This is a genomic window from Metabacillus litoralis, assembly GCF_007994985.1.
Lineage (GTDB): Bacteria > Bacillota > Bacilli > Bacillales > Bacillaceae > Metabacillus > Metabacillus litoralis.
In genome coordinates, this window is the sequence record NZ_VOQF01000002.1 from 57,672 (window position 1) to 115,342 (window position 57,671).

The 57,671-nt window shown below is 32.1% G+C and carries 59 protein-coding genes and 1 tRNA gene (2 of these 60 cut by a window edge); 9 read left to right on the forward strand and 51 right to left on the reverse strand.

The window, feature by feature from the left end:
• The 6 genes from FS935_RS04685 to galE all read right to left on the reverse strand — a co-directional run.
• Positions 1-348, reverse strand: the 5' portion of a protein-coding gene (locus FS935_RS04685) for a lasso peptide biosynthesis B2 protein (protein WP_146946394.1). It extends 129 nt beyond the left edge of the window; only the first 348 of its 477 coding nucleotides appear in the window; it begins with the start codon at positions 346-348; its stop codon lies off the left edge, out of view.
• Between the two features lie 24 nt (positions 349-372).
• Complete coding sequence (locus FS935_RS04690) at positions 373-666, reverse strand: lasso peptide biosynthesis PqqD family chaperone (protein ID WP_146946395.1); 294 nt, start codon at positions 664-666, stop codon at positions 373-375.
• 6 nt (positions 667-672) lie between these two features.
• Positions 673-1,602, reverse strand: coding sequence for a phosphoenolpyruvate carboxykinase (ATP) (locus tag FS935_RS04695; protein WP_240050817.1), 930 nt, complete (start codon positions 1,600-1,602; stop codon positions 673-675).
• Between the two features lie 77 nt (positions 1,603-1,679).
• A complete protein-coding gene (locus tag FS935_RS04700; protein ID WP_146946397.1) occupies positions 1,680-1,835 on the reverse strand; it encodes a paeninodin family lasso peptide in 156 nt (51 codons plus the stop codon).
• Between the two features lie 15 nt (positions 1,836-1,850).
• On the reverse strand, positions 1,851-3,788 hold the full coding sequence (locus FS935_RS04705) for an asparagine synthase-related protein (protein ID WP_146946398.1): 1,938 nt from the start codon (positions 3,786-3,788) through the stop codon (positions 1,851-1,853).
• Between the two features lie 294 nt (positions 3,789-4,082).
• A complete protein-coding gene (gene galE / locus FS935_RS04710) occupies positions 4,083-5,111 on the reverse strand; it encodes a UDP-glucose 4-epimerase GalE (RefSeq protein ID WP_146946399.1) in 1,029 nt (342 codons plus the stop codon).
• A 559-nt stretch (positions 5,112-5,670) separates the two neighbouring features.
• Here galE and FS935_RS04715 point away from each other — a divergent pair.
• Positions 5,671-9,057: a chitobiase/beta-hexosaminidase C-terminal domain-containing protein gene (locus FS935_RS04715; protein WP_146946400.1), complete on the forward strand. Its 3,387-nt coding sequence runs from the start codon at positions 5,671-5,673 to the stop codon at positions 9,055-9,057.
• 991 nt (positions 9,058-10,048) lie between these two features.
• On the opposite strand, the gene FS935_RS04720 is transcribed toward FS935_RS04715, so the two are convergent.
• From FS935_RS04720 to FS935_RS04830, 25 genes are all read right to left on the reverse strand, one after another.
• Positions 10,049-10,303 (reverse strand): hypothetical protein, encoded by a 255-nt coding sequence (locus tag FS935_RS04720; RefSeq protein ID WP_158638535.1) that lies wholly within the window; start codon positions 10,301-10,303, stop codon positions 10,049-10,051.
• 218 nt (positions 10,304-10,521) lie between these two features.
• A complete protein-coding gene (locus tag FS935_RS04725) occupies positions 10,522-11,664 on the reverse strand; it encodes a glycosyltransferase (RefSeq protein ID WP_158638536.1) in 1,143 nt (380 codons plus the stop codon).
• Between the two features lie 118 nt (positions 11,665-11,782).
• Positions 11,783-13,336 carry a lipopolysaccharide biosynthesis protein gene (locus tag FS935_RS04730; RefSeq protein WP_146946403.1) on the reverse strand — a complete coding sequence of 518 codons (1,554 nt, stop codon included), beginning with the start codon at positions 13,334-13,336 and terminating at the stop codon, positions 11,783-11,785.
• 56 nt (positions 13,337-13,392) lie between these two features.
• On the reverse strand, positions 13,393-14,280 hold the full coding sequence (locus FS935_RS04735; protein WP_146946404.1) for a glycosyltransferase family 2 protein: 888 nt from the start codon (positions 14,278-14,280) through the stop codon (positions 13,393-13,395).
• 27 nt (positions 14,281-14,307) lie between these two features.
• The gene (locus FS935_RS04740; protein WP_146946405.1) at positions 14,308-15,555 is read right to left on the reverse strand and encodes a glycoside hydrolase family 88 protein; all 1,248 of its coding nucleotides are present in this window, start codon (positions 15,553-15,555) and stop codon (positions 14,308-14,310) included.
• Between the two features lie 55 nt (positions 15,556-15,610).
• On the reverse strand, positions 15,611-16,804 hold the full coding sequence (locus FS935_RS04745; RefSeq protein WP_146946406.1) for a glycosyltransferase: 1,194 nt from the start codon (positions 16,802-16,804) through the stop codon (positions 15,611-15,613).
• Positions 16,805-16,811: 7 nt separating this feature from the next.
• Positions 16,812-17,978, reverse strand: coding sequence for a polysaccharide pyruvyl transferase family protein (locus FS935_RS04750; RefSeq protein ID WP_146946407.1), 1,167 nt, complete (start codon positions 17,976-17,978; stop codon positions 16,812-16,814).
• A 3-nt stretch (positions 17,979-17,981) separates the two neighbouring features.
• Positions 17,982-19,013: a glycosyltransferase family 2 protein gene (locus FS935_RS04755; RefSeq protein WP_146946408.1), complete on the reverse strand. Its 1,032-nt coding sequence runs from the start codon at positions 19,011-19,013 to the stop codon at positions 17,982-17,984.
• 22 nt (positions 19,014-19,035) lie between these two features.
• Complete coding sequence (locus FS935_RS04760; protein ID WP_146946409.1) at positions 19,036-20,226, reverse strand: glycosyltransferase; 1,191 nt, start codon at positions 20,224-20,226, stop codon at positions 19,036-19,038.
• A 36-nt stretch (positions 20,227-20,262) separates the two neighbouring features.
• On the reverse strand, positions 20,263-20,898 hold the full coding sequence (locus FS935_RS04765) for an acyltransferase (protein ID WP_146946410.1): 636 nt from the start codon (positions 20,896-20,898) through the stop codon (positions 20,263-20,265).
• 23 nt (positions 20,899-20,921) lie between these two features.
• On the reverse strand, positions 20,922-21,653 hold the full coding sequence (locus FS935_RS04770; RefSeq protein ID WP_146946411.1) for a glycosyltransferase family 32 protein: 732 nt from the start codon (positions 21,651-21,653) through the stop codon (positions 20,922-20,924).
• A gap of 34 nt (positions 21,654-21,687) precedes the next feature.
• Positions 21,688-22,803 (reverse strand): DegT/DnrJ/EryC1/StrS family aminotransferase, encoded by a 1,116-nt coding sequence (locus tag FS935_RS04775; RefSeq protein ID WP_146946468.1) that lies wholly within the window; start codon positions 22,801-22,803, stop codon positions 21,688-21,690.
• A gap of 51 nt (positions 22,804-22,854) precedes the next feature.
• Positions 22,855-23,493 carry an acetyltransferase gene (locus FS935_RS04780; protein WP_146946412.1) on the reverse strand — a complete coding sequence of 213 codons (639 nt, stop codon included), beginning with the start codon at positions 23,491-23,493 and terminating at the stop codon, positions 22,855-22,857.
• The gene (locus tag FS935_RS04785; protein WP_146946469.1) at positions 23,490-24,104 is read right to left on the reverse strand and encodes a sugar transferase; all 615 of its coding nucleotides are present in this window, start codon (positions 24,102-24,104) and stop codon (positions 23,490-23,492) included. Before FS935_RS04785 ends, FS935_RS04780 begins: the two co-directional genes overlap by 4 nt.
• A 12-nt stretch (positions 24,105-24,116) precedes the next feature.
• Complete coding sequence (locus FS935_RS23360) at positions 24,117-24,269, reverse strand: YwzD family small protein (protein WP_158638537.1); 153 nt, start codon at positions 24,267-24,269, stop codon at positions 24,117-24,119.
• Positions 24,270-24,309: 40 nt separating this feature from the next.
• Complete coding sequence (locus tag FS935_RS04790) at positions 24,310-25,377, reverse strand: EpsG family protein (RefSeq protein ID WP_146946413.1); 1,068 nt, start codon at positions 25,375-25,377, stop codon at positions 24,310-24,312.
• Between the two features lie 21 nt (positions 25,378-25,398).
• Complete coding sequence (locus tag FS935_RS04795) at positions 25,399-26,301, reverse strand: glycosyltransferase family 2 protein (RefSeq protein WP_146946414.1); 903 nt, start codon at positions 26,299-26,301, stop codon at positions 25,399-25,401.
• A gap of 2 nt (positions 26,302-26,303) precedes the next feature.
• Positions 26,304-27,353, reverse strand: coding sequence for a glycosyltransferase family 1 protein (locus tag FS935_RS04800; protein ID WP_240050818.1), 1,050 nt, complete (start codon positions 27,351-27,353; stop codon positions 26,304-26,306).
• Between the two features lie 71 nt (positions 27,354-27,424).
• Positions 27,425-28,492 carry a glycosyltransferase gene (locus FS935_RS04805; protein WP_146946416.1) on the reverse strand — a complete coding sequence of 356 codons (1,068 nt, stop codon included), beginning with the start codon at positions 28,490-28,492 and terminating at the stop codon, positions 27,425-27,427.
• Positions 28,455-29,624 (reverse strand): glycosyltransferase family 4 protein, encoded by a 1,170-nt coding sequence (locus FS935_RS04810; protein WP_146946417.1) that lies wholly within the window; start codon positions 29,622-29,624, stop codon positions 28,455-28,457. The genes FS935_RS04805 and FS935_RS04810 overlap by 38 nt, the downstream gene beginning before the upstream one ends.
• Before the next feature lie 47 nt (positions 29,625-29,671).
• The gene (gene galU / locus FS935_RS04815; protein WP_146946418.1) at positions 29,672-30,553 is read right to left on the reverse strand and encodes a UTP--glucose-1-phosphate uridylyltransferase GalU; all 882 of its coding nucleotides are present in this window, start codon (positions 30,551-30,553) and stop codon (positions 29,672-29,674) included.
• 17 nt (positions 30,554-30,570) lie between these two features.
• Positions 30,571-32,394: a polysaccharide biosynthesis protein gene (locus FS935_RS04820; protein ID WP_146946419.1), complete on the reverse strand. Its 1,824-nt coding sequence runs from the start codon at positions 32,392-32,394 to the stop codon at positions 30,571-30,573.
• Positions 32,395-32,413: 19 nt separating this feature from the next.
• Positions 32,414-32,569 (reverse strand): hypothetical protein, encoded by a 156-nt coding sequence (locus FS935_RS23595; protein ID WP_168714466.1) that lies wholly within the window; start codon positions 32,567-32,569, stop codon positions 32,414-32,416.
• 241 nt (positions 32,570-32,810) lie between these two features.
• Positions 32,811-33,479: a CpsD/CapB family tyrosine-protein kinase gene (locus FS935_RS04825; RefSeq protein ID WP_240050819.1), complete on the reverse strand. Its 669-nt coding sequence runs from the start codon at positions 33,477-33,479 to the stop codon at positions 32,811-32,813.
• Positions 33,469-34,206, reverse strand: a complete 738-nt coding sequence (locus tag FS935_RS04830; RefSeq protein ID WP_146946420.1) for a YveK family protein — start codon at positions 34,204-34,206, stop codon at positions 33,469-33,471. Before FS935_RS04830 ends, FS935_RS04825 begins: the two co-directional genes overlap by 11 nt.
• Positions 34,207-34,655: 449 nt before the next feature.
• Between FS935_RS04830 and FS935_RS04835 the strand changes: the two genes are divergently transcribed.
• From FS935_RS04835 to FS935_RS04845, 3 genes are all read left to right on the forward strand, one after another.
• Entirely contained in the window at positions 34,656-35,033 is a 378-nt protein-coding gene (locus FS935_RS04835; protein WP_146946421.1) for a helix-turn-helix domain-containing protein, read from the forward strand.
• A complete protein-coding gene (locus FS935_RS04840) occupies positions 35,030-35,167 on the forward strand; it encodes an anti-repressor SinI family protein (protein ID WP_146946422.1) in 138 nt (45 codons plus the stop codon). Before FS935_RS04835 ends, FS935_RS04840 begins: the two co-directional genes overlap by 4 nt.
• A 287-nt stretch (positions 35,168-35,454) precedes the next feature.
• Positions 35,455-35,769: a DUF3889 domain-containing protein gene (locus FS935_RS04845; RefSeq protein WP_146946423.1), complete on the forward strand. Its 315-nt coding sequence runs from the start codon at positions 35,455-35,457 to the stop codon at positions 35,767-35,769.
• A gap of 58 nt (positions 35,770-35,827) precedes the next feature.
• On the opposite strand, the gene FS935_RS04850 is transcribed toward FS935_RS04845, so the two are convergent.
• The 11 genes from FS935_RS04850 to comGA all read right to left on the reverse strand — a co-directional run bounded on the left by FS935_RS04850 (position 35,828) and on the right by comGA (position 41,401).
• Positions 35,828-36,301 (reverse strand): hypothetical protein, encoded by a 474-nt coding sequence (locus FS935_RS04850; protein WP_146946424.1) that lies wholly within the window; start codon positions 36,299-36,301, stop codon positions 35,828-35,830.
• Positions 36,302-36,517: a helix-turn-helix transcriptional regulator gene (locus FS935_RS04855; protein ID WP_146946425.1), complete on the reverse strand. Its 216-nt coding sequence runs from the start codon at positions 36,515-36,517 to the stop codon at positions 36,302-36,304.
• Positions 36,518-36,657: 140 nt separating this feature from the next.
• Positions 36,658-36,849 (reverse strand): YqzE family protein, encoded by a 192-nt coding sequence (locus tag FS935_RS04860; RefSeq protein WP_146946426.1) that lies wholly within the window; start codon positions 36,847-36,849, stop codon positions 36,658-36,660.
• Between the two features lie 55 nt (positions 36,850-36,904).
• Entirely contained in the window at positions 36,905-37,402 is a 498-nt protein-coding gene (locus tag FS935_RS04865; RefSeq protein WP_240050820.1) for a shikimate kinase, read from the reverse strand.
• A gap of 39 nt (positions 37,403-37,441) precedes the next feature.
• Positions 37,442-37,822 carry a competence type IV pilus minor pilin ComGG gene (gene comGG / locus FS935_RS04870; protein WP_146946427.1) on the reverse strand — a complete coding sequence of 127 codons (381 nt, stop codon included), beginning with the start codon at positions 37,820-37,822 and terminating at the stop codon, positions 37,442-37,444.
• Entirely contained in the window at positions 37,822-38,322 is a 501-nt protein-coding gene (gene comGF / locus FS935_RS04875) for a competence type IV pilus minor pilin ComGF (protein ID WP_338036898.1), read from the reverse strand. The genes comGG and comGF overlap by 1 nt, the downstream gene beginning before the upstream one ends.
• Entirely contained in the window at positions 38,246-38,572 is a 327-nt protein-coding gene (gene comGE / locus FS935_RS04880) for a competence type IV pilus minor pilin ComGE (RefSeq protein ID WP_146946429.1), read from the reverse strand. Before comGE ends, comGF begins: the two co-directional genes overlap by 77 nt.
• Positions 38,559-39,008, reverse strand: coding sequence for a competence type IV pilus minor pilin ComGD (comGD, locus tag FS935_RS04885; RefSeq protein WP_146946430.1), 450 nt, complete (start codon positions 39,006-39,008; stop codon positions 38,559-38,561). Before comGD ends, comGE begins: the two co-directional genes overlap by 14 nt.
• On the reverse strand, positions 38,986-39,300 hold the full coding sequence (gene comGC, locus FS935_RS04890) for a competence type IV pilus major pilin ComGC (RefSeq protein ID WP_146946431.1): 315 nt from the start codon (positions 39,298-39,300) through the stop codon (positions 38,986-38,988). Before comGC ends, comGD begins: the two co-directional genes overlap by 23 nt.
• 9 nt (positions 39,301-39,309) lie before the next feature.
• Positions 39,310-40,344 (reverse strand): competence type IV pilus assembly protein ComGB, encoded by a 1,035-nt coding sequence (gene comGB, locus FS935_RS04895; RefSeq protein ID WP_158638538.1) that lies wholly within the window; start codon positions 40,342-40,344, stop codon positions 39,310-39,312.
• Positions 40,334-41,401: a competence type IV pilus ATPase ComGA gene (gene comGA, locus FS935_RS04900; protein ID WP_146946433.1), complete on the reverse strand. Its 1,068-nt coding sequence runs from the start codon at positions 41,399-41,401 to the stop codon at positions 40,334-40,336. The genes comGB and comGA overlap by 11 nt, the downstream gene beginning before the upstream one ends.
• Positions 41,402-41,634: 233 nt before the next feature.
• Between comGA and FS935_RS04905 the strand changes: the two genes are divergently transcribed.
• Positions 41,635-41,706 (forward strand) — tRNA-Gln (locus FS935_RS04905).
• Positions 41,707-41,765: 59 nt separating this feature from the next.
• On the opposite strand, the gene mgsR is transcribed toward FS935_RS04905, so the two are convergent.
• On the reverse strand, positions 41,766-42,149 hold the full coding sequence (gene mgsR, locus FS935_RS04910) for a transcriptional regulator MgsR (RefSeq protein WP_240050823.1): 384 nt from the start codon (positions 42,147-42,149) through the stop codon (positions 41,766-41,768).
• A gap of 432 nt (positions 42,150-42,581) precedes the next feature.
• On the opposite strand from mgsR, the gene FS935_RS04915 reads away from it, so the two are divergent.
• Entirely contained in the window at positions 42,582-42,830 is a 249-nt protein-coding gene (locus FS935_RS04915; RefSeq protein ID WP_026558763.1) for a DUF2626 domain-containing protein, read from the forward strand.
• A 222-nt stretch (positions 42,831-43,052) separates the two neighbouring features.
• Here the strand turns inward: FS935_RS04915 and FS935_RS04920 are convergent, their stop codons facing one another.
• A complete protein-coding gene (locus tag FS935_RS04920; protein WP_146946435.1) occupies positions 43,053-43,685 on the reverse strand; it encodes an MBL fold metallo-hydrolase in 633 nt (210 codons plus the stop codon).
• Positions 43,686-44,037: 352 nt separating this feature from the next.
• Between FS935_RS04920 and FS935_RS04925 the strand changes: the two genes are divergently transcribed.
• On the forward strand, positions 44,038-44,211 hold the full coding sequence (locus FS935_RS04925) for a DUF2759 domain-containing protein (protein WP_146946436.1): 174 nt from the start codon (positions 44,038-44,040) through the stop codon (positions 44,209-44,211).
• 128 nt (positions 44,212-44,339) lie between these two features.
• Here FS935_RS04925 and FS935_RS04930 read toward each other — a convergent pair whose 3' ends face one another.
• From FS935_RS04930 to FS935_RS04955, 6 genes are all read right to left on the reverse strand, one after another.
• On the reverse strand, positions 44,340-44,663 hold the full coding sequence (locus FS935_RS04930; RefSeq protein WP_146946437.1) for an MTH1187 family thiamine-binding protein: 324 nt from the start codon (positions 44,661-44,663) through the stop codon (positions 44,340-44,342).
• A 21-nt stretch (positions 44,664-44,684) separates the two neighbouring features.
• Entirely contained in the window at positions 44,685-45,803 is a 1,119-nt protein-coding gene (locus FS935_RS04935; protein WP_146946438.1) for a YqgU-like beta propeller domain-containing protein, read from the reverse strand.
• A 282-nt stretch (positions 45,804-46,085) separates the two neighbouring features.
• Positions 46,086-47,183 (reverse strand): M14 family metallopeptidase, encoded by a 1,098-nt coding sequence (locus FS935_RS04940; RefSeq protein ID WP_146946439.1) that lies wholly within the window; start codon positions 47,181-47,183, stop codon positions 46,086-46,088.
• Between the two features lie 167 nt (positions 47,184-47,350).
• Positions 47,351-49,255: an LTA synthase family protein gene (locus FS935_RS04945; RefSeq protein ID WP_146946440.1), complete on the reverse strand. Its 1,905-nt coding sequence runs from the start codon at positions 49,253-49,255 to the stop codon at positions 47,351-47,353.
• A 491-nt stretch (positions 49,256-49,746) separates the two neighbouring features.
• Positions 49,747-50,706 carry an ROK family glucokinase gene (locus tag FS935_RS04950; RefSeq protein WP_146946441.1) on the reverse strand — a complete coding sequence of 320 codons (960 nt, stop codon included), beginning with the start codon at positions 50,704-50,706 and terminating at the stop codon, positions 49,747-49,749.
• 89 nt (positions 50,707-50,795) lie between these two features.
• Positions 50,796-50,990: a YqgQ family protein gene (locus FS935_RS04955; protein ID WP_146946472.1), complete on the reverse strand. Its 195-nt coding sequence runs from the start codon at positions 50,988-50,990 to the stop codon at positions 50,796-50,798.
• Between the two features lie 334 nt (positions 50,991-51,324).
• Here FS935_RS04955 and FS935_RS04960 point away from each other — a divergent pair, with 334 nt between their 5' ends.
• Positions 51,325-52,755: a carbon starvation CstA family protein gene (locus tag FS935_RS04960; protein ID WP_146946442.1), complete on the forward strand. Its 1,431-nt coding sequence runs from the start codon at positions 51,325-51,327 to the stop codon at positions 52,753-52,755.
• A 2,428-nt stretch (positions 52,756-55,183) separates the two neighbouring features.
• Here FS935_RS04960 and FS935_RS04970 read toward each other — a convergent pair.
• Positions 55,184-56,647, reverse strand: coding sequence for a spore germination protein (locus FS935_RS04970; protein WP_146946443.1), 1,464 nt, complete (start codon positions 56,645-56,647; stop codon positions 55,184-55,186).
• Between the two features lie 169 nt (positions 56,648-56,816).
• Between FS935_RS04970 and FS935_RS04975 the strand changes: the two genes are divergently transcribed.
• A protein-coding gene (locus FS935_RS04975) for a hypothetical protein (RefSeq protein WP_146946444.1) crosses the window boundary here: on the forward strand, positions 56,817-57,671 show its 5' portion. The gene runs 21 nt beyond the window's last position; only the first 855 of its 876 coding nucleotides appear in the window; its start codon is at positions 56,817-56,819; the stop codon falls past the right edge of the window.

Here is a 57,671-nt window from a genome sequence, read left to right on the forward strand (position 1 = left end):
TCCTGTTTGATCCTTTGCTATTCCCAAATATAAAGTACTGCCAATATGTCGTCTCTCCAACATTTTCATACATGCAATTGCTTTTACAAGGCACATACTTTCCCATAATGTATAGCGACTCATTGTGTTAATTGCTTGGGAAATTTGCACTAATGTTTTTTTGTCCAATATTGAAGGAGTAATATATGTTGTTTCCTTATTCTCTTCCCCTAATAGATGTACGATTTTATGAAAAGGTACACTTTTAAGAATTCTAGCTATACCAAGATAAAAAACTGCTTCTAAAAATAGTAATTGAGACTTTTTGTTCATGAAAATAAACATCTTAACTTTCCTTAAATGATCCATGTATCATACCTACCTTTTAGATAGTTATATGTTTTTATGTATTAAACCTTCTCTAATTAGATTATCTAAGAATGAACGGACTTGGATTTCGCATTCTTGATCATTTACATCATATTCCGCCTTCATACTCTCAACTATTTCTCTTACTTTTATAGGATTTTCTATCAAATCCCAAATAACTCCACCTGTCTCACCAAGATTGTAATACTTCCCATTTTTAACACTTAACATTACTTTCTCTCCAGCCATATCACTGCAAATAATTCCTTTAACCTGGGTAACAGTATCCTCTAATGCAATCATTTCAAAAGTATTCATACTCTACTATTCTCCTTCGTTAATTTTATTAATAATAGTTGTTACTAACTCATCGGCTGTAAACCTAGATATCGGGCGTTGTAATTGATATACGTTTACATTGTTCAAAATACTAGTAGAAATTTTAAAATGCCACTCTAATTTTCTTAATCCTGAAATAATAAGATTACGATATGTATGATTGTATAAAATAGAGAGTTGTTCAAGTCTAGGTTTAGGGATTAATGCAATCTCTTCCTGTTCTGTTTTCACAAGCTCAAATATTCCAGCTAATGGCAATGATTCTGGTAAAAAATCTTTAATTAATGGTACGTAATATTTAGATTGTCTACCATAAACAGACTTCAAATTGCCCGATGTCATCCCTAATTCAATTAAAGTTTCCTGCCACAATTTTTGTTGTGGGTAAGATGGAATAACGAAAGGAGTACCTTCATTTAAAAAGGAAACCGCTATTACATCATCCGTCAAAATTGAGTATCCACTATTTATAAAAGTAGAAGCAATTGTTGACTTTCCTGCCCCAGATTCACCAACTATAGCATAGGCCTTCCCATTAATAGCAATAGCACTACCATGTAAGGGGAGAATTTTCCTTTGTACCAAGATTGCACCCATACAGGTACCTAACACAATCATCCGTGCGATATCTTCCTTATACTCTTTAAGAGGTGATATCGTAATTTTGTTCCCCTCTTCTATTAAGAAAATTGCGACATCATCCAATCTAAAGAAGACGTAATTATCTTCTTTGAAAATGAAACCAACTTTTTCCCCAGCCAGTTCATCCCATTCCGTTTTCAAATCTCCCATTATAACTTCAACATCAATTCCTTGATGGTATATTTCCAAAGGAGACAATTCTGGTAAAGGTATCTCGCTTAAAATACGAATATCAAAAGCCATGTAAGCTGTCTTCTTATTAGTCACAATCACTATGTTCACTCCAATAGATTTCATGTATCAATAGCCCTTATTAAAATAAAGGCTATTGATCTACAGAATAAGGGAATTTAACTCATTTGAGCTTCTGATAACCCGTCTCCATTTTCTACAAGGTTAGATATATTCTCAGTCCAAGCACCGTCATGATTATTACCAATTAAATTCCACATTGTGTTTTTAACATCTAAAGCTTCTAATGTAGGATTAGTCCATTGTTTTTTCATATATTTCACCTCCTTTCAAAAGTTGTTTTTTATAAACCGATATAACATAAGACTTTGTGTTAAGTTACGATAATCATAATTTGATATGTTCTCTCTTTGGGGTCCTTCTTTTGCTTTTCTTAATGCTTGGTCTATGATCTCTTTATTAAAGTACTTTAAGATTCTCTCATCTTCGCTTAATTCTCTCATCTCTTCTATTAATTCACCCCAATGTGGGACAATTCGATGAACCCAATCCGCTGCTTGTATTCCCCGAACCTTCTGATTTAATCTAATTTCATCAGGTAAGATATTTTCTGTTGACCTTCTTATTAGAGCACGATCCATCCCTTTTTGAACAAATTGTTCATCCGGTAAAGAAAGACAAAATTTTACAACTCTAATGTCGTTTGTGGGATCACGTTTCCATAAAGAATATTGTAAAGAGAGCTTCGTGTTAAATGTATTCCCAGCATTCCAAGGATAGATCTCATCATAAACCATCCTTCGGTGCTTGTTTAAATTATTGCCACTGAACCAACCAGATTCGTTGAGACCAAATTGTTTCAACTTATGAAAAATACCTATTTGGTTTGCAAACTCTTTGTTTATTACTAAAGGTCTATACATCGAATTTTTCGAAAATGGTCGACTAATTCTAGGGAATGCCATCTTTGCAATTACAGGCAGATTACGAAATCTTGATCCTCCAGCATTTTCACTATATTGATTTAACTCTTTAGCAAGACTAATCCATCTAAGTTTCTTCAGAAGAAAACTATAGTAGTAAAAGGCATTTCCCCAAGAGATTGATAGATTCCCATTGTCGCCATTTAACAACACACCTATTCCTTCTAAGTGTGCTTTTTCAAAAATCCCTTTTAACCAGAAGGAGTTTTCAAAGAATTTGTATGGCATTTCGTTCATATCGAGAATATCATTTAGTTCTGAATATGAATCAACTCCATCAAAGCTGTAGTAATGATCAGAAACTCCTCCTACATAATCTACCGTTTTCTTTATATATGGACTTTCGTTAGGCATGAGGTGTTTTGATGTGTAATCTATAAAATCACTTGGTGGAATATAGCTAAAAGTATGTAACAATTTATTTTGATGCTTTAATTCCCTTGCAGCAAAGCCAACAACAGATCCTGAATCCAATCCGCCACTTAAATGAGATCCAATGTTACGGTGTGTACGTAACCTAGATTTTACTGCCTTTTGAAATACATCCTGAAATGCATCAATATATTCTTGATCTGATTTAAGTTTCAGTGTTTTCCCTGGGTTGAATTGACCATATTTATTTAGTTTTAAAAAATCTCTAGAAACAGTAACTGAGTGAAAAGGTGGAATTTGCTTGATATTTTGATAGGGTGTAGTTGAAGCATCCACCGTATCAATCATTCCAGAAATCGCGATATATTCTGCGAGCCAACTTTCATTTAACTTTTTTTCAATAAACGGCAAAGCTAGCAATGATTTAATTGTTGTACAAAAAGCAAACTTCGTTGTATCGTTGTAATAATAAAGAGTTCGATAACCTGATGGGTCTCTTGCTCCAAATAGCTTTTGATTTTTGTTATCCCATATCATAAAAGCAAAATCGCCTATTAAATACTTAGGACAATCTTCTCCCCATTTTTGATATGCTAGTAGTATGAGTTGACTATCTGGTATAACTACTCCAATAGACTTTTCTATATTTAAGTGACTAAATAACTCTTCTCTATTATCAATAATTGCATCAGCAGTTATTGCAATCTGCCGTTCATGGTCATAAAAAGGGAGCTGTTTATTTAAAGATTCAGGAGTAATCCATTGTGCATGACATCCGAGAAAAATGTTTTCTTTTTTCCAGGTTTGTACATCATTAGCTGGAAATCTTCTTAAATTTCCCATCATACTATTTATATGTTCTATAGAAACAGGTTCTTTATTTAAATGGAAAATACCAGCGATTGCACTCATTATTTCCTCCTGGATTAGGTCATAGAAACAAAACGAATGTTCTTTTTAAAGAACTATATACCAAAAAATAATACAATTAAATGGATAACACTATAATTACTTCGCTGTATAATTCTTTATAAAGAACATATCATGTTGAGTTTTTGATGTCAATTTTATTTTAAACAATTCTTCACCAACTCACAGGACATTATAATCTTATACCTTTAATTTCCTATTCCCTTAGTTGTTCTGATCGATATGTTTTTAATTATTATTAATTTTGATAAGTAGAAATTAATCTTTATAAGACTATTAAGATATGGTAACTCTGCTTTCATATCCATTAGGGTTGTTAACTTGCCATCTCCATGAATCTAAGCACATTTCAAAAAGATCTTTTTTAGCTTTCCAATCTAACTCTCTTTCAGCTTTTGTAGGGTCCGCAAAACTTTCACCAATATCTCCTGGTCTTCTGTTAGTAATTTTATATGGAATTTCTCTTCCACATGCCTTAGAAAATGTATTAATCATGTCAAGTACACTATATCCGATACCTGTTCCAAGGTTATAAGCATTTATCCCAGTAGATATCATAACTTTTTCTAAAGCTTTTAAATGCCCTTCAGAAAGATCTTCAACATGAATATAATCTCGCACTCCGGTTCCATCTTTAGTAGGGTAATTATCTCCATACACTTTAAGTTCGGGTAATTTCCCAATAGCAACCTGCGTGATATATGGTACTAAGTTATTTGGAATTCCATTAGGATCTTCTCCTATACGACCACTAGAATGGGCACCAACTGGATTAAAATACCTAAGTAAAGCAATGCTCCAGTTATTATTAGAGACATAGAGATCATTAAGTATTTCCTCAATCATTAACTTGGTCTTCCCATAAGGATTTGTCGTAGATAATGGGAGGTCCTCATGTAATGGGACATAGTTTTGTATTCCATAAACTGTTGCCGACGAGCTAAACACCAAATTATAAACCCCGAATTCTTCCATTACACTACACAGATTTATCGTTCCTGTAATATTATTATGATAGTAATTTAAAGGTATGGAGACAGATTCTCCTACAGCTTTAAGTCCAGCAAAATGGATGACAGCATCAATATCGTTTTCCCTAAAGATGGTTACCAAAGCTTCTCTATTAAGTAGGTCGGCATGGTAGAATTTGAGACTTTTTCCTGTTATTTCTTTTATTCTGTCTAATACTTCTGGTTTACTATTTGAAAAGTTATCTAGAAGCACAATATCAAAGCCTTCAGATAGTAGCTGTACACATGTATGGGAACCAATATATCCTGTTCCCCCTGTTACTAAAATAGTCATTTATCTATCTCCTTAGGTTAGTATTTAGTAATAACTTTTCGAACATTACAACGAACAAAACATTGCTCTTACATTACTTATAATAAATGTGGAAATCTATAATCTTTAAATATCATTATAGTTATAGAATAACTAATTAAAACTTCAATAATAGTCTAATTTTAAAAAACATATTGTTATTAAATTCTAATTTTAAAAATAAACTTTCAATTCCTTTATCCAACCTTAATTATTCTTAATAATGAACTACGAATGTATAGAAGGATTATACTAAGTACTAAATATCTTACTTCACTTTCAATTTGTTCTCAATAGTGAACACACTTTCATATTACTATGTTTTTATATATACTTCAATGTATTTTCCTAATTTTTAAATTATTTTCAAATGTCCAACCGTTTATGTTACAAACATCATATGTTATAAATGAAAAAATTAATATTAGTATCCTTATATGTAAGAGGAAAGTATTGTCTTAATTTTTATATGATAGGAAGTGTTAATCAAAGTGTATCAAAAGGTAATCTTAACTTTGAGTTTATATAGGATGATGAGAAAATGATTCTAGTAGTAAAAGACTTTTTCATAGGATCTTCTAATATGACTAAAACATATGAAGAGGAAATGATGGGCTTTAAAATTACAAATGATGATGATTCGACTGACCTTACTTTTACAATCCATGGTATAACCATTTCCATTAAAGCGAAGGAAACATTTGATGGAAAGTTCACTCCATTTAAAACTGTGACAATTCAATCAAATGTCCCATATCGAGCTACAGTGTCAGCACCCTTTAATGGAACTGAACATGACACTACTCCTCCAGATGAAGTCACTGATTTATCTGTTAGTAATGTAACAGCTTCCTCATTAACTTTATCTTGGTCTCCGTCTTCATCTAATGATGTAGTAGAGTATGATATATATCAAAATGGCGAATTTCTAGCTTCCGTTTCAAATACAAGTATGGAAGTAACAGGTTTAACACAGCAAACGGAGTATAGATTTCGTGTAGTAGCTAGAGACAGTGCTGGAAATCAATCAACAGGAACAGAGTTAATTTTTACTACTGCAGCAGAAGATACCACTCCTCCTAATTTATCAATTACATCTGGTGGAACTTTTTCTGAGACTAAAACTATATCAATGACGACCGATGAATCGGCAAACATTTATTACACTATAGATGGTACTGAACCCTCTACTTCTAGCCCAGTTTATTCAGAAGCGTTTACCCTTACGGAAACCACAACTGTAAAAGCCTTTGCAAAAGATACAGCTGGAAATGAAAGTTCTATTCAAACAGTGACCTATACGAAAATTGGAATCGTTACTGATGGGCTTATTCTACACTATGACTTTACAAATAAAGCTGGTGTAACTTCAAATACAATTTCTGATAAGGTTAATAATATTGAAGCTACCTTAATAGGAGTTACTCATGATGGTTCAACTGATGGGTATGTAGATAATAAAGGGTTATTACTGCAAATACAGGACTATGTTCAAATTACTACTAATACAAGTCCATTAAATCAATTAATCGAGTTAAATGGTGGTTTTACGATTCAAATGATTAGTTATGATACGAATGGATCACACTGGAAAACTGAGGATGGGAAGTTTACTTCCGCAAAATCAGGTTCATTTACTAAATACCAAAAAACTGATGGTAGTGAAGGAACTAGGAGTATAGACTCCTTTTGGTTTGTTGACAACAATGGAAATAGTCAAAGTTATCAAGAGTCGGTCAATCCAATCGGCTCTAATGCAGTTAATGTATTTACATTAAGAATAAATGAAGATAACACCGCGAGCATTTTTATTAATGATGCTATTAACCAAAATGGACCTAGACCTGTTCCATCTGATTTTGTATCCTATATTAATTCCATTGCTCTATCTCCACTTCAATTAAGAAGAAATTATGTAGGACATAACACCGCTCCTGAAAAATTAGTTGCTTTTGTCATTTACAATCGTGAACTTACAGACAATGAGGTAAAAAACAATTACCACTTTTATCAGAACAAGGAAACTCTGGAAGGAATATTAGTGAACCCTTCTAACGTACAACTAAATGCCGGTGAAAGTCAACGCCTTTCCGTTCAAGGATCACCTTATCGATTTACCGAACTATTAAGCATTACATTTCAAAGTGGAAATGAAGGATTTGTGTCAGTTGATGATAATGGAATACTAACTGGGATAGCAGACGGTGAAACAATTGTCTCCATAACAGCAATTTATGAAAACCAAACCTTTACAGAATACGTAAATGTGACAGTCGGGGGACAGGTTGTGAGTCCTCCTTCATCTTCAAGAAATATTGTTGGGATGTCGATTAATCGAAAAACACACAACCTTAAGGTCGGGGAAAGCTTTGTTGTCATGGCTACAGCATTGTCCAGTGGTCTTTTGTATGATATTTTTTATGATAATATTGTCATTTGGGAAAGTTCTGACCCTAGTATAGCTAGAGTTCAATATGGAGTAGTGGAGGGCGTATCCCCAGGAACTGTGACACTTACTGCTTATGATGCAACAAGAACTTATTCTGAAAGCTTCAATATAACCGTTGTTAATAATACTGAAAAATCTTTGTCAGAAACAGAAATTTATCATGTTCATCCAATGGATTACTCAATAAAATTAGATAATAAAGATTCTACAAATACAACTCAAGGTATCCAAAATGCATTGGATTACGCTGCTTCTAATGGTTATAAGAAAATTGTTTTTCCAAAAGGCACATATTTAATTAGCCCTGCTGTAAGAACTATTTATCCCCCATCAGATCTAATTATTGATTTCGGTGATTCCACACTAAATATTGAACTTAGTGAATTGACTGATAAAGGGTATAAAATGTTTTATTTTACCAATATTAAAAACACAAAATTAATGAGGGCGCATGTATATGGAGAAAGAGATTCAACAACCATTCAAAATTCTGTAGAAGGTTGTTTAAGTGTATTGATCGATGATTGTCTAAACACAGGATTTGAATCTTGCACTTTTAGTAAATCTCCAGGCTTCAATGTGATTACCGGAACACTAAGAAATAGGTATATGGGAAAAACCACTCAAAGTATTTCTGTTAGTCGATATAATTTTGAGCCGGGGAATATTGATGAAAACGGAAATATCGATAATAGTAAGACAGCTAATTATTATAGATATAATCAATACATGGATGTCTCTGGTTTAGGTGAATATTATTTACTAGGGTATACTCAAGGCTACCATGGATATCCCCATTTAAGATCAAGATTATATTCGATTCATTTTTATGATTCACATTATAACCATCTTGAAGCACAAATGTATAATTTGCAATACTATAACTATCCAAAACCATCAAATGCAAAATACGCTAAAATTGTTATTTATCAAGAAACAACTCCATCCTCAGGAGATACTGACTTTAATGGTGCTGTAGCTTTTATAAGAACAATGGGGATGCCAAGAAATTGTTATATTAGAAATTGTACTTTTGAGAATAACTTTAGCACAGGTCTTGCTATGACCGGTGGACAAAATTGGATGATAGAAGGGAATTCATTTTCAAATAATGGTGGCAGAATGCCTAGTTGTGATGTTGACTGGGAAGATGGATGGGAGCACATGGTAGGGGATATCTTAATGAATAATACCTTTAACTCTAAAATAGGAGTTATTTTCAGTGCTGGCGGCAGTTTAGCCGCAGTTAATAATACATTTAATAAATCAACAATGACGGTATGGAGCAGAACGCAAAATTTTAGAATTTTTAATAATGTATTTGATGGTAAAGGTTCTTTCACTAATGATTTTAAGACACAGGGTGATTCTGTGTTAGCTAGAAATATTTTAACTAATTCCGCATCTTATTCTACAGGTATTCATCATAGTGGGGCTAGCTATAAAGTTTATGATATTTTTAATAATATCGTTATATGAAAATTTTAGAAATAAACTTAATTGTTTGCTTAGTTTTTACCTTTTTAGTAAATATAAAGGAGGACTTTATTCTCCTTTATATTACTCTTATATAGAATAAATTAACACCTATCAGACCTAAATTTAAAGTCTGCAAAAGGAAGCTTCTTTCTACTAGTTTATTCTTTCAGCAAGCAAAAAATAATCTACACACCAAAATAATTAACATTTGCTCTTTTATTATACTGGTAGTTTATTATCTTTGACTCAACTTATTTATACAAACAAACTTCTCACTTTGAGTGGCTATCAATAGGCTGTTATAAATAAGTTTATCTGGCCTTAGATAATTATTATAGTAATAATGATTATTTATTTTCATTTGATACAAAAGTTCCTTGTTTGTTGCTAATTTGATTGTTTCTGCTAAACATTGATCTGCATTTTTAAATTCAAGATAATTATTATTAACTAAGAAATTTCCCGGTACTGTATAATATAGCTCCTCAGAAACAATCGCCTTACTTGCAGCTACATACTCTCCAAGTTTCCATCCATTTGACTTGTGAAGACCAGCTGAGTCAATACAGATATCTGCCTTTTTGACTAATCAAATATAGTTCTTTCGATCAGTCATAGTTTCATCTAAAATACAATCCAAATAGTTTTCAATTGCAAATTTTGTAGGCGCTAAACCACCAATAAAATTTTCCACAAAATGTTCTTTTAATTGTCTAATACAGGTGACCCGCATTGTATTTATATTTTCCCGTTCCTCCTTCACTGCATTTGATAATTTAGGTTCGTCTTCTTCACCATTTGGATTCCAAACCCTAGCTGAAAATAATATATGGGGTTGTTTATTTGTTTCTTTCGACTTGTCCTCAAACTTCTCTACATAAAATTGCTGGTGATAATTTTTCTTAAATATTTCTTTGATATACCATTTTACTTTCGTATTGAAATTAACACCTACTGGCTTATCGATTACATTTCCTCTTATAGAAACATGCTAATTCAATCCTAGAGGAATGATGGATGATGCTTTTTTATTATTTGAATGAATCTCATTATTAAAACTTCGTTTAAAATAAAAATCCAACTTTTCAATGTAATTATCTGTTTTTTCTTTACCCAATAAATACCCATCCTGCATATCGTATGCAATTTTTATTTTTTCATTAATTATTACTTCAACAAAAGATAATGCGGGTAAAGTGTCTACATAATTTATTTCTAGATCAATTACATTTTGTTTCTTTAGCAAAAGGAAACCGGTCAGTATCTGACTAATATGAGCTACACTCTTTTTTGAAATATACAAAGAACATTTAAATTTATCTATATATAAAAACTTCCTTTTTTATAAAATTTATTCTTTATAAAATATATAAGTTTTACATTTCCTTTTAAAAATATATTCTTGCTTGTAACGCATCTTAATAAATTTTTTCAATGCAGCACCCTTGAATTAGGATCTGCAAATTAATAATTTTTAAAAGCTACTCCGTCTAGTAACAACTCCACATCAGCCATTCTATTTGTTAACGAAAAAAATACTTTACGTTGCAGTGCCTGTTTATGGAAATATCCTAAATCATTAGGTTTTTCCAAAACTTTTTTTAAGGCTTGTTGCAGTCCTTCTTCACTGTTTTCACATATATATCCACATTCCATAGAACCAAATATCTCCTCCATCCCAGAACAATTAGTAGTAATTACGGGTTTTCCTAATATAATTGCCTCAATCACAACTGTACTTAAACCTTCCGCATAAGATGAACAAATCAAACAATCTGCAGCCTTGACATATGGATACGGATTGTTTTTTTGCCCCAAAAATTGAATTTCCTCGTCCAATTGATATCGTTCCACCATCTCTTTTAACTGTTCTCGGTTCTCTCCATCCCCAATCATCCATAAACCAAATGAATATCCCTCTCTTTTACATTTCGCCAATGCAGAAATCAACCTTTCATATCCCTTTACGGTTATCAAGCGCCCAACTGTAACAAATTGAGTTACGTCTTGACGTTTAATTTCTTCTTTTTGGGCTTTATTGAAAATTAATTCATCCTGAAGAGGATTATATATACATTGAGGTTTAGAATTTGGGAAAATATTGATAAAAGATTTACATACTCCCTCGGAAACTCCTACTACCTGATTAAAGGTTCGGTATATACTATTCTTTTCTTCTATTTTGCTTGTTAACAAATTCTCATACAACCTTTTCTGATCTGTATGTAACCATGCTATTTTATAACTATCTTGGGTCGAATAGCTTACAAATTCCGTCGGCCATCCCTCATAAAAAGCTACTTCAACATCAAATTCATCTTTTATTAAATAACGATACATATTACGCTTTGATAAATGTGCATATAAATAATTAAAGAATTGATATCGCAGAATACTAGTATTGTCAATTAAATATTTATATTTGACATGATGCTTAAATTCCTCATCAAATTGAAAACAGTAATCAGAATAGATACTTTTCTTAAATAATGAAATAACAGTGATTTCATATTTATTTGGGTTTAAGTTATTTACAAGGTCAATAAGGACTTTCTCTGCTCCACCAACCACCATAGACTCAATAAAAAAAGCTACTTTCTTTTTCATATCATCACATCTTTCATATTGCATTTATCTTTAATTATTTATGAAGATTGATAAACTTTTTTCCAATATTAGAGTTAGTTATATTCCAGCAGCATCTATTTAATAAGATAAACTTTAACTAACCTGCATTTCTAATTCTTCTCTTTGCATTCAAACTACCAATCAATTTTCCTGCAATATTTCTTAAAATATTGGATAAATACCTAAATTCTTCCGTCTTATAAAAAATACATATATAAACTATATTTGGAACGATCAAACATACCAAAGCTTTTAAGCTTAAATTTAATAAATCTCCAACTGGAATATAGTTACATATGAAGTTTGTTATGAAATAAGTACCTATTCCAACAAAAGTAAAAAAAGTATATTTTAAAAAATACTTACTAACGGGGTGATAAAAAACTTTCTTATATACTAAATATGGAGTAGTCCAAAAAGGAACAGCTAATACACTTACTAATGTACCTATAAATACTCCCGAAATCCCAAAACGCTGAACAAATAAAATTGAGATTATTAAATTAATTGCCGCCTGACAAAGAGGTGCAAATCGATCTTCATGAAAAATACCAGCTGTAGTTTTTATTGTAGAAATAGAATTCCTCATACCCCTTTCATAAAATATAATGATTAGTATCAATATTAAGCCTTCTTCCATGAGATACTTAGAACCAATCCAAAGTGTTATAAAATCTTCTAGTACAATCAATAAGAGAATGGCGAATGTTGAATAAAGCCAAAAACTAACAAGCTGATATGTTTTATATACGCTATATATTTTTTCAACACTTTCTTTAGCAACTAAGTTCCCTACACTATGATATATATTATGAAAAACCTGATAGGTAAAAGTTCTACAAATCTCAATCAACATATTATAGTTTGAATATAGACCAACCGCGGCCACACTTACAAATGATGATATTATAATATTATCTGTTCCAAAAATTAAGTAGTTTCCAATGTTTTGGATCACTATTGCTTTAACATTTTTTGTAATACCTTTTCTTGTTTCTTTATCTAATTTACCTTTTATCTTATTCTTTAAATATGGATACATTTTATTTACAATCATAGCTAAAACAATAGAATTAATAATTGTAATGATACTTTCAATCATTAAGTATAGAATATAATTGTGTGTATAATGAAGAATAGCTATCTTTATTAAAATAGATAGTATTGAAGAAATTGAATAGATACCCGTTACAATATAACCTTTCTGACAAACATTTAAAAACGAGTTTTTATGTATATAAAAATAAGGAGCTACCGTGTTTAGTAGAAAAATAAGATAAATAAAGTAAAGATTTTCAACATTTGTATCTTGAACAAATAAATCAAGAAATGGCATAACTGATAAGCCTAGGATTAAAATAACTAATGCTATGATCATATATGTATTTCTGTAGAACTTCATTAAGACACTTATTTTGTGATAATCATTTTCTGCTACAGGCTTATAGAGGCTATACATAATACTTGCACCCAAACCAGCCTCAGCAATTGTTAGCATAGATAATATATTTGTAAATAACCCATTTATCCCGAGGTATTCAACACCTAAGGTATTTATAAAAACAGTTCTCGATACAAAGCTCAATAGGGTAATAATAATTTGATTTGCTAATCCGGCACCAATATTCATTAAAGAATTTTTAGTTCTCATCTTTTACTCCATTTATAATATAAAAAGCCCATAATCAACTCTTTGATTATGAGCTTCTATAAATTAATTTTTTTCAACAAAAGATTTTTACATTTAACCAAAGAAATTGCTGTTAACAATGTTAATGTCTTTATCTCTAAATATTTTGCAATTTGAACAACACCTAATCTACCTTTTACAAATTCATAGTAAAGGTGATAGTAAGAAAACCTACCTTTTAAATTACATTTATAGTATTTAATTTGTTGCTTAATATAAATTGCTGTTCCTGTTGGATTATTTGAAAAAATTCTTTCCATATTGTTTGTTAATCCATCCTCTAAATAATCACAAATATAAATTGTTTTATTAAACCATCTGATTTTATAACCATCATAAGCCAGTCTATCCCATACTGTTGCTTCCGTTATAAAATTCTCTCCCTCAATCTCATCAAATTTATAATTCTTAATTATATTAGTATAAAAAACTTCTGCTTTGTCACCTGTAATGTTACATTTGTTTCGTTCAAGAGAGGAAGCGTCTATATATTCTCCATTAAATGAAGTTCCAATATAATCTGATCTACTTTTTCCTCTATTACCAGAAATCCCACAAAAGAATTCACTATTCTCAATAGTTTTCTCCCACTCAATTATGGACTCTAATGCATCATCAATCAGATAATCATCAGAATCTACAATAAAAAACAGATCACCTTTAGCTAAATCAGTTGCTTTATTAATTGCCCGATGTTTACCACCGTTTTCAACCTTGAAGTATCTAATACTAAAAGAATTATTATCCTTAGTCCATAACTTAAATAATTCTTCTGTAGAATCCATCGATCCATCATCGATCACTAACCATTCAAAATTAGTGTATGTTTGTTGTTGTAGCGATCTATATAACTTTTCTATTATAAAAGCCCTGTTATAGGTTGGAGTAAACACAGTGATTTTCAATTAAATACTCCTTTTCTTAAGAATTTCTCATACGGTTTTCTTTAATAAATCTTTTTCTTCATTTATACCTTCAATTATAATATTATTAGATTTATTAATCCTTCTATGATAATAATTTATAAATCTAATAGAAAACCCTTGAGTAAAAGGAAGAATGTTGAATAATGTAGAATAAACACCTATATCTTTTGTATCTCCTTGTGAGAAATCAATAGCGCCATTTCTTCTAGTTACCTTCATTAAGTACTCAATAGCACATTTAGAACTAGCTAAACACTCATCCGATATATCCTTTATTTTTGCCGCATTTACTAAAAACCACCCTAATGTTGCTGTAGTTGAAGAATCTGGCCTACTTTCGTTCCGTGTAACACACCAATTCCAACTACCATTTTCTTGTTGAAGGTTCATTGCAGTAGTAGCAAATCTTCTAACACTTTTTTCTAACATTTTTTTATATTCTGGATATTCAGTTAGTTCATTCCATGAATCTATAAGACCTATAGCATACCAGCCAAGTCCTCTACCCCATCCAAACATACCAAGTGGTATTTTATTTTCAATTTTATATACATGACATGGAATAAAATAATCACACAACATTCCATACTTTTCAAATTCACAAATTTGTTTAATAGCTAATTCTATGCACTCATCTCTTTTATATCGTTTTCCATAACTTATTAAAAATGGACAGATGAATCCAATAGTATCAACATATCGATAGCTTTTCATAAAACTTCTATATTCAACTGTTCCATCTTTCCCAACATGGTCTATTATTAACTTCCATATTTCATCAAATGCTTCTTTATAATGATCCTTATTAATAAAGTCTAATTTCATAATCGCATAAGCTAAAATAGCTCCATCAATATACTTAGGAACAGCTCTCCATTTTCCATTTTCATCAAATTTTTTATTTAAATATTTTATTACTGCTTTTTCAATCTCTCTATCTTTATTAACTTTCAAATACTCAGAAAGACCAAGAAGTAGTGAAGCTTCTTGCCAGTGTTGTATTGCATTATTCGAATAGTTTCCCTTTAAGATATCAATAAATACTAATCTAGTGTTATCAGTAACTTTAATTTTTGGAGTGCGTAAAAGCCAATCTCCACCTTTTTTTGTAATGACATTATTCCATTTATATTTATCTCTATATCTCCCTATCCGCAACCTCAAAACCCAATTTGTAATACTCGGAAATACATCCATTGTTATTACTATGAGAATAAAAAGACAGCTAATACTAATTAGAATATCAAATATCATTTATAAATATCCTCTCATTTTATAAGTAAAAGTATAGACACTTTAACCTTTTATTCTAACCTAATAGCTTATAAAGTTTTTTCACTTCAGCTTGTGTACTTAAATTTAGATTCAATAAATTACTGGTTAACTTATTTCTCAGCTCTTTATTTGTTATCATTTTTTCTATACCTTCAGCGATACTTTTTTCGTTCATTGCTACAATAAGTCCATTTTCATTATGTGTGATTTGATCTTTGGCTGTGCTAAAATCGGTAATGATGATTGGTTTACTTAATATCTTTGCCTCATCTATAGCTATTGACTTACCTTCATATCTTGAAGTTTGGACATAAATATCTGCATGTTTAATATACGGATAAGGATTTGATTTCAACCCTAACAAATAAAAATGTTTTTCTAAATTAAATTTTTCTATTAATTTTGTTAATTTCCCCCGTTCATCTCCCTCACCTATTACGTTCCATTTTATGTTGTAACCTTTTTCCACAAGATTTTTACAAGCATTTATAGCAAACTCATAACCTTTTTGGTAATGTAGCCTACCAATTGTCAAAATACTTATTTCATTATCCATTTTAACCGGTAAACCTGATTCCTTATAATTTGCCAATGAATTTATCATTAAAGGTGATACAATATTATAGATAATTTTTACTTTTTCACTTTCATCAGGAAATCTTTGTTTTAAAACAGCTGCACATTCCTTAGAGACTGTTATTATATGATCTAGCTTCCTAAAATAATGTCTATCGATTTTAGGATCCATTCCTAATTTATCGTAATCATTATGAATCCACCCTATTTTTTGTGAAGAAATAACTTTATCTATACAAAAATAAGTAGATGACTTTTCTAAAAATCCTATAGTAGTATCATACTTTTTATCCAAAACACTGAATGCTTTAGATAAGTATTTCCAGCTGCCTTGCTCTTTTTTAGATGTATCCTTAACTTTTTTATTCATTAAGGTAAACAATACTCTATTAAATGCAATAACAGGTTTTCCTTTTAAACCTAATTTAAGAATGGATTTTAACAAAGGTTGACTAAAAATTCTATATGTTTCGGGTAATGGTAAAACTTTTACCTGCCTCGGCAATAATTCCATGAATAACCCTTCATGATTAAATAAAAACAAATCTACATTATAAAGATCATAATCAATTTCAGCTAATAGATTTACTAAGCTCTTTTCTCCTCCTCCGGCTGCTAAACTCGGCATCACAAATAACAAGTTTTTTTTCATGTATTCCTCAGCCTTCTTCCGCAATTTCGTGTAAATAATCTACTGCTTTATAAGACTTTCTCTTAATTTGAGGAATTGAATCTTGTAGTTTAAGAATAATATCATTTTCTTCCAAGACTAACTTGTCAAATGTAGCTTTTAATTTTTGACTATCCGATAACTCTGCTAAATTTAAAACAAATTTTTCTTCACCAAATAAATCTTTTGATATACCTTTAGACTTTACACTGTATCCTAATACCATTGTGGGTACATGACAAGAATAGGCTGCAATAGTGGCATGAGTTCTTGCACCAATAAAGAATCTCATCCGAGCTATATATCCTTTATATTGTATGGCGTTTAGGTTATCTGGTAAAATGATCACTCTTTTTGTTTCTTTAAACTCAAGAAAATATTTATAAAGAATTTCATAATCATTGTTACCTTCAGCAATTACATGTGGTGTAAGAGCTATAGTAAAGTCTGTTGTATTTAATATATGGTTAATTAGTTCTTTTACAGCAATTTGAGAATCCTTATTTTTTTTCCACACAAGAGGACTAAAATTTAACCCTACTGTCTTATGTTCTTTCCAACCATTAGGAAATGGAAGTTCTTCTTTTTCCATTGTAAAAGCGGGATCGGCACAAAGTTTTACATTAGTTAACCCCTTTTCTAGCAGCATATTATATGTCAAAGTTTCACGTGCTAAAATCAAATCAAAGAGCTTTAAATCTTTTAATGTTCTTTCAGTTACATCTTCTTTTCCAATTGAACATCCCCATAAAACTAACTTTTTTCCTTGTTGTTTAATCGCCTTATCAATCTCAAAAAGTCCAGGTTGTTCACCATAACAATAGTTATCTCCACCGATTGAAAGACAGATATCTGAATTTTTTATATGTTTTATCGTATTATTTTCGGCTTTTCTAATTCCAAATGATTCATCATTGAACAACTTTAATTTTATTGAAGATTGAAACCAATCATAAGAATATTTTTTTATATGATATGCTGAACTATCATATACACCATCTAATTTTGTAATGATTTGATCAGTCTCTGGTTTACCTGAAGCTAAATATACCTTTACTCCATTAATCTTTTCTTTGATTATATCAGTTGAAGATCGTACAATTGCTTCACATCCTCTATTAAGACTTCCACCGTGAGCAAACATTAAAATATTCATCTATTACACTCCTTTGTTTCTAAATCTGCTATATCCTACAATAAAATATAAACCTAAAGTAACTTTGAATTTTATTAAATGTATAAGAATATTTTCATATCTACCTAACCTATTATGTAAAGAAATATAAACACTTAGCGCTTCTCTTACATTCCTGTTATGGACCATATTCCTTACATATATATACCTTTTATAAAAATTCACCTGGTCTGTTGGAGTAAAATAAACATGAATATATGACAATACATTTTTTATTAACTTTACAGATTTCAACTGTTTAAGTTTTTCCGAACTAATAATCTCCTTTACTTCTGGTACATCTGACTTATAAACTTCTAAAACTCTATGAAAGTAATCCTTTTGAGATATATTTCTTGTTGCACTCCCTATAACTTCTCTATAATGATAGCCACTATATTTTATATATATGAAACTATTTGCATAACAAAAAAAACGGATGTTAAACATTCCGTCTTCTCCTAAAGATACTTTATTTGGAAATCCCACTTGATAATCAGTTATTATTCTTCTACTAAAAAGTTTATTTACTACTGTATTTAGGTTATCGTATTCCAATAAATATGGTAATAATTTATTTTCTATATTGTCTTTTTCTAATTTAATTTCATGTGGAAAGGGGTAACATACGACATTTCTTTTTCCATTCATTTCACTCGCTATGTTAGATATAATAGCATCACAATTATGTAATTTTACAGATTGATATAATACTTGATACATTTCTTTCTCAATATAATCATCTGCATCAACAAAACCAACATACTCTCCTACAGCTACTTCCAGCCCCATATTTCTAGCAAAACTAACGCCTTTGTTGTCTTGATTAATTAATTTAATCCTAGGATCAACTGCTTGATAAGATTCAATAACTTCTTTACTTTTATCTGTTGATCCATCATTTACAAAGATAAATTCACACTCTACTAATGTTTGTGCAATTAAAGATTCTATACAATGCGCAATATACTTTTCGGCATTATAAACAGGTATAATTACACTAACCTTTACGCTCATATTTTGCTCCTTTTTAATTTTATTAACCGATTAATTCATATAATTTATTTAATTCTTCAATATTACTATAATCATTTTCTTGTAAATTTTTGATCAAATTACTTTTTATAGTATCATTATTAATCAACATTTCAATGCTTTCTGATAACCCCTCTGCACTTAACTCACATATAATCCCTTCAACCCCATCAATAAGCTGACCATTTGCAGTTGGATAGTTTGTAATAATAATTGGCTTACCTAGAATTTTTGCTTCTGTTACTGTTACGGCTTTTCCCTCATATCTTGAGGATTGAACATATAGATCACAAGCATTTATAAAGGGATAGGGATTTGTCTTTTTTCCTAGTAATATAAAACTACTTTTTAGATTATATTTAACTATTAGATCTGTTAATTCTTTCTCATATCCCCCGTAACCAATAACATACCACTTAATATAAGTAAATCCTTTATTATGCAATATCTTTAATGCTTCTATCGCCATATCAAAGCCTTTTACATATGATAATCTACCAACTGATAAAACATTGAAATTTTGGTCTGGAAAAGAGATATGATCCTGAGCCATTTTCTGAATAAAACTAGGTGCAGTAATATTTTCAAGTAATATTATTTTACTTTCTAATGAAGGATATTTATTTAAAAATGAATTTGTACATTCTTCCGAAATTGATACAATATGATCAAACTTTGACCAAATACTAAGATCCAAATTATTATCTATGTCTAACTTGCTATAGTCGGTATGAATCCAGCCTATCTTTTTATCTGCATCAACATTTCTCTCAACGATATTATGAGGCCATGCATAACTAATAGCTACATCATATTTCTTCTTAAACTTCGGTAGAATATATGATGAAAATTTTTGAACTAGTTGCATCTGAATATAACCAGAACCTTCTTCTAGATTCCACTTTCTAGCCTTTCTTTCTGCTAAATACCTACTTATAAGTCTGACAAATGAAGTAGTCATATGACCTTCTTTTATACATTCCTTAACAGGTCTTCGAAATACTGTATACTTAGATATTTCTGGTAGGATATTAACTTTTTTCGGTATTTGATTCAAGAGATCCCCTTTCTGCTCACATATAAATAAGTCTACATTATATTTATGATAATCAAAGCTTTCTAACATATTAATTAAGCTTCTTTCAATTCCACCAATCTCCATATCAAACACTGTAATAAGAATGTTTTTTTTCATTTTGCTAACCTCTATCACTTAATTTCATTAATCATTTTAATTTGCTTCGGATATATATCGATCTTTGTTAATAATATTTTTTATAATAGTATCTCTTTTATTGAAAAATATAGAGTTGGCTGGAACCTTTCCTTTTACAACACTACCTGCACCTATTACTGTATTATCTCCTATTACTGTGTCCCGAAGAATAACTACATTAGAACCGATCCATACATTGTCACCTATAATTACTTGACCTCTAATAAGATGATCTATACTGGTTTCTTTATAATTATGATCATGGTCATTTATACAAACATTTGGTGCAATTTTTGTGTTCTTCCCTATTGAAATTTTATTAACACAGTTAATATTACAATTATCATTTATAAAAACATTGTCTTTCAGTATTAATTCACCATGATAATCAATTCTAATACTTGTATTTTTCCTTATAAATACATATTTCCCAATGAAAACTCTTGAATTTTTATTAAAGATTTCAATTTGACTTTGTGATTGCAATGAATAGATTGAAGATTTAATATTTTTAAAATAAACTAATTTATAAAAAGAACCTCTTAGGATCCCTAATAAATGAGAAAAGAACATAATAAAAGAATAATATATTCCTCTATTCTTTCCTTCAGACATTAAAGTCTTTATAATCTTCAAAACTAATTTAGACATTGTATATCTCCTTCGGGAATAAATTATCTTAAACTATTTCTTATTCTGGCAATATTATTTCCTCCAATTACTTTAGCAATAATTGTTTTAATATTACTTTTCATTCTAGCTTTAAGTGGCAACCAACTCTTATAAAAATGATGAATAGTATAGGTATTATCTGTTTTAAGGTTTCTACAATTGATGTAATCATATGGTGAAAAATATTCTTGAGGATAAAAAGTACCTTTACCCTTTATTTGTTGAAATGTCCCATCTGCATTTAATCCCATGCCTTTTAACAGACTTGTTACAATCACCACATTTGTTAAGTCATCGCAGCTTCCGTTTTCTTTATAGAAGCTCTTATTTTTGTATGAATCTAAAAATTGCTTAATGATAAAATTCCCCTTTTTGGCACCGATAGTGCTTGTAGCTATAAAATTTTCCTGTTCAAATCCCCAAAAAGAATCATGATGCAAAAAAATATCAAATGATTTATATACCTCTACATCTGTATCTAGATAAATTCCTCCAAATTTGTATAAAGCATAAACTCTAACGAAATCACTCACAAAAGCAAACTTTTTTTCTCCATAAGCTTCACGTACATATTTATTGCTATTGATGTCAAAATTGTGTTCATTCCATTCTATAATTTCATAACCTGGGAGGTTTTGCTTCCAGCTCTTTATGCATTTTTGTACAATGTCAGGCTTTTCTTTTCCACCGAACCAACAGTAATGGATTTTTTTAGGAATTATACTATTACTCACTGTTTTACCTCCCTTCTATTTTTTTCATTAGAAACTAAACTTTAACTTTTAAACAGTTTTTAACAATAGCAATCACTCTATTTTGGTCCTCAATAGTCATGTTTGATCCAGAAGGTAAACATAACCCACCTTCAAATAAATCCTCAGAAACATTCATATTTTCGGTATGTGGATAATATTTCGTGCCTTCAAATAGTGGTTGCATATGAAGTGGCTTCCAGACTGGTCGTGCCTCTATATTCTCATCAGCCAAACTCTTTAATAGATAATCTTTAGGAAATCCTGTTACACTCTCGTTAATTGTTAATGCTGTAAGCCAACGATTTGTACTAGTTTCAATAAGTTCTGGCATAAAAGTTACTCCTGGTAATAGCCCTAACTCATTTTTATAACGTTCGAATAATAACCTTCTGGCTTTAACTCTTTCTTCTAAAACCTCTAATTGCCCCCGACCAATCCCAGCTAGGATATTACTCATCCGGTAATTAAAACCAAGTGTACTATGTTGATAATGAGGAGCTGGATCCTTTGCTTGTGTCGCTAAAAATCTTGCTTTATTTATTAGCTCTCGATCATCTGAGACAAGCATTCCTCCGCTTGATGTAGAAATAATTTTATTTCCGTTAAAAGAATAAACTCCAAACTTTCCAAGAGTACCACTAGGTTTACCCTTATAAAAAGAACCTAATGATTCTGCTGCATCCTCTATAATTGGTACACCATATTGATTACATAAAGTAATAATTTCATCCATTTTTGCACTTTGTCCATACAAATGAACAACAATTACTGCCTTTGGTAATTTCCCACTCTTATAAGCATCTTCCATTGCCTTCTTTAAAGCGATAGGCGACATATTCCATGAATCTGGTTCTGAGTCTATAAAAATAGGTACTGCTCCTTGATAGAGAATTGGATTAGCACTGGCCACAAAAGTTAAAGTTGAGCAAAAGACTATATCGCCCTGTTTTATATCTAATAAAGAAAGAGCCAGATGAATAGCTGCAGTTCCTGAACTTACTGCTGCAGCATCACTGACTCCTAAATAATTAGCTATTTCTTTTTCAAAAGCATCTACATTTGGACCTAGTGGGGCAATCCAATTTGTTTCAAATGCTTCTTTTATATACTTTATTTCTCTTCCACTCATATGTGGAGTAGAAAGAAATATCCTTTTATTTGTTTCATTCAATTTATTCACCTACATCCTCTGTAGAGTTATTTTTAACTTAGCAGGAACTCCTGTGGCTACACAGTTCGCAGGAATATCATCGATAACAGCAGCACCAGCCCCAATAACAGACCATTCTCCAATTGATACAAGAGGTATAACTGATGCTCCCGCCCCAATGTGTGCACCTTCATTTATTGTCACAGAACCCGTTAAAGTAGCATTCGGTGATATATGTACAAAATCACTTATTTCATTATCATGTTCCACTATTGCTCCTGTATTGATAATCGATTGTTTTCCAATTAGTGAGTTTGCATTAATTACAGCTCTCGCCATAATGACCGTACCTGATTCTATTGTTGCACTTGGACTAACGATAGCAGATTTGTGAATCAAGGTCGCATAATAATCAGAGGATAAGTCTAATTGTTCAAAGATGCTTTTTCGTATCTTGTTATCTCCAATTCCTATTATAAATTTTACGTTGTCTATCCTACTAATAATATTTTGAGCAGATGAAATGGGACCTGAAAATTGATCATTTTCATAATGATAGTCTTTGTATTTATCATCTAAGTAGCCAATTACCTTATTTTCTTTATATGAGAGAATTATATCTTTAATTACTTTGCTATGTCCGCCTTGACCAATTAGAACTATTTTCATCCATGCTCCTCTCTTACTGTCATATTAGAACCTTTAAATTTTTCAATTGTTGCATTTCCTTGTTGATTAATTCCCTCGGATTTTAAAACCTTCCCTACTGTCAAAATTAAAATCTTCATATCTAGTAGAAAGGATTGATTTTGAACATACCATATATCTAATTCAAATTTTTCCTCCCATGAGATACTGTTTCTTCCATTAATTTGCGCCCACCCCGTAATTCCTGGTTTAACATCATGACGCTTTTTTTGTTCATCTGTATATAGTGGTAAATATTCCATTAATAACGGTCTTGGACCAACTATACTAATATCACCTTTTAGTACATTAAATAACTGTGGAAATTCATCTAAACTATATTTTCTTAGAAACTTTCCAAAATAAGTTAATCGTTGATGATCAGGAAGCATAACTCCATTTTCATCTCTTTCGCTTGTCATAGTACGGAATTTATAAAAATAAAAGGAAGAACCATGTAATCCAGGGCGTACTTGTTTAAATAAGATTGGAGACCCTAGTTTTACCTTCACAAAACAAGCCAAGATAACAATAATCGGGAAGAGACAGATTAATAATATTAATGAGAAAATGACATCAAATATTCTCTTAATCTCACTCACCTCCTAAAAACTTTTATTAACTTCAAATAATATTTGTTCCATTATTTCCTTTAGTACATCTTTAACGTTTATTTCATCAGATTCCTGTCCTATTACATAAATATTCATTAGTATTTCTTGTAATTGTTGAGACGTCAATTTCTCAGAAATGTTCATGTTTTACTCCTGTTTTCTAGAATAAAAAACTAAATTGTTTCTAAAAATTATAGTATTTACTTTCAATCACTATATTAAGAGACATAACCTGCTCATAATAAAAATATAAAAAGTAACAAACCAAAATAGCATAATAAATAAATTTCTTACTACTGTCTTTAAAGAGGACAATTAACCAAGATATTAAAATTAAATTGTATAATCCAAAATAAATATTAAACCTTGCAAATATCCAGTTTTGTGTAGAGATGAGCAGAAAGAGAGTGCTAATGATTGATAAATTTACTATATAATCACTTTTCGGCCAAATTTCTCTTAACTTTTCCCTTCCTAGAAAAGCTATTACAATTGGTGCTGTATTAACTACTAATCTTAAAATAGAAGCCCCACCTTCTTGAAATTCACTATAATGACCGTATTGTGTGTTTTCTAAAGATGTAAAAAGCAGGTCTACAAAAAGGTTAAAGCCCATAACAATAAAAATAGAGCCAATGATCAAACCAAATGTTACCTTGGTCCAAGCCTTTCTTCTTACAATAAAATAAATAGGTAGTAGCACCAATGCAGTTTTGTGAAAAGTTGAAGCAAATAGAATAACAAAAAAGTATCTTTTAAAATTACCATCTATGATATATTTTGTTGCTATAAAAATGATCCCTGCAGCTAAATATTGTCTGATCCCATTCATTGAAACAGTAAACATACCAGAAGTAATATATACATAAACAGCTAGCTCAAACATTCTTGAATATTTGGATAAGACAAGGACAATTAAACTATTAGTAATCAGTGCTGTTGTAAAAATCAAAATTTGGGGATCAGTTGTAAAGGTTTGAAGGAACATCTGCAACAAATTAAAACCAAAGTCACCTGTAAAGTCTATGCTACTTAATGAGAATTGGGTATTAGAATATGAATGCATATAAAAATAAGTATCACCAATATTATTCCTTAGACCCGAAACAAGAACCAAGGAGGAAATAACTAGATAAACAAGTACTTTACTCGGCTTTACAAATTGTGATCCAAAGTATAGTGGCTGTGAAAAATACCTCGCAAGGAGAGAAAGAGTATAAACCACTCCTAAATTAATCCACATTACTGTCATTCATAATAATCCTTTCCCTACCTATCCATTTTTCAATACAGTTGCCTTGTTCGTTCTAGTTATGTATAGATATAATAAGATGCCAAAAGGAGTAGCTAGTAATGTTGAGAATAACTTTGGCGATTCGATTAAAAATTTATGATTTCCAATCATTAAACTACTAGATACATAGTGAACAGACTCCCTAATTCTCTCTTTAAAAGTCGGAGCATATTGAATGGCAACTTTCCTAAAAAAAGTAAACCCATTTGGATTTTTCTTATACTGGTTGATCATATTCAAACTAGATCCATCTGGTAAATACTCTACATAACAAAGAACTTCATTCATCACTAATAACGGACATTTTTGATCAATTAGAATGTATTTGTAGCTAAGTGGACAATATTTTTCTCCCGGAAAAACAGGATATGGCGGTGTTTTTTTTGTTAATTCGGTTCTGTAAACTAGTTTTTTGTCCCCTTTTACTTTATGTTTTCCATATAAATTGGATAAGGTAGATTCTTTTATACCCTCTGGAATTTTTGTCCCTATTACTTCCCCATTTTGTGTAGCATCTAGTCCAACAATTCCTGCATATTGACGACCACCATACTTTTTCCAAAACTCAACTATTTTTTCAACTGCATCGTCTGCCATATAATCGTCTGAATCGATGCAAACATTTAATTCCGTCTGAATTATTTCATAAGCCGCATTATGAGCGCCATGCATTCCTTGATTTTCTTGATAGTGATAAATGATAGGAATTTTGTTTTCCTCTATCCAAGAATCTATTAGTTCTTTTGTGTTATCCGTAGACCCATCATCAATAATTAACCAGACAAAATCTTTACTTTTTTGTCTTTTAAGACTTTCGTAACAAAGGTGTAGGGTATAAGCACGATTGTATGTTGGTGTAAACACAGTTAATGTCGGAAGCATCTCTACACCTCCACCGATTCTAAAGAATGTTTGAAATAGAAATCAGTTAACCAATTTGCCATTGTTTCCGTATCATATCCACTTTTTCTCAACAAATTATAGGTATCAGCATGTTCAGTGGTTATATTTATTATTTTCTCTGCCCATTTTTCTTGTGAATCATTTAGACTAACATACTGAACTCTTCCAGTAAGATTAGTTTCACTGGTTATTGAGTCTGAGACAATACAATTTAAACCAGCAGCTTGAGCTTCCACCAATACGACTGGTAATCCTTCAAATAGGGATGGAAATAGGAAGACATCCATCGCTTGCATAAGCTCTGATATATCTTCTCTTACCCCCAGGAATTTTATTTTGGAAGATATATTAAGTCTTTCTGCTTTTCGTTCAATTTCTGTTCTTAGGTGACCATCGCCTACTAACACAAGGATTGAATCAGGCTTTTTATCAAGGACTAAGTTAAAAATATCAAGAAGAAATTCGTGGTTTTTTTGTTTATTAAATCTTCCAATATGCCCAATCACTAATTGACCATCAATATTTAATTTTCTTCTCATTGTCATTCTTAATTTTTCATTGTACTTAAATTCTTTTACGTTAACAGCGTTATTAAGCACTGTAACTTCCTTTTGTTCTCCAAATAGCCATTTACCTGCGTTTTTAGAGCAAGCAAAGAAGTCTGTCGGCTGATCTTTCATTACACTTCTTGCATACATTCGAAACGGAAGTTTCAAATCAATACCTAAATCACTCAAGTGACTATGTGCGATTCTACATGGAACACCAAATTGCTTAGCTGTTCTTAAAACAAAACTACTATTCTCATTATTATGTGCATGAACTACTTTAAACTCTTTATGCTCTGTAAAAAATTGATTTAATAGCCTGAAGTATTTCTGATAATTTCCTGGTCTGATTTGTGGCATTCGAAAAATCCGACCACCTAAACTTTCAATTTCAACATCATAATGACCTCTTTCCTCACGATGCACCATAAAATCAAATTGAATCTTCTCTTTATCAATTTGCCGGTAATAGTTCATCAGCATGGTCTCTAGTCCACCGCGGTTCATGATAGTTACGACTTGTAAAACTCTAATTGGTTTCAGTATAATCCCTCCTATCTAACAGTTTTTCTTAAAACTTCAATCGATACTAACATCATATATAATCCAATTGTTATTCGCTTTTTTGCAAAGAAAAAAAACGTTTTCCAGATCAATGTGAAATGCTTGAATTCAAGTTGATCAAGAGAACGTTTTAACTTATGATTATTTAATATTTTTGTTAAATCATTAACCTGTTTAAATATGGAATGATTGCTTCCTTTACTGATCGTGTTTAAACCTAATCCCAATGTATTTAAACAAATCCGATTATTAAGTGCTAACTGAAATTCATCTCCTAATTTCTTTTCAGTTATGAAACCCTCCATTCTGTTATAAAGCTTTCCAAACTGCCTTACTAATTCAGGATTATGTTTAGATGTGATTGATTTGTCATTAGCTCGCCAGTAATGGTAGTAAGGCTGACTTAGAAAAACAAAACTTTTTGCATAATAACTAGTATGAATATTAAATAGAGTGTCTTCATTACTTCCGATTTCACTCAAGTCTACAAAATAAATATTATTTCTTTTTAATAAATCTGAACGATATAGTTTAGACCAAACTGTCCCCCAAGCATCTAGTAGTTCTGGGTTTGCAATTTCTTCTTTTACAGGTCCAACTAGGCGACGAGTGAGATAAGTTTGAACATCCTTGTTAAAATAAGAAGTAAGGTTTGGTAAATCGAACGTTTTTTCTTTTGAGTGTGTACCAAATTCACGAAAATAACTACACATAACAATATCGATTTGTTCCTTTTCCGCTATTAGCAACATGTCTTTGTACATACTAGGATTAATCCAATCGTCTGGATCAACAAAACCTATATACTCTCCCTTTGCTATATTAATACCATCATTCCTCGCAGCAGAAACTCCTTCATTTTCCTTGTTAATGATTGTAATTCGTTTATCTTTCGCTTCATATTTATGAAGAATTTGTAAACTAGTATCCGTTGACCCATCATTAATTGTAATAATTTCAACACTATTTAATTCTTGCCCTAACAAAGTATCTAAACATCTACTTAAATATTCTTCCATATTATAAATAGGCACGATTATACTGATCTTTGGTTTCATCCATATCCCTCAACATATATCTTAAATAGATATTACTTAATTCCTTACCAACACTGGAGATATCATAACGACTTACCATTCGTAAGCTATTCTCTCCAAACCTTTTATACATTTCATTTGACATTGCTAACACCTTTAATTTTTCTGCAAATTTGTTACTATCTAAAGGATTGATAAGAAAGCCATTTTGTTCGTTTATAAGCAGTTCATTATGCCCTCGATTCTCCGTAGCAACCACAGGCAATCCACAAGCCATCGCTTCCATAATATTAACAGGCAGTCCTTCTCGTAAGCTTGAAGCAACAGCGATATCACACATTGGAAGAATGTCGACTATATCAGTCCGATACCCTAAAAAATTAACCATATTTTCCACACCGAGGTCGATAGCTAACTTTCTACATGAATTCTGCAGAACACCTTCCCCTGCTAAAAGCAATTTTGCGTTAGGAACAGTTTCCTTTATTTTCGCTAATGCTTTAATTAACAATTGTTGATTTTTATTTTTGTTAAATTCTGCAGCGTAAAAGAACAAAAAATCGTCTTCATTGTAACCAGATTTTACTCTTCGTTCGAGTTTATCTACTTCATTTATTGGCTTGTATCGATCTGTATCCACACCAACACCGTGTACATGTTCAACTTCTTTCGCCATGAATCGATGGGCGATAGCACGATGGTAGTCTTCTTCATTAATTGTGATCAAACAATCGGTATACCTAGCAAGCACCTTCTCAATCGGGTAATAAAGCAGCCAATTCATCAACGGCGCTCCCTTACAAAAATGAAAACCATGTGCAGTATAAAGCACTTTTGTTCCATTTTTTTTAGTTTGCTTTGCTGCGATTCTAGTAAGAACTCCACCCATCGGAGTGTGACAATGTATGATCTTATAGTCATTCTCGTTAATAATTAACTTTAATTCCACATAAGCTGCTAGATTTCTATAATTAAAAGGTGACCTCTGAATAGGGATATTAAACTTCTTATCAACAAAAGGAATTTCCATCTCTCCGCTAGCCGCGATATGAACATCCCAGCCTTTTTCCTTAAACCATTTTAAAATCGGTAGATGAAATGCTTTAAAGTGATAGTCAACAGTTGCACAAAATAATACTTTATTTGCCACAATGTATCATCCTTTTTTCAAAAGAAAAAACACCTAGTAATGACTAGGTGTTAAATCTCAGTTACTTCTTTTTCTATGACTTTATTTAAAAAATTTAGTAGCTCATATCTTAAATCATCGCGCTGAAGGGCAAGCTCAATGGTTGTTTGAATAAAGCCCATTTTTTCTCCAACATCATAGCGTTTGCCTTCGAAATTATATGCATAAATTGCTTCATAATTGTTTAATGTTGCAATAGCATCTGTTAGTTGAATTTCTCCACCAGCACCTGGCTTTTGCTCTGCTAACATTTCAAAGATTTTTGGACTTAAAATATAACGTCCCATTATAGCTAGGTTCGATGGCGCATCTTTTAGTTTTGGCTTTTCAATCAAATTTTGAACATTATAAAATCGTTCCCCTACTTCAACAGCATCTACAATCCCATATCGTGATACTTCTTCGTCTTTTACATGTTGTACTCCAATGATTGAAGCATTATACCGTTCATACTGATCAATCATTTGTTTTAAACATGGCTTCTCAGCTCTGACGATATCGTCACCTAACAAAACGGCAAAAGGCTCATTCCCAATAAACTTTCTTGCACACCATATCGCATGCCCTAATCCTCTTGGTTCCTTTTGACGGATATAATGTATATCAACAAGCTTTGATGCTTTCTGAACCTCATTTAATAGTTCAATCTTTCCTTTTTCCGCTAACGTATGTTCTAACTCAAATGAATGATCAAAGTGATCCTCAATCGCACGTTTTCCTTTTCCCGTCACAATAATAATATCTTCAATCCCAGATTCTACCGCTTCTTCAACAATGTATTGAATCGTTGGTTTATCAACGATTGGTAGCATTTCCTTTGGCATTGCTTTTGTTGCTGGCAAAAATCTTGTTCCTAATCCTGCAGCTGGGATAATCGCTTTTCTTACCTTCACACTGACACTCTCCTCTATTAAACTGAGACTAATTTTTTATTATAGACAACTCTTGCATTTGCTAAATCTAGTAATGATTTTCGTAGATGTTCACGATCTAGTGATTTGAAGTTTTTAATAATATAATCTATTTCTTCTATATATAACTCAGATGTTTTACCAATGTAGATTTTCGGATAAATTTGCTCTTCGTGAACTTCTTCACTGCTTAAAAGTTCTTCAAAAAGTTTTTCACCAGGTCTCATACCTGTGTATTCAATACCGATTTCATCTAAATTATTTCCTGAAAGTTTTATGAGATTTATTGCTAATTCGACAATTTTGACCGGTTCACCCATATCTAAGACGAAAATTTCTCCACCCTTAGCAAGTGCTCCTGCTTGGATGACTAGTCTTGAAGCTTCCGGAATTGTCATAAAGTAACGAACCATATCAGGGTGAGTAACTGTTACAGGTCCACCACTTTGTATTTGTTTTTTGAATAGAGGAATAACACTCCCTCTACTACCAAGAACATTACCAAAACGTACAGCAACAAATCTTGTTGAACTAATTTGATCGAAATGCTGAATGATCATCTCTGCTAATCTTTTTGTTGAACCCATTACACTCGTTGGGTTAACCGCTTTGTCTGTTGAGATCATGACGAAGGTTTCAACACCATGAATACTTGACGCTTGAGCAATATTTCTTGTTCCTATCATATTGTTTTTTACCGCTTCCTCTGGACTACGTTCCATTAAAGGTACATGTTTATGAGCAGCAGCATGATAAACAACATGTGGTTGGTATTCTTTCATCACACTTGAAAGCTTGTCATAATCTTGTAAATCTGCAATTTCAGTGATAAAATCGATCCCAGCGTTTTTGAATAGATCATTTAGTTCCATTTCAATTGTGTAAATACTGTTTTCACCGTGTCCTAATAAAATTAGTGCTTTTGGCTTGAAGCTAGAAATTTGTCTACAAATTTCAGATCCAATTGATCCTCCTGCACCTGTTACTAAAACTACTTTATTTGTCACATACTCACTAATACTAGTAATATCTAACTCTATTGTCTCTCTACCAAGAAGATCCTCCACTTGTACATCACGAAATTGATTAACAGATACTTTACCTGTCATAAGATCTTCAAGCATAGGAATCATTTGTGTTTTTGCATTTGTTTTTGCACATTCTTTAAATATATGGTTCAATTGCTTTTTATTAAGTGATGGAATAGCAATAACTATGTTTGCTATATTGAATTCTTTCGTGATTTTCTCAATTTGATCTACACCACCAGCTACAGGTATTCCTAATATATCTAATTTTTGTTTCTTCGTATTATCATCAATAAATGCAACTGGTTGTAACTCTGCATCATGATTTTGAAGTAATTGTCTTGCCACCATTGTTCCGGCAGAACCGGCACCGACAATAAGTGTTCGTTTTTGATTTATCGTGTTTCTTAAATATGTATCACGATACACTCTCCAAACAAATCGTGAACCTCCAATAAATAGCAAATGGATCATCCAAGTAATGGCCAGGATGCGAAAATCTATTTGACGCTGAACAACTTGCTGTACAATAGCTGTTACGATAATCGTAAAAGTAATAACTTTAAAAATACTAATAAGTTCCCCTACACTTGCATATTCCCATGCTTTTTTATAAAGCTTATACAGAAAAGAAAAAAGGTGATGACTTAGTAATAGTGCAATTGAGCTGATAAATACAGGAAGAGTTAGAGTTTGCATGTTGGGGTTTATTAAAGCTTGGCTAAAGTAAATAGTTGATAATACAATGATTGAATCTAATCCGATTAGTAACCAGATTCGACTATGATAGGACAAAGCATCTCACTCCTTTCATTTAATTTTGCGATGTTTTCTTTAATAGCATTGTTCTTTTTTGTATGGCAACATCTAGTTCCTTTTTAAATAACTCAAGCTGTTCTATTGAAGCATCTTGTTTTATGTATCGCACGAGTTTCTTCATTGCTTTTGGGAATTGATCAAATTCCTTCATTTTTTCAGCTCCTTTTATACTAAAATAATTACGTATAAATCTCGTTTCCAAGATATATGCGTAATTATTTTAATAAATATGGGCATTCAACCCGCCCTCACACCATACTCTTGACGACAAGCGCCTAAGGTTTTTTTCAACCCACAGTATGACCGAGTACCTCCTTAGATAAAGGCTAGGAGATATCACCTGAATTTTATTTCGATCTTTATATTCTTTATAAAGAACAAATAATCAAAAATTATTCTTTTTCATTTAAAATAACTCCTAATACCTTTGCTCTTACTAAATGTAACAAGCGATTTGCTTCTACAGCTTTTTCACGATCTGTTTTTCCACTTTTTAATACCATTATGACTCCATCACACTGTCCAGCTAATAATTTTGTATCAGTTGTTTCTAGTACAGGTGGACAATCAAAGATGACTGTGTCGTATTCCTCTTTTATATCTTTTAAAAAATAACTCATTGCTTTTGAGCCAATTATTTCTGTAGGATTAGGGGGAATGATGCCACTAGTTAGCACTTCTAATTTTCCTATTTGTGTTTGAAAAACAGCTTCCTCTAATGGTAATCTCCCCATAAGAACATCAGTTAGGCCATATGATTCTTTTAAATTAAAGGAAATATGTAATTTAGGTTTTCTTAAATTTGCATCGATTAGTAAAACTCTTTCACCTTGCTGTGAGATCGAAATAGCAAGGTTAATGGCTGATGTTGTTTTTCCTTCATTTGATGATGGTGAGGTAATAATAAGTGTTTTATGTTGAATATCTATAGAAGAGAATTGAATATTTGTTCTAATTGTCCGAAATTGTTCTGCAATCTCAGAACTAGGATTTGAGTAGGAAACAAAGTGTCGTTTTGTCATCTCCTTTAATGCTTTTTTTTTATTTATCCTAAGATCCAAGCGACTCACTCCTATTTTCAAATCTAGTTATTCTTTTTTTCTTTTGCATATTATTCTTTTTCATTTTAGATACAGTACCTAAAACAGGTAAACCTAGTATTTCTTCAACTTCATACTCTTTTCTTACACTATTATTAAGTGAATCTAGTAAAAACGCTAATCCGATACCAATAACAATTCCACCAATAAAAGAAATAATTGTCATTCGATTTTTGTCTTGATTAATTGGAACTAGAATTTCCTTTGCTTCTGAAAGTAGTTTTACATCATTAAAATCTAATATTTTTGGAATTTCTTCTTTATAAGTTTCAGCAACCACATTAGCGAGGACTGCAGCTTGTTTTGGATCTGAGTCTAAAACCGTGATTGTGACAACTTGTGAGTCAGCAATACTTTCTACCTGGATTTTATTGCTAAGGGTTTCTGAAGGATAAGGTAACTCTAGTTTGTTCACAACCTTCTCTAAAACAGTCGAATCTTTGATGATGACCTTAAGTGTCGAAATTAAGGCACTATCTGCACCAAGAATGATTCTTGCTGTCGACTGATACATAGGACTATAAGTTGCATTTGAATAGTAAGCACCTGCAGATGTTGAGAGGATCGTAATCATTATAATAATCCATACATATCTTTTTAAAACCATAAACACTTCTTTTAAGTTGATTTCCTTCGCTTGTTTTTGATCGCTTAGTTGTTTATTATCATGCTCATGAAAGCTAGACATACAAAAATTCCACCTACTTTTCTTAATAACGATTCTATTTCAACTTTTATCTTTGTTCTCTAAATTCAGAATAGTTCACTATAAAGAACAAGTCAATGCTTTTTTAAGAAAATTTACATTAATTTCACTAGTAACTAATTGGAGAGATTATACTTAATAAACAATAAAATTCCTAATCTATTTAAGATAGCTAGTGGATATAACTGAACTTGCTTAAAAGATTTAGACATTTAAATATCTTTTATACATCTATCAATATATGCTATTATACCTATTCTTAAAAACTCTTAAATTTTGTCATTTTTTCGCTAAAAAGAACACTTTGTTCTATTTTCCTCTTGATAACTCTCTTTATCATATGTTTTTGTTATTTTATTAAGAACGAATTGTTTCATATAATGAATTATGTAAGCTTAAATATTTGTTCGAGAAGATAGGAGACCGCATACATGGTTGGAGAACGCTTAAGGGAGCTGAGGCAGGAGAAGGGATATTCAATTAGTGAATTAGCTGAGTTGGCAGGAGTTTCTAAATCTTACTTAAGTTATATTGAACGAGATGTGCAAAAAAATCCATCTCTACAATTTTTAAGAAAGATTGCTACAACATTGCAAACAGATGTTGAAGATCTATTAGGAAATTCATCTTCGAACGCTCAATCACAGAATTTTGTTCTAGATGAAGAATGGGGACGTTTGTTGAATAAAGCCATTTCAGAGGGTATGAGTAAAAATGATTTTAAGGAATTTCGAGATTATTTGAAGTTTAGAAAGTGGAAGGAAGCAAAAAACACCAATATATCTATTCAGGAGGACAAGCCAAAATGAGTGAAATAAAAGACCAACTACCAAACGAACAATTAGATCAGGAATGGCTGGAATTAATACAAGAAGCAAAACAAATCGGTTTGTCTTTTAATGATATTTCTCAATTTCTTCAAGGTGCAGCTTCCACAAAATAGAGAATAAATAATAATTAGGGTTTTTCCAATAATTAAACTTGGTGCAAATTAGAGTCTAAAGTAAATTCAAATTATGCTTCTAAAAAGCACCAAGTCTTATCAATATAGCAATTATCTATTTGCCCCAAAAGCTTCGTTACATAACTTCACAATCTCGTCTCAGTCTAAACAAATATAATTTTATTCCATCTTTCACCTACCTAAAATTCATGACGCTAAAATAACAAATTGCTATGTATGATTCTTTTCATATTGGTAAAAATATGTAGCAAGGAAGGTGTTACTACGTGAAGAATTGGATATTGGTTACTGCAATCCTTTTTGGTTTAACTACTTCTACAGTTCCTTTTACTCCCGGGGTACAGGCAGTATCTCAAAAAACATGGGAAGATGTTGCTGTTAAAGAGACGAAAAAACGTTATCCTTTATCACAGGTTTTGTTTTCTCAAAAAATTTGGGATAAGAAGAAAAAGGATATAACTGTAAAGCAGTATCGTTTTACGTTAAGAGAGGGTATGCAGGATTTTTCGGTTTATACAACGATCACTTTTGATTCATCATCAGGTGAAATTAAAAAAGTTCAAGTAATTCCTGAAGCATAATAGGAGCTGTATCGATGGATTTAAGATTATTACCTTAAGTCCCTTCGACACAGCTTTTTTATTGTTGTTTTTGGATCGAATAAAAATAACTAATCATTTGAACAATTGGGATGAGTAGAAGAATAATGATGGGATAGTATGGTATCTGTCCTTTTAATAGAGGATAAAAGCTCATTAGTCCTGCTGCAATAGGAACGGCATACCACATGGCGATATATGAACTTCTACAAGCATTTGCTGTGATGAGTTGTTCTCTTTCATCAGCTTCTTCAAGTTCTGGAGGTAGCATCAATGCTTTCCACAGGCTTTTATGTTTCTTTTTACTTATAACCAATAAATAAATGGCAATAGGTATGCAAATAACAAAAAATGTTAGGATAGGTATCATATTTATGGATATCTCCCATGGTGGTTCTGGATTCTGCATAACACTTGCAAATTGCTCATTTGTATTAAATAGCGTAATTAAAGCCCATCCAAACAAGATAACTGTATTTATATTTAAAAAAGCTGGCTGTAATATTTTTTTCATTTACCTCTCTCCTTCTTCTTCAATTACCCAAAACACTTCTTCAACCTTCACTTGAAACACATCACAAATTTTTATACCTAATAATAATGATGGTGTGTATGAGCCTTTTTCTATCGCAGCAATTGTTTGTCTTGTTACACCAACTTTTACAGCTAACATCTCTTGTGTTAGATTGAACCTTGCTCTTAGCTCTTTTACTCGATTCTGAAGCAGCATTTTTTCACCTACTAAAATTACTTATAAGAATATTGTAAAGTATTTTTTACATAATGTATAGTCGAGTTAACATTTTTTCGAGAAATTTAGGTAAATATAAAAAGAGCAATCCTTTAAATGGACTGCTCTTCTTTCAGTATTCACTTTTTACGTTTTTTCAAAAACAACTTAAAAGCAAACGGCAATACACCTAGCCACCTATTACTATAATAGGTTGAGGAAATTTCATTATTCTTACGTTCTTCTTTTTGTTTTTTACGAGCTTCCTTTGGTGTGTCCATATATTTGACAAGCTGCTGTGTGACATATTTAACATAATCGTTTGTAGACAAGGTAAAACACCTCATTACTCATAAGTTCTTACCCTTCATTATTACCAAGATTATGCTATTTTAGTCTCTCGCTTATTTCGTTAACAATTTCGTCAATATTTTTATGAGCTGTTTCAACGATAAACGTACAATCTTTATAAAATTCCACTCGAGATTGGTACAAATCAATTAATTCAGCTTTATTTTTCTTACTTGCTATAGGTCTGTTAGGATCTTTATGGACTCTTTCATAAATAGTGTCAAGATCAGCATTTAATAAGACAACTTGTCCATTGTTCTTCATCCAATCACGATTTTCTGAATTGATGACAATGCCTCCACCAGTCGTAATGATGGTATCTGTTGTTGGCAGTTCTTTTAATATACGTGTTTCTTGATTCCGAAAGTATTGTTCTCCATGCTGCTCAAAGATCTCTCGTATGCTTTTGTTTAAATTTCTTTCAATTTGTTGGTCAGTATCTATGACAGGAAGCTGTAATTGTTTTGCTAATTCTTCTCCAATTGTTGTTTTTCCTGCTCCCATAAATCCGGTTAAATAAATAGCCTTCACCATATTGCTCCCCCATGTTTTCTTTATACCATACCATATTTTTTAATTTTCAGACCATACTGTTATCTCATTTTTCAACAAATTATATTGATAACTGGCTTGATATTTTCTCTTTTCATCTGTTTCACATTTAATCGTAACTTCTGTAAGCTCGCTTGATACCTCTATCATCTTGTACGTGAAGCTTCCATTTAACGTTGTAATTGTTACTGGTTGATCTACTTCTACACTAGTACTTCGAAGGTCTTTTAACGTTTGATTAACTGCTACTGTAATCAAATTTTCAAGTATGTAGTTTTGTTCTGTTTCAAAGTAGAACTTTTTATCACTAATTAGTGTTGTTGAAAGATGTGTGACAACTAATAAGCAAAATAAAACAATGACCATTGTTGTTGGAAAAATAAATCCTTTTTCAGCCTTCATTATCTGGATAAATCCTTATAAGATCGAAATGTGTGGGTATATTCTTTTCCCGCTTGACTACTTACAGTCATTTTAATACCTTCTTGCTGTTGTTCAAAATTCAACGTTCCTATTTTCATTAAAAGAATTTCATGTCCCATCCCATAAACTTGTCGTCTTATTAACTGATTATATTTACTTATGCTTATTAGCTGTCCTTGTTTATTTTCGAATAACAGTTCGTTATTATTTACAGTCCAATTAACGGAGTTTTTCATTTCTTGATGGAGCTGAATAATAAATAGTTCCCATTCGTAAGGCTTTAAATCCTTGCTATATTGAGAATTTGTAACTAAAAAGGTAAGAATCATTGTGAGTGATGAAATAATGAGAGCGTAAATAACAAATGAGTAAAGTAAATTCAAAAGTGTGAATCCTTTCTCATTATGAAACGGAGAAGCAAATCGATTTGTTTTTATGTGTTGAATTTTCCCATGATAAACAAGCTTTATTATAAGGATTTCCCTCCTCCCAAGTTAAATGATAGTCAACACCTTCGTGTACTATAATTTCATTATTTTTTTCATTGTTATCAAATGTCACTTGTTGTGTTTTCTCATGTAGAATTTTATATGCTGCTAACGATTGTTGGGTGTTCATTCTTTCTTTTGTTAGTAAAACAAGCTGAGGGATGATGAGTAAGGTGATCAGCATCCATAAACTAAAGGCAGCAATCGTTTCAGCTAGTGAAAACCCTTTAGAGTTTCTCAATTGTAAACCTTCCTTTTCCTAAATAAAATACAAGACGGTATTTGTCACTATGATATTTAATAAACATTGTGCCACTTTTTTGTATAGATCCGGCTCTGTTATAGATCACACGATTTTCAAGTGTAGCCGATTCAAAAATAATGTGCTGATGATAATTTCTACTTAACAGATCATCACCTATACCATTGGCCACACGATATTTTTTCTCACTTTCAGAAAAAACAACATAAACGGTACTTTCATTGACTAGCGCATATTGCTGGGCATATAGTAAGTCCTTTTCTAGTTGGTTTAAAAACGTATCAATTACTTTTTTATTATAAATTGGATTCAAGTTCATCACTAAAACGACACTCATTATGCTTACGATAACCAAAACAATAAGTGTTTCTATCAGTGTATAACCATTTCCCTTAGCTTCCTGTTGGCTCAGCACCCTTCGTTACCTCTCCATCAGCAGAGATCACAATACTACTTCCATCAGGGCAGGTTTGTGCAGCACGTAAATAGCCGTCTGATACTAATTCCGCTTGTGTTGGTGTTTTTTTATTATCGATTTCATAAGCAGATACTTGGGCTTGTACCATATTAATTAATCCCTCACAGCCTTTTTCTTGAATACTTGCATTATGCTTTGTTACGTTAGGTATTGTGATAAGAAGTAACACAGAGATAACTAGTAGCACAATTAACATTTCAATCAGCGTAAACCCATTTTCTTTTTTCATTTTATCCTCCTAGATATTTTCCATCATTTTATACATTGGTAAAAGCATAGATAAATAGACAAACAGCACAATTATCCCAACAAAAGCATAAATGACTGGTTGAATGATGGTCATGGTCTTAACAGCCTGGTTTTCGAGCTTTTCAAGTAGTATTTGACTGTACATATAAAGTTCTCTTGCAAGCTGGCCGTTCACTTGTCCATGAAGAATGACTAATGATAGCTCAGGCTCATAGTATCCTCGATTTTTAATAATTGTGTGAAGCTGTTCACCTGTTTTTAATTTGCTTATTAGATAATCTGCTTCTGTTTTAAAGAACGGTAATATGGTTTGCTTTTCAAATATTTTTAAGCTGTCAAAGGTTGAAAGTCCTCCTCTTAGTAAGTTACTAAGCTGCAAAGCAAAGAAATAACTATGAAGCATACTAAATACTTTTCTTAGAATCGGTATTTTCTGGACTTGTTTCATTTGTGTTTCCACCGATTTTTTTCGGTAGATTAATAAATAATACATAGTCATAAAGGCTATGGAAATAACACTAGCAATTCCTAGCCATTTTAGGCATGCAAAAATAGCCAATAAGGTAGTTGAAAAAAATGAGGCTTCAATATTCATAGAATCATAAAGCTGTTCAAATTGTGGTGTAATAACCGCTTGGACAATGGATAAAATAAAGCTAACTGTAAGGATGAGAAAGATAGGATAACGAAGAATTTTTCCGAGCTTTTCAATATGTGTGACCTTCTTAGTGAGAATTTCGCAACACTCTCGTAACGCAAATTCCAGATCACCGTGTTGTTCAGCAAAATATAAATAACTTAACACATCTTTATGAAAGTGTAAGTTTGTGAGTGTGTGACGAAAGGAATGTCCGGCAGATAGCTCTGAAAGACAATTTAATAAATCATCTTTTCTTCGACTGTCTTCATTTACATAAAGAAAATTGAGAGCTTCACTTAGTGTATAGCCTTTGTCTAACATACTACTTAAGCGTTTAAGGAAAAATGCTTGTTCTTTTAATCCCCATCTTCGTTTAGTCTTCATGCTTAAACACCCAGCGATCATAGGAATGAGGATAAAGATAGCCGAGCGCAATGCCTTTTTTAATCACATCTTTTAAAGTCGGATAGTGATAACTAGCTACTTCTCCTTTTGCTTCTTTTATAACTGCCGTTAGATTTTTTCCATAAAGTAATTCATACACACTCAATCTTCTCTTTTGTCTTAACTTCTTACAATAAGGAGAACAAATACCTTCACAAAAAGGACATTTTAGTTGTACAAGACGTTGAGCTGTAACAGCAACTAGTGTTTGTTCGATTTCAGATAAACTTACATCAAATTCAAGCAGTCTGTAGATCGCACCCTTTGCATCTCTTGTGTGCATGGTCGATAACACAAGATGACCAGTTAAACTAGCTCTTATCGCAATCTGAGCAGTTTCTCTGTCTCTAATTTCACCAACCATAATAATATCTGGGTCATGACGTAAAATCGCCTTTAAACCGGCTGCGTAGGTTATTCCAGCCTTTTCGTTTACTTGAACCTGCATGACTTCTTCACTTTTTGTTTCAACAGGATCTTCAAGTGTGATTATATTGCGGTTAAAGTGCCGCTTTGCATAATGAATAAGTGAATATAGTGTTGTCGTCTTGCCAGAGCCGGTCGGACCTGTGAACACCATCAAACCATGTGAATGATTTAGAATGGAAAGTAATTTGTTTGTTGTTGCAGGGAATAGAGATAAATGAGTAATATGAGGTATTTTCCCTTGAGGTAGTATTCTAATTACTAAGCTTTCTTCATGAATTGTGGGCAATGTTGATAAACGGAGATGAACATTAATATTTGTCGTAGAGATCGTTAATGCACCATTTTGAGGTCTTCTTTTTTCACCAATGTCCATTGATGCTAAAAACTTTAAGTGTGAAATAATTCTTTCACTAATATCCTTTTTCATCGTATGCTTTTCAATTAAATCATCATCAACCCTAAATTGGATAAGTGTTTCCTGGTCTCTTGGGATTATATGAATATCAGATGCCTTCAATGCACAAGCTTCTTCAATGATCCTCTCACTCAAATGTTCAATTGACTGCAAGCTATTTTTTCAACTCCTTTCTTTGCTTCTGAACATTATTGTACAAGCTTTTTCAAAATATAGCACATCACTAAAAATAAAAATTACATCAATAAAAAACAGTTTTCATAAAAAGAAAAGCCACTTTTACGTTCATTTTTTGTTTTTTGATTATAAAAAAAGAAAAGTTGTCCATAATAATAAATGTCAAGTAGCAACACATTACTTTTTGAACAAATACTTATTATTATCAATGGGCTATAGCCAAGCGGTAAGGCATCGCACTTTGACTGCGACATGCGTTGGTTCAAATCCAGCTAGCCCAGCTAAAAAAAATAAAGACGTCTACTAAATACTACAGTAGACGTCTTTATTTTTGTACAAGCTACGAAACTGATCGCTGTATATCATGTTTACGAGCTATCTTACTTAATGCTTGAGGATTGTAGCCTACAATTAATTTATTGCCATCTGTAATAATTGGACGACGCAGTAATTTTGGCTCCTGGATCATTAAGTTAAGTACTTCTGATAATGTTAATTCATTTATATCAATGTTTAAATCTTTATATGTTTGACTTCTTGTTGCAAGTATTTCGTCTATTCCTTCTGTTGTTAACTCTAGAATATGCTTAAGTTCATCAAATGTTGGGGTTTCACGGAAAAGATGTCTTTCTTGAAAATGAACTTGATGTGCTTTTAACCAATGCTTTGTTTTTCTACAAGATGTACAACTCGGATAACTGTAGAACGTTATTTTATTCACAATACATCCTCCTAGGTAGTTGTTAATGGCTTCTCTGTAAGATGCCACCAGACTTTATACTGAGCTATTTTCCTAATGTAACTTTAAGAATCGAAGTTTATAAAAACAGCCTCTATGATTGCACCGCTTTCTCGTATAACTTATTGTACACTACTTGTATAACTTATGTACACTATTTTACTTTATTATATTTTGAACATTTTGTTTACATTTCAATTGATCTTTTTTTAGATTGTATCGACTAGTGTGTAAACGCTATTTACAATTATGTAAGGGGTACATTATAATAATTAGAGTGATGACTTGTATGTCAAATTACCTTTTGTCGAAAGCTATCATTATGGATTTATTTTTTAGTTTTATTACAACTTTATAGCTTGATTGTTCATGATAACAAAAAGAGCTTGAGGCAAAGTCAACAAAGGAGGGATACATATGGATCGTATGTTCCGAGTATTAGGGTTCTGGACAGGAATCTTCGCTGTTATGTTTTATCTTGGTGATATGAAGACTACTTCCTTACTATTTTTCGGACAAACTGGATTTTTTGTCTTCTTATCTTACTTAAAACTATCCGAGCGCATGTACATCTATATTTTTGGTGCTTACTTAACAATTTTCTTCGTCGGATTTACGTATTGGACGACATTCATGATGATTCCAGGACAAAACATGGGACATTAATTCCACAAAAAACAGGCTACCCCATCAAAGGGGTAGCCTGTTTTTTATGTTCTTCTTAGGCTGTTATCGCAAACTTTGTTGCTATTAAATATCTAGAGAACAGCATATTAGTAAGTCTAGTGGCATCTTTTCTTCATACAATGGTATCCTTATATGCGAAAAAATACTGTTTCTACGCATATTTTGGTTACATAGCAACATCTTTCAGAAAAGAGCCTTTTCTTAAAATCCATTCAAAAAAGGATTGCTTTCCATTTCTTGTTCAACACTTGTTTCATGACCATGTCCTGAGAGCACGATCGTTTCCTCAGGAAGAGTTAATAACTTATCATGAATACTTTTTATTAACTGATCATGATTTCCTCCAGGAAGATCTGTTCTGCCAATGCTTCCTGCAAATAAGGCATCTCCTGAGAAAACAATCCCTTCTTCAGCAGAGTAGTACGAAACACTTCCAGGTGAATGGCCAGGAGTTTCAAACACTTGTAATGAGAAATCTCCAATCGTCAGCAATCCTTCACTTTTTATTAATTCATCTGGTTCTGACACTTTTATAGAACCAGCCATAAAGAATTGTGAACCATTTAATGATGGATCTATAAGCCAATTCTTTTCTTTGCTATGTACATAAACAGGAATACTCCATTTATTACGAACTTCATCCACTGCACCTATATGATCAAAATGTGCGTGTGTTAACAATACCGCCAATGGCTTTAGATGCTGTTGCTGTAAAATCCCTATTAATTTGTTTGCATCTCCACCAGGATCAATGATTAAACACTCTTTGTTACTGTTTGAAAATATATAGCAATTTGTTTGTAGTGGACCTAAAGGTAATTGTCTCCATGCCATTTTATATGACTCCCTTCGTTTATAAATATTTTTTCTATATTACACTATTGTCATTCATAACGATATTTTTTACAAGTTCTGAAAATTGGGTATGATAATAATGAACAGCAATCATAATAAAACTGTTAATTTTTCATTATTTATAATAATAGCCTTAAATAGTTAAGCTTTACAATGACATAAAGTAAATGGAAAAGTGAATTACTTCTCGTTGAATACACCTTAAGTAGAAAATAACTCGACAAACACAATGAAACCGATTAAAATATTAGAAGGACTTGTTTTGTATCTTGTATACCTTATTAATTGATACAATGAAAAATGATCTACATAGAGTAAGGGGGCTTTTATAATGGGCTTAGTAGTTATTTTTGCACTTGTAACCATTCTTGGGATTTTTGGATTTATTCGTTCACTAAAAGACAAAAATCTTCTTGGTGCTTTTTTCGCATTCGGTACGTTCGTTGTTTTCGGATGGTTTGCAGTAATGACTGTCATCCATCATGGCTTTCCAACTGCACACTAAATTCAATTTAGAAATAGAAACAGAAGGCCTTTACCAGTTCTAATGGTAAGGGCCTTCATTTATTTTTTCAAAATCGCTAAAAACCCCCTCCTAATAAAAAATGCTAAGAGGGGGGTTTCTCGTTTCTACTATCTATCTTCATCTTGAATTTGTTTATGAACACTTTCAAGCTTGCCTTCCATTGTTGATTTCTTATCACGTCGATCGTCAATTCTTATATTTGTTGCTACTCTTTGCACTCCCTTGTTAAATGGAGCTTCATGAATGTTTTGTATTACTTCTAATAAAGTATGTAACTCTCCTTCAATAATCGTATTCATAGGAGTAAGCTGATATTTGATCTTGCCTTCTATTTCATAATTCTTAAGAATATGTTGGATATCTACAACATACTCACTTACACTTGGGGTACTTGTTCCTAATGGAATCACTGTTATATCTACTATTGCCAATTAACTCATCCCTCTCTATATCTAATTAAACGTGATTAGTTCCTCGATACTTACTTTATTTAAATTAATAATTTTTTCAAATCTGCCTCCATACAATGCATATTCCCCACTTGGAGAGAGTTTAATCGGCAAATTTTCAATTGATTGTATTAAAACATTTTTTTCTTCTGTTTTTGTGGAGAAACTCACCAATGAAAACTCAGTTTTTGCTTCATTTACTTCTAACATATACAAAATGTCTTTATTCAGATCCATATCAATGTATGGAACAGACCAATCAGAGTAAAGTGATACTAGTCGTGTAGGCATTTCCATGAGTTGTTCTTTATTTTCATTATTGTAAAAGCGAACTGCTGCATCACCATTAGCATCCACTAATTCAATAGTTAATAAAAAGTCAGTGAAATTTGTGTTAGCAACAACATGCTCAGCAATTAAAGACTCTGATTGATTTTCAATATTATAAACAAACAGAGGAGCAGTTAGTGAAGGCATTTCTTGATCCCATTTTAAATAAGAAACATGCTTTTCATCTAACCATTGTATAAAAGGTTGGTGAATTTGATTTTTAGTCATTTTTTGATTAGTAACATTCAAAACATATGTATCATAAGTCCAATCTTCTTTAAAGCTCGATATAAAAAGCTGATCACCTTTGTGGTGATTCCATATATAATTTAGTTCAAAGGATTCAATTCTTGTTGTATACAATAAATCAGCTTTTTCATTCACAATCACTAATTCAGCTTCGTAATTTGATGGACTTGTATGGATTAAAAACATATCATGATCTTCATTTGCCTCAACCTGCAAAATAGGAAATTCAGATTTATAAAATAGAGATGTTTCTCCTGTATGTATGTTGTATGTATGAACCTCTGAGCCATGTGCGTTATTTAAAATATATAAAATTGTGTTGTTATCTTTCCAATCAGCAACAGAATGAAATAAGGCCTCATTTATTTGTAACGGTGTTACCACTTCTTCTCCAAAAAATTGAGGTGTAACCTCTTTTTTATCGTTCAGAAGCTCCCTCATAGATGATAGCTCTTTATTATGTTCTTGTTGATGAGATGGAATACAGCCTGTTCCAAGTAATATGACTAACAAAAATAAGAAAATACATTTAGTTAATCTCATCAACGACAATTTCACCCCTTTTCTTTCTTACCATTATTATCATTAGGAGAATTAAATCATACTAATCATACGATTCAACCACTATAATGTTCCAAGATTTTGAGATTTTTATTAAATTAATTAATAGGCTTTCTTACTTTGTTGTTTTCCGTTATAGGCATTCATGTGCTTTCCACATTCTCTTTTTGAAACCAGGCTTAACCGGTCATAAAATAACTTTATAAAAATACTATGCCTCATAAAGGGACTAAGGTAAACATTACCAAAGTCCCTAAAGTACGATTACATATATAATGCTGCTAGAAAAATACCTTTGCTTTTACGATAGATATCATCAAATTGATCAAAAGGTAGTGGATTTTCACCCATACCTAATTCTATCGTATATCCTGCTTTTCTCCAATCATTTACAAACCAATCGCGGAATCCTGCATGACTGTCAATATCTCGCACTGCTTTGTATCCGCTATGCTTTACAAATTCTTTTACGATAGTCTCAGCTTCTTCTGGTTCTTTTCTGAGATAACCCCAATAAATTTCTTCTCCTTGTGTATGAAAAGCTAACACTCGGTCAAACTGATTGTTTTTAACAAGCTCAGCAAGAGCAACTGCCTCAGGTTCAGTTAATGGTGCATCACCTGGATAATCTCTAGGAGCTGGTGCTTTTGGACGTTTACGTGCTTTTTCAATCTCCCACTTTGCAGGGTACTGATTATTTAAATCGATTCCTCTAATATTTGCCTTCCACTGGGAAAAATCAATGCTTAAGTCATTCATTTGTAAAAGTGCTGGCTCATACTCAATAGTATCAGGAAGACCATTTAAGACAAGATCCACTCCGTCTGGGTTCACCATTGGCACAACTGATAATGTTGTGTCATGATAAAGCTCTAAACACGAATGACCTCCTAAATGCTTTCCATCCACTATAGCCTTCAAATAATCCTGTAGCCAATGCATAATTACACTTGTTGTGATCCATTCATTAGCATGAAAAGCTCCATTCATATGAATCTTCTTTTTGCCATGACCAAATGTTAATTCATAAATAGGTTTATTCAAAACACTATATCCAATCACGTTTTTATTAATAAAAGGATACATTAATGTCAATTTCTCAATATCACGTTCTAATTCAACAGAATCATAAGGCTTTTTAGTCAAGATAGCCTGTGATTTTTCCTGGCTGTCATCATATTCTATATACAAACTATTTGGAATGTAATCTATACAAGCATCTGGTAAACAAATAGTTGTATCTTCTTTTATAAAATCATTATTTCGTATATCTGGATTACAATCTACAAGAAGCTGTTCATTAAGCTTAACTTGATTTGCGAGTTCTTTTATAGAGATTGCACTCTTCACGCGAACATACATCCATTTAACCCCCATTAGCCTATTTACTATTAGCTTATGAAGAGATTGTTAGATTGTTGTTATTTTTATATTGAATTTCTACTGCAGATTTGTCAAATAAAAAAAGGCTGACTAGTAAGAAATCCCTCACTGATTGCGGAAGGTTCTTACTTAGTCAGCCTTAATTGCTAATTATTTGTATTTTCAGCTTTCTCGGTTGCTTCTGTTTCAACTTCAGCATTTTTTTCATAAAAACGTAACAAGTCACCGTAAATGATCTCATCTGAGTAATTTAACTCTTGCTTTGCTTTTTCCATATAAGGATCACAAATAGCTTGATCTGCAGGTTGACCTGTTTGTTTATCATAACAAATTCCTCTTGTATACACATTGTTTTCTGTAATGAAGCTTCCATCTCTCAGTACTGTAAATGAAAGTTTATCATCAGAAAATACATCTGTACCAAATTGAATTTGTTCACTTGTATCAATTCCAAGTAAACTCATAATCGTTGGACGGATATCAATTTGACCTGAAACTTTAGAGATTGTTTGTGGATCTTGATCTGTTACACCTGGAATATGCACAATAAATGGTACACGTTGTAGTTGAACAACTTCAAATGGTGTAACTTCTTTTCCTAAAAATTTCCCCATTGCTACATTATGATTTTCTGAAATACCATAATGATCACCGTATAAAATAATGATTGAATTTTCATATACATCTGTTTCTTTCAATGATTCTATAAAACGTTTAACTCCTTCATCCATATATCGAACTGTTGGAATGTATTGGTTTAAAGTTTTGCTATTCGAATCAAATTCATCAATGAAACGATCTTCTTCTGCTAATTCAAATGGGAAATGGTTTGTTAAAGTGATCAGCCTCGTGTAAAATGGCTGTGGTAAATCATCCATATGTTGAACTGACTGTTCAAAGAAATCTATATCTTTTAAACCCCATCCAATTGAATTTTCTTCTGTTACATTATAGTCATTCACATCAAAAAAGCGGTCATATCCAAATGTTTTGTACATTAAATCACGATTCCAGAAGCTTTTGTTGTTCGCATGGAAAACTGTACTATAGTATCCATGATCTTTTAACAATTCTGGTGTTGAATGATATTCATTATTACTATTTGTAAAAAATACTGCTCCACGTCCTAGTGGATATAGAGAGTTATCGACGATAAATTCTGAATCAGATGTCTTACCTTGACCAGTTTGGTGGTAGAAATTATCGAAATAATAACTTTCATTTATTAAATCATTTAGATATGGTGTGATTTCTTCACCATTTAATTTTTCGTTAATTACAAAGCTTTGTAATGATTCAAGCGATACTAAAATAACATTACGTCCCTCTGCAATACCCTTAAGATCTTCCTCTGAATCCTTACGGTTAGCATTAACATAGTTTTCAATCTCAGTTAAGTTATCACTATCAGCTAATGCACGTTGTGCGGATGTTTTCGATTGTAAAAATGCATCGTAAATATGAAAGTTATAAACACTAATATTCTTAACTAACATCTCTCGATCAAAAGAGCGAGTTAATAATTGTGGACGCTCTGTTTCTGCTAATCCTAAATTAAAGAAAAATACAGCAGCTACTAATAAGAAATAAGCAGATTTCTCTTTTCTCGTTAATAATGAAGACGAACGGAAGGTTGGTTTTTTAAGCAACCAATATAAAATTCCTAAGTCAACAAACATTAACAAATCAGTCGGTAAAAATAAACTTGTGATACTGCTTCCTAAATCCCCCATATTGCTTGTCTGAAATAAAACAGGAATTGTTAAGAAGTCATTAAAAAAGCGATAAAATACCATGTTAGATATTAAAAGAACTGTAACAAAAATACTAGCTCCAAATATATAACGGTTTCGATTTTTTTCCTTCATAAAAAGCCCAATACCAAAAATCAGTAATAAAAAGCTCAATGGGTTTATGAATAAAATAAATTCTTGTGTGAAATTTTCAATTTTTATATCAAAACTAGTTTTATAGACTATATATGTTTTTAGCCATAGTAGTAATGTTGCTATAAGTAAAAACGATATTTTCGAAAAAGATTTCTTACGCATGATTTTACCTCCTCATCCCTTGGGACAAATACGCTTTCCTTTTATCTTTGGTTCTTTTCTGTAGAATTGTTACCAATTGCTCTAAATATGATGTAAGAACATTGGGTTTATAGCATAATAGCTACTAATCTAAGAAGACAAAATGCCTCAATGCTTTATACAGTGCTGTTTACTTCAGTTGAAAAGCAACAAAGTTTACGAAAAAAGCCTAGCTCTAAAAATTTCCATTTATTAGGTTGGTGTTTGCACAACTAAATCATATCTTAATACTTCTTTTACAAAAAATCAATCATTTTTAATATTCTCCTTACAATAGCCTGGTAGAATTATAATGTTAAGCTTATTCTTTCTTCCCTATTATTAGACGTATGAAACAATAAAAAGTTTCATATTGTTCTAAAGTAAAAATTTTCAGTTTATTTAATAAAAATGAAAAAGGAGCATTCAATGTAGTAGAATGCTCCTTCTTATTATTGTTCATTCATTATTCATTATTGATTATTCATTAACTTCGTTTTAGCTAACCATGCTCCACCGATGACACCAGCATCATTTCCAAGAGTAGCAATTGTAATTGTTGCTGCAGCTCCCACTCTTGGGAACGCAAATCGTTTAAAATGTTTTTCAACTTTAGAAATAAGTTTGTCACCTGCTTTAGAGACCCCACCACCGATAACAATTTTTTCTGGGTTAAGTCCATTAGAGACATTTGCAAGCATTAATCCTAATTGGAATGTTACATAGTCAATTACTTCTTCTGCAAGGTAATCCCCCTGATTAGCTGCATCAAAAACATCCTTAGAGGATAAATCGGCAAATTCTTTAAGGATACTATCAGTGTCAGTTAATTCGAGTTTCTCCTTGGCAATTCTAACAATACCAGTTGCAGATGCTATTGTTTCAATACAGCCTGTTTTTCCACATCCACATAGTGCTCCACCTTCAGGGACAACCGTAATGTGGCCAATTTCACCACCTGCGCCATTCACTCCGTGGATTACATCTCCATTTGATATAAGTCCACCTCCAACACCTGTACCAAGGGTAACACAAATAATATCTTTCGCTCCGTCGCCTGCACCCTTCCACATCTCACCAAGCGCTGCTATATTTGCATCATTATCAACAACAGCAGGTAAGCCTGTTTCTAGTTCAAGATGATCACGTAGTGGATAGTTTACCCATCCAAGATTTGGCGTTTCATAGATAAGCCCATTCTCTAAATCAACAGGACCAGGAGCTCCCATGCCAATTCCTGAAAGCTTAGATTTTTCTAATCCTAGCTCTTCAAGCTTTGAATCAATTGCTTTTGCAATATCTGTGGTAATATGCTTACCAGTCTTATCAGTAGGAATTTCCCACTTCTCAATAATCTCTCCATAATAATTAATAAAAGCCATCTTAATTGTTGTTCCACCTAAATCAATACCTACTAACCATTTTTCATTCATTAATATCACCTTTTTCTACTATTATATATACCTTCAGGAAATCGTTTTCATTTTGTACGTAAATATCTTTTAAAATATGGTAAGGAATATTAGCTCTTTAGCTTTTGGACTTCTTGTCTTAAAAGAAGTATTGCCATTTGAAAGTCTTTTGGTTCTATGATATTTGACTCATATAGCTGTCTTACTTCTTCTTCCATTAACTCTAAATCGGCAATTCTATCTCCTATGTAAATGATCGTCCCATATTTCTTTAATAGCTGCTGTACATCATAAATTGACTTCATGTGATCACCTACTTGCCCTTTATCAATTACTTCAAACAACTTTCATACCTCTACTCTACTATAAAGTATAAAGAAAATGAAAATTGCGTCAAGAAAACGTTTAAATTTTAGTCAATTAACTTAAGAATCAGTATTTCAGTATCTAATATACAATATTTCAATATAGAATTTTAAAAAGTGCCAATCATGTAAAATAAGGGCTTTAAAGTAAAATAGGAATAAAAATATCATATTTGTCAGAATAATTTATTTTTTCTAAAAAATATATTGATTTTTCCTTCCTACCAAGTTTAAAATAGGAATACTTATTAGGAATTATTAGGAGGATCATCAAATGGTATCATTTATTTTATCAGTACTAGCATTAATAGTAGGTTATTTTCTTTATTCAAAAGTTGTAGAGCGGATATTCGGAATTGACGACAAACGAATCACCCCTGCATACTCAAAATCTGATGGTTTAGATTATACACCGATGGGCTGGATTAAAGCTTCTTTAATCCAATTATTGAATATTGCAGGTTTAGGACCTATTTTCGGGGCAATTTTAGGTGCTTTATATGGACCTGTTGCCTTTATATGGATTGTTCTTGGTTGTTTATTTGCAGGTGCAGTTCATGATTATTTTTCAGGAATGCTTTCAGTTAGACACGGTGGGGAGCAATTTCCTACACTTGTTGGTCGATATTTAGGAAAATACGTAAAGTCTGTTATTAATGTTATTTCACTTATTTTAATGATACTAGTAGCCGCTGCATTTACAGCAGGACCTGCTCAGCTAGTTGAACAGTTAACACCATTAAGCTATTCCGCTTCATTACTCTTAATATTTGTTTACTTTGTTTTAGCTGCTATTCTTCCTATAAATAAACTTATTGGAAAAATATACCCAATATTTGGTTTAGTACTAATTATCATGGCTGTTTCCATTGGTTTTGCTTTATTCTTTATGGATCACTCTATTCCAAATATAACATTGGAAAATCTTCATCCTGGAGAAGTTCCGATTTGGCCTTTATTGATGGTTACTATTTCCTGTGGAGCCATTTCAGGTTTTCATAGTACTCAAAGCCCAATTTTAGCAAGAACATTAAAGAAAGAAAGTGATGGCAGAAAAGTATTCTTTGGTGCAATGGTAGCTGAAGGAATAATTGCTCTAATTTGGGCAGCAGCAGGTATGACATTCTTTGGTGGCCCTGATGGGTTACAAGGTGCTTTAGCAAATGGAGGCGCAGCTGGGGTTGTAAATGAAATAAGTAAAACGACTTTGGGTCAATTTGGTGGTATTCTCGCTATTCTAGGTGTTATTATCCTTCCAATAACTACTGGTGATACTGCATTAAGGTCATCAAGAATGATTTTGGTTGAGTTATTGAGTAAATTCGGAAAATTTGATACGAAAATGAAAACAATCTTAATGACAGTTCCTGTTGTCATTCCAACATATCTTTTAACGCAAATGGACTATTCTTTCTTGTGGCGTTATGTTGGTTGGACAAACCAGGTTGTTGCTACTGTGATGCTTTGGACAGCCGCTATGTTCTTGTTGCAAAATAAGAAGTTTCATTGGATTTGTAGTATACCTGCATTATTTATGACAGCAGTAACAGGTTCATATATTTTCTATGCTCCTGAAGGATTTCATTTGTCATATGGAACATCGATGATTTGCGGATCAATCATTTTTGTTTCTGTACTAGCATGGTTTATTTATCAGCTTAAAAGAAATAAAAATACAAACATTCCGCTAGATAATGTGGCTTAACATTAAAGTAATAGACTGTTTTCCATTCTTATAAATTGTTAGGTAGTAATTAGTTCGTTCCATTTCGCTCCAGACACTGCTTTCCGCGGGGAGGAAGTCTAGCCTTTCCTCGGCTCTGTCTATGGGGTCTAGACCTTTCCCCAGCACCCGTGGGAGTCAGTGTCTTCAGCTCTATTACATTATAAGAACAATCATAGTGAAAACAATTAAACAAAAAACCAGAGAACATCATATTATATGAGTTACTCTGGTTTTTTGCATTAATATTAAAAGTTAATAGATTCAAAATAATAAGTGTAGCGAGGGTTGATTTGCACTCCAGGTTGCTCGCTTTCCGCGGGGCGGTCGGTGAGCCTCCTCGGCGTGAACGCCTGTGGGGTCTCACCTGTACCGCTGCACCCGCAGGAGTCTCGCACCTTCCGTTCAAATCAACCTAATTAGTTTTAAATAAAATGAAAAAAACCAATCCTAACCGTTGTAAAAAACTTTCAAATCTTTGTTTCTAAAAGACAAGAAATAACTTACATGTTAAATATAATAATACAGAGTAACAACTGTGTTTCAATAACCTAAAAGAGTATTATTTTGTAGAAAAAAGCTAGATTTTACATAGTGCTACTTTACTAACTATTATATTCTCGAATTTTTCTCATTCGCAATGCCTTTACATTGGTATAATCAATCAAAGTATAATACTCCTTAGATTTCTTTAAGAACAAGTAAATTGCAATAAACCTGTTCGTATAAAACGGTATTTTAGGAACGACGTGGTAATTTTACCTTAGGTTGAGAAATGAGGTACTTTTGTATAAAGCCAAACCCTAAATTATCGATAAGAAATATTAGTGCTAATTTTGATGCATTGAACGAATGCCAAAAATATTCGTCTAAGTGTACTCAGAACCATTTATACCAATAGTGGATAGGAGCGGAAGTCCCTTAACTCCTGGTCGAGTATGCGGGAACACATTTCTACAAGATAGCACGTATTCTTCACTCCTCACAGAACCGTGCGAGCGTTACTACCGCACACGACTTTCCCTATCATCATTCACAGAATATAGTTAATATCTTTCTTCAGGTAGTATACGTTCACTTTTACTTAAGGTCTTGGTAAAAGATACTTCCTAAAAAAAGTTTAAATTTATTCCAACTGAATGATCTTCTCTGACTTCTTCGGTTCCTCCACTTGAACAATAACCGTTTAACACAGTCAAGAAAATTCCCCACTGTTTGTAAATTGTCAGTGATGCAATAATAATTTTAGTATCCTATGAGAGACCGTTTTAATCTGGACATAATAGCTCTTATATCCATAGTTCGATGAGCCTTGAGTCCAATGTCATCAAGCTAAGAAACCAATAATACACATCTGTATCTTAACTTTGGTAGTTTACAAATGATTTTACGCTTGTTTTAGATCTAGTCTCTAAAAAAGGCAATAGGAAGCCTGGGACTTGAGTTTCACATTTTTTACATTTTTTCAAGCCCCTAAATTTTTATATTTACTACTGTCAATTGAATAAGTATATTGATAAAGAGAGCTTTTTTATAGGCCCTTTTCTGGCTTAGTGCAAACTTATTGGATTTAGGCTTCCTGTTGCCAGGATGAATTCTCCTGGCCGAATAGGTGTCTTATTTTTTATTATTTCATTCATCATGGAATGAAACATCGCTCTCCGAACATCGTACCTTTTTTCTAGTAATAGAAGAATCATGGAATCTTTTAGCTTCCCTATGATGATATTTGTATTAACCTTGTATTATAATTCAATTTTTTCTCTTCGTCCTGTTGGTCAATGACTTCATTCGCTTCATTTTTTAAAAGTGCAACCATGTTTATTAAGTAAAATAGACGCATAGAAGTCTGGTTACACCGCTCTTCTATCATTTCCATGGCTGCATCTCGCTTAGATGTGTATGGTGCAATTTTTGTTGTTAAAATAAGGTCATTTTAGATGTCATCTTTATAAGAAACTTATGTAAATCTATTATTTAAACTCTCTTCTGAAACCATTCTAAAAACGACTTAATTATTTAGAGGCTTAAATTCTTATCAAAAAAATTTCATTATTTTTTGAAGTAAAGTTAGTACTAAGACTATTACATGCTACCTTTCTACTTTACTTTTTAGATACAACTAATTTTGCAGAAAAGCATTTCTTATTTTCACTACTTTTCACACCAAAACTACTTAGGTTGATTGGAACGGAAGGTGCGAGACTCCTGCGGGTGCAGCGGGACAGGTGAGACCCCGGAGGCGCTGTGCGCTGAGGAGGCTCACCGCCCGCCCCGCGGAAAGCGAGCAACCTGGAGTGCAAATCAACCTTCCACAACACTTGTTAGTAATCTTTTTTTTAGTTAATTTTGTGTAGTTAAAAAAAGACTATGCCATTAATTTTAATTAATGACCTAGTCTTCCTATTAGTTAACGATCTGGATCTTGTGGGTGTAAAAATGTTGGGCGGCGATTTTTTAAAGGCATCGGTGCTCTGAACAATACGTCGCGCATACCCCTGAAGTTGAAAGGAATAAACGGATATAGATAAGGAACATTGAATGATTTCATTCTTGCTAGCATTATGATCCATCCTGTAATTCCGACAACAAATCCAATTACACCTAACCATGCTGTAAAAAGCAATAAAACAATACGGTAAATTCGATTAGCAAGACCTAATTCATAACTTGGTGTTGCAAATGTTCCAATTGCCGCTATCGCTAAGTATAAAATGACTTCATTTGTTAATAAACCAACTTCTACCGCTACTTGTCCAACCATTAGTGCTGCAACTAAGCCTAATGCTGTTGCTAAGGAAGAAGGTGTATGAATGGCAGCCATCCTCAGGACATCTATTCCAAGTTCAATAAGTAAAAACTGAATGATTAAAGGAATATGTCCATGATCCTCAATACCAATAAACTCAAGTCCTTGTGGTAAAAGTTCGGGATTTTGAGCTAATAAAAACCACAAAGGTAGTAGAAATAGAGAAGCCCACACAGCAATAAACCTCACGAATCGTAAATAAGCACCTACAATTGGCTTATTACGATATTCTTCTGCATGCTGTAGGTGATGCCAAAAAGTTGTTGGTGTTATTAACGCACTTGGTGAACCGTCAACAAAAACAATTACATGACCTTCATATAAATGAGCTGCAGCTGTATCAGGTCTTTCTGTGTACCGTACAGTTGGATAAGGGTTATAATGCTGACCAGATATAAATTCCTCTACCGTTTTCTCACCCATTGGAAGTCCATCGGTATCGATTGCTTCAAGTGATTTTTTCAAATCTGCCACATGTGATAAATCAGCAATATCCTCTAAATAACATACAACAACATCTGTTTTTGAGCGTCGGCCAACTTGAAGATATTCCATTCGTAAAGATCTGTCTCGAATTCTTCTTCTTGTTAGAGCTGTATTGAATACAATTGTTTCAACATAACCATCCCTAGAGCCACGGACAACACGCTCCATATCAGGCTCCTGAGGTCCTCTAACGGGATATGTACGAGCATCTATTAAGATGATTTCATCAATACCATCTATAACAAGGGCAGTTGGACCTGCTAAAACAGTTTGTACAACAACATTTAAGTCATTTGTTTTTTCAATTTCAACATATGGAATATATGTTTTGAGCAATTTTTCTAACGTATTTTCTTCTAATTGCTCAGGAGTTAGCTCTGATAAATATTTCATTAAATAGTGTAGGATATCATCTTTAACAAATCCATCTACCATAAACAGTGCCATATCCCGTTTTGCATATTCAACATCTAATTGAATAACATCAAAGCTTTTTTTGACACCTAAACGTTCATTTAAGTACGTAATATTTTCCTGGAAATTTTTTGTGACCAGTTTTTTTTCGTTCTTTTCCGCCATAAGATTGCTCCATTTCGCATAACGATTTGGTATTCATCATTGACGTATTTTTGGTAAAACATACCTGTATATTTTTTTATATTCATTTTCTATTTGTACCTTCTGTTCATAAAAACAAAATTCACATCATAAACTTTAGCAACCTGTCCTATCCCGGAGTTGATAATTAATGAAAAAAAAATGGGTGTTTATCGTAATTTTAGCCTTTTTAACATCAGGAATTTTTTATTTTTACCATGGGAATACAGCAAGGGAAAGTATTATCTTCTTTCCGATAGATGAATCTGTTACATTTGAAAAAGCAGTCACTTCATTAGAACTTGTTGGAAATAAAGATGATGATGAATATATTGTGGAATGGGATGTACAATCCTACACAAATAAGGAAATATTTTTAAGACAAGACATCTCACTATTGTTTTCAGATGGAAAATTAATCCACACATTATCAGAATGGGAAGATCAAAGTCAAAAGCTAGCTCAATTTACGAAAGTTTCAGGCGAGGATAGCAGTCATTTTGAATCAATCAGTTTACATTATGGAGAAATTCATATTGATAATGATTTAATACGAAGTACACAATTAATGACAAGTGATCATTTATATGTGATTGACTCTGAATTCACTGAACTATTTTCTTTTAAAAAACCGCAAACGACCGAAGAAGAGGAGTGGAAAAGTATATTAGATAAAGTAACTGAACAGCATTTAGAATATAGCTGGAATCAATTACTTGATCACTATAAAATTGATCGTAATGAGTATGAAGCTATTCCATTAGTTGACTTAATCCATTATAATACAGACCCACTAACAGGCCTTTCAGAGGCAAAAACACAAGAAGTAATAGGAAATCTTTGGGAAGGTTTATATAAGCATTATTTTTTAGGCTTAAAAACAAAAGAAGGCAAAGTGTACCCGGCAAAAGGTAGCACAATGCCACTAGTTCTCATTGCAAAAAATTCATCTCATATTATCGTTCTAACACAAACAGAAGATGGGAAACCATTTAAGTTTATTCAA

Bases quoted from the DNA above. Each gene is read 5' to 3' on its own strand.
- FS935_RS04700 (WP_146946397.1), bottom strand. From the start codon at position 1,835: ATGAAAAAACAATGGACTAATCCTACATTAGAAGCTTTAGATGTTAAA.
- FS935_RS04865 (WP_240050820.1), bottom strand. From the start codon at position 37,402: ATGGTGAAGGCTATTTATTTAACCGGATTTATGGGAGCAGGAAAAACA.
- FS935_RS04780 (WP_146946412.1), bottom strand. From the start codon at position 23,493: ATGAAAATAGTTCTAATTGGTCAAGGCGGACATAGCAAAGTAATTAAA.
- FS935_RS04840 (WP_146946422.1), top strand. From the start codon at position 35,030: ATGAGTGAAATAAAAGACCAACTACCAAACGAACAATTAGATCAGGAA.
- FS935_RS04945 (WP_146946440.1), bottom strand. From the start codon at position 49,255: ATGCGTAAGAAATCTTTTTCGAAAATATCGTTTTTACTTATAGCAACA.
- comGB (WP_158638538.1), bottom strand. From the start codon at position 40,344: ATGAAGACTAAACGAAGATGGGGATTAAAAGAACAAGCATTTTTCCTT.
- FS935_RS04715 (WP_146946400.1), top strand. From the start codon at position 5,671: ATGATTCTAGTAGTAAAAGACTTTTTCATAGGATCTTCTAATATGACT.
- FS935_RS04855 (WP_146946425.1), bottom strand. From the start codon at position 36,517: ATGCTGCTTCAGAATCGAGTAAAAGAGCTAAGAGCAAGGTTCAATCTA.
- FS935_RS04915 (WP_026558763.1), top strand. From the start codon at position 42,582: ATGGATCGTATGTTCCGAGTATTAGGGTTCTGGACAGGAATCTTCGCT.
- FS935_RS23595 (WP_168714466.1), bottom strand. From the start codon at position 32,569: ATGAAGGAATTTGATCAATTCCCAAAAGCAATGAAGAAACTCGTGCGA.
- FS935_RS04765 (WP_146946410.1), bottom strand. From the start codon at position 20,898: ATGTCTAAATTAGTTTTGAAGATTATAAAGACTTTAATGTCTGAAGGA.
- FS935_RS04955 (WP_146946472.1), bottom strand. From the start codon at position 50,990: ATGAAGTCAATTTATGATGTACAGCAGCTATTAAAGAAATATGGGACG.
- FS935_RS04775 (WP_146946468.1), bottom strand. From the start codon at position 22,803: ATGAGTGGAAGAGAAATAAAGTATATAAAAGAAGCATTTGAAACAAAT.
- FS935_RS04705 (WP_146946398.1), bottom strand. From the start codon at position 3,788: ATGAGTGCAATCGCTGGTATTTTCCATTTAAATAAAGAACCTGTTTCT.
- FS935_RS04950 (WP_146946441.1), bottom strand. From the start codon at position 50,706: ATGAATGAAAAATGGTTAGTAGGTATTGATTTAGGTGGAACAACAATT.
- FS935_RS04795 (WP_146946414.1), bottom strand. From the start codon at position 26,301: ATGCTTCCGACATTAACTGTGTTTACACCAACATACAATCGTGCTTAT.
- FS935_RS04740 (WP_146946405.1), bottom strand. From the start codon at position 15,555: ATGATATTTGATATTCTAATTAGTATTAGCTGTCTTTTTATTCTCATA.
- FS935_RS04745 (WP_146946406.1), bottom strand. From the start codon at position 16,804: ATGAAAAAAAACTTGTTATTTGTGATGCCGAGTTTAGCAGCCGGAGGA.
- FS935_RS04960 (WP_146946442.1), top strand. From the start codon at position 51,325: ATGGTATCATTTATTTTATCAGTACTAGCATTAATAGTAGGTTATTTT.
- FS935_RS04690 (WP_146946395.1), bottom strand. From the start codon at position 666: ATGAATACTTTTGAAATGATTGCATTAGAGGATACTGTTACCCAGGTT.
- FS935_RS04830 (WP_146946420.1), bottom strand. From the start codon at position 34,206: ATGTCTAGCTTTCATGAGCATGATAATAAACAACTAAGCGATCAAAAA.
- FS935_RS04800 (WP_240050818.1), bottom strand. From the start codon at position 27,353: ATGCTGATGAACTATTACCGGCAAATTGATAAAGAGAAGATTCAATTT.
- FS935_RS04805 (WP_146946416.1), bottom strand. From the start codon at position 28,492: ATGAAACCAAAGATCAGTATAATCGTGCCTATTTATAATATGGAAGAA.
- FS935_RS23360 (WP_158638537.1), bottom strand. From the start codon at position 24,269: ATGAACATTTCTGAGAAATTGACGTCTCAACAATTACAAGAAATACTA.
- FS935_RS04755 (WP_146946408.1), bottom strand. From the start codon at position 19,013: ATGAGCGTAAAGGTTAGTGTAATTATACCTGTTTATAATGCCGAAAAG.
- FS935_RS04920 (WP_146946435.1), bottom strand. From the start codon at position 43,685: ATGGCATGGAGACAATTACCTTTAGGTCCACTACAAACAAATTGCTAT.
- FS935_RS04750 (WP_146946407.1), bottom strand. From the start codon at position 17,978: ATGAATATTTTAATGTTTGCTCACGGTGGAAGTCTTAATAGAGGATGT.
- FS935_RS04790 (WP_146946413.1), bottom strand. From the start codon at position 25,377: ATGACAGTAATGTGGATTAATTTAGGAGTGGTTTATACTCTTTCTCTC.
- comGG (WP_146946427.1), bottom strand. From the start codon at position 37,822: ATGAAGGCTGAAAAAGGATTTATTTTTCCAACAACAATGGTCATTGTT.
- FS935_RS04760 (WP_146946409.1), bottom strand. From the start codon at position 20,226: ATGAAAAAAAACATTCTTATTACAGTGTTTGATATGGAGATTGGTGGA.
- FS935_RS04940 (WP_146946439.1), bottom strand. From the start codon at position 47,183: ATGTATGTTCGCGTGAAGAGTGCAATCTCTATAAAAGAACTCGCAAAT.
- comGC (WP_146946431.1), bottom strand. From the start codon at position 39,300: ATGAAAAAAGAAAATGGGTTTACGCTGATTGAAATGTTAATTGTGCTA.
- FS935_RS04850 (WP_146946424.1), bottom strand. From the start codon at position 36,301: ATGAAAAAAATATTACAGCCAGCTTTTTTAAATATAAATACAGTTATC.
- galE (WP_146946399.1), bottom strand. From the start codon at position 5,111: ATGACTATTTTAGTAACAGGGGGAACAGGATATATTGGTTCCCATACA.
- FS935_RS04835 (WP_146946421.1), top strand. From the start codon at position 34,656: ATGGTTGGAGAACGCTTAAGGGAGCTGAGGCAGGAGAAGGGATATTCA.
- FS935_RS04970 (WP_146946443.1), bottom strand. From the start codon at position 56,647: ATGGCGGAAAAGAACGAAAAAAAACTGGTCACAAAAAATTTCCAGGAA.
- FS935_RS04725 (WP_158638536.1), bottom strand. From the start codon at position 11,664: ATGAAAAAGAAAGTAGCTTTTTTTATTGAGTCTATGGTGGTTGGTGGA.
- FS935_RS04730 (WP_146946403.1), bottom strand. From the start codon at position 13,336: ATGAGAACTAAAAATTCTTTAATGAATATTGGTGCCGGATTAGCAAAT.
- FS935_RS04935 (WP_146946438.1), bottom strand. From the start codon at position 45,803: ATGAGATTAACTAAATGTATTTTCTTATTTTTGTTAGTCATATTACTT.
- FS935_RS04925 (WP_146946436.1), top strand. From the start codon at position 44,038: ATGGGCTTAGTAGTTATTTTTGCACTTGTAACCATTCTTGGGATTTTT.